This is a genomic window from Variovorax sp. Root434 (assembly GCF_001426595.1).
GTDB lineage: Bacteria > Pseudomonadota > Gammaproteobacteria > Burkholderiales > Burkholderiaceae_C > Variovorax.
In genome coordinates this window covers 109,427-155,909 of the sequence record NZ_LMEK01000029.1, presented here as the reverse complement: position 1 = coordinate 155,909, position 46,483 = coordinate 109,427, and the positions used below count along the sequence as shown (strand labels likewise).

The window sequence follows — 46,483 nt, the reverse complement described above, 5'->3', positions numbered from 1 at the left end:
CCCACAACTTTCACTGCAAGCCGCTGAAGCCGTTTCAGCGAAGCCTTCGATTATGCACCGGTTTTTTAACACCAGTCAAACTTTTTGAAGACTTTCTTTGCTGACTCGCAAGCAGGGCTCCGGGGAGAACTGCTTGCTTTGAACACCCGAAGGCGTTGTCAGCGCAGCCTTCGATTATGCATCGTTTTCGTCCGCATCGTCAACTTCCGAGGACTTTTTTCGCCCAGCCTCCAAAGAAGCCACTGGAAGTCATCGAGGGCCTCCTCCTCTTCACTCTTCAGGTGAACGAGCCCACCTCTTTCCATACAGACAAGAAAAAAGCCGCTCAAGAGCGGCTTTCACATTCGGCGGGCTACTGCTTAGTTGCTTAGTAATAGCGCGAGCTGTTCATGCGGCGCATCGCTTCATACAGCGTGGGCATGCGCACTTGCTGCGAGCGGGCGCTCGTGCGGGCCAGTGCGTCGATCTTGGCAGCTTCGGCGGCAGGCACTGTGCCTTCCGATTGCTGACGCCACATCGCAGCCTGCAGCTCTTGCATGATGCGCGGATCGTTCTGGGCGGTTTCCAAGAAGCGGGCGTCGGCACGGGCAGAAGCGCGGCGCTCGGCGGCAGCGCGCCAGGCACCGGCGATGCTGCTTTGGCGCACCGAGCCTGCGAACAGCGCGAACAAGGCGATGGCGGTGATGCAGAACACGGTCCAGGCAGCAAGCAAGCCGCCTTCGTTCCAATTGGAAACGAGGGAGTCGGTCACCACCAGTACCGCCGCCGCGATGGCGACGATCAGCAGCGCGACGAGCGGGCGGGCGCCGTTGGCGCCGGCGCGGGCGGCCTGGATCTGGCCGAACAGGACTTCGGCGCGACGCACGCCGGGGTGGACAGTAGGTTGGTCAACGTGAACGAAGCTGGTCATGATGCATCCCTCCTGGGACAGTGGTAATCAGTGGTGGCGAACAAGGCCGATGCAGTGATATTAGGGCTTACCCTAGTGCGTATCAACTTTATCTTTCTGATGTTTATCATTCACGAGATTGATGGACGTCAACTTTCGCACGCTCGACCTCAACCTGCTTCGCGTCTTCGACGAAGTGATGGCGGAGCGCAACCTCACGCGCGCCGCCCGCAACCTCTCGATCACGCAACCGGCGGTGAGCAACGCGCTGAGGCGCCTGCGCGAAGTGCTGGGAGACGAGCTGGTGCGCCGCTCCGGCGCCGGCGTCGAACCCACGCCGCGCGCGCTGGCCCTGTGGCCGACGGTGCGCGACGCTCTGCGCCAGCTGCAGCACACCCTGGCTCCCGGCGAGTTCGATGCGGGGGTTGCCGACACCACCTTCCTATTAGCGATGGCCGATGCCACCGCGGCCGAACTGATCCCCGGACTGGTACAGATCGCCGAAAAGGAGGCACCCGCCATCTCGCTGCGCGTGCTCCCGCTGACCACGCGCGACCCGCGCCGCATGCTGGAACAAGAAGAGGTCGATATGGCCGTCGGCTACTTTCCGGCGGTGATCGCGAGCCTGGCGGCGCGCGGGCAATCGGGCGTGGGGGTCGCGTTCGAAACCCAGCGGCTCTACCTGGGCCAGTATGTATGCGTGATGCGGCGCGGGCACCCCCTGGCCAACGCGCCCCTTACGCTCGACGACTATTGCGCGGCGCGGCACCTGCTGGTGAGTTTTTCGGGGCGGCCATACGGCTTCATCGACCAGACGCTGGGCGCCCTGGGCCGCGAGCGGCGCATCGTGGTGACGGTGAACCAGTTCTTCACGGCGGGACGGGTGGTTGCCAACTCAGACCTGCTGACAGTGCTGCCGCGTCACTTCGTGACCGTGACCGGCATCGACGACCAGTTGGTGCTACGCGACCTGCCCTTCGACCAGCCGCCGGTGCATGTGGATGCCATCTGGCACCGGCGCGCCCAGCACGGGCATGCGCACGAATGGCTGCGAACGGCGTTGTTGCGCTCGGCAGCCGCGGCTTTCGCCGGGTCGGTCCTCGGGCAGAAGGTGCCCGGCTGACCGGAGGGATCAGCGAACGACGCTGAGCCAGGCCGAGGCGGCGGCGCGCAGTTCCTGCGCGTGATGGGCTCCACGACCGGCGCGCATGTCGGCGCTTTCCATCAGCGCGGCGGCATGGCTGGCCGGGGCGTTGGCAGCGGAGGAACGAAAGAAACGGGCCACTTGGGCAATGAGGCTGAACATGACGGTGCGCGGCTCGTGGCGGCGCTGGAGTGGTTGATGGTTCAAGAATAAGGGTTATCCCTAGTAATTCAAGCCAAGCCTTATGCGTTTCATGCATGGGGCAATTCACCTAGACTGCCCCGACGATGAAGCTTCAACTGCTCTCCGACCTGCACCTGGAGTCCCATCCCCGCTTCCATGCCGAGCCCGTGCCGGGTGCCGACATGCTGATCCTTGCTGGCGACATCGGCTCCTACCAGCAGGGCTCCCGCCTGACCGATGGCGACTTCGGCCTGGGCCGCTTTTCGCCCCGCAACGGCTGGCCGGTGCCGGTGGTCTATGTGCCAGGCAACCACGAATACGACAACCTCGATTTCGACGAGACCCACGGCCGCCTGCGCGCACTCTGCGAGGAGCTCGACATCCTCTGGCTCGAGCGCGAAACCCGTGTCATCGACGGCATCCGCTTCGTCGGCACCACACTGTGGGCCGACTTCGACGCGCTGGCCGAACCCACCGACAGCCTGGCCGAGGCGCTCAAGAAACGCGGCAAGGCAATGCGCGCGGCCGATTTCTACCTTGAAAAAGCGGCCACCATGCGTAACGGCGAACTCTTCCTCGCCCCGCAGCTGCGCGACCAGGCGCTGGCCTGCCAGGCCTGGCTCACCGAGGCGCTGGCCGAGCCTTTCGACGGCACCACGGTGGCCATCACCCACTTCGCACCCAGTCTCGAGAGCGGCGACCCGCGCTACGGCCTGACGCCCGGCACGGCCGGTTTCTGCAATGCGCTCGACGAACTGCTGCCCCACGCCAAGCTGTGGCTGCACGGTCATCTGCATTGCCCTTCCGACTATGTAAAGAATGGTTGCCGTGTGGTAGCCAATCCGCTGGGCTACGCGCGAAATGGCGAGCAGGAGGGCTTCAAGCCCAACCTGCTGATCGAGGTGCGCTGAAAGAACGGCGTCACGCGCCGTAACACGGTAACGGCCGGCAACGTACGCGCCACTGCCGCTGTGTAGACTGATTCGAGCCCATCTCACCGATGGAGGAGAGCGCCATGACGCAACAGCAAGAACAACGACGCACTTTCCTGAAACAGACCGCGGGCGCCGCCGCTGCCACCGGCTTGCTGGGTGTCTGGCCACGGGCTTTCGCCCAGGGTCCGGGCGAAGGCGCGGGCAAGGCCATGGGCCAGCTGTCGATGGCCGAGATGTCGCGCCGCCTCGCCGCCGGCTCCCTCAGCAGCAGTCAACTGGTGGAGGAAGCGCTGGCCGCCATCCAGAACCCGGCCGGCGAAGGGGCTCGAACCTTCATACGCGTGCACGCCGACTCGGCCCGCGCCGCCGCGGCGCAGCTCGACACCGAACGCAAGAGCGGCCGCGCGGCCGCTTCGCCGATCGCCGGCATCCCGATCTCGCTCAAGGACTTGTTCGACGAAGCCGGCATCACCACGCTCGGCGGCTCGACAGTGCTGGCCGGCCAGCCGCCGGCGGCGCGCGATGCCCTCGTGGTCGAGCGGCTGCGGCGCGCCGGCGCGATCATCATCGGGCGCACCAATACAGTCGAGTTCGCCTACACCGGCCTCGGCATCAACCCGAACTACGGCACACCGAAGAACGTCTACGACCGCGCGACCGGCCGCATTCCGGGCGGCTCGACTTCGGGCGGCGCGATCTCGGTGGCCGACGGCATGGCAGCCGGCGCCATCGGCACCGACACGGGCGGCTCGCTGCGCATTCCAGCCGCCCTCAACGGGCTGGTGGGCTTCAAGCCGACGCAGCGGCGCATTCCGCTGGACGGCGTGATGCCGTTGTCGACCTCCTTCGACTCGGCCGGGCCGATGGCCTGGACGGTGGAAGACTGCGCCCTGCTCGACTCCGTGCTGGCCGCCGAACTGCCGCGCCCGCTGCGCGTGCTGCCGCTGCGCGGCCTGCGTTTCGCGGTGCCCAAGACTTTTTTCCAGGACGACCTGTCGCCGCCCGTGGCCGCGGCCTTCGCATCGGCGCTGGCCAAGCTCTCGGCCGCCGGCGCCACGGTCACCGAACTGCCCATGGCCGAGTTCGCGAAGGCGCCGACCATCAACCCGCGCGGCATGATCACCGCCGCCGAGGCCTTCGCCTGGCACCGCGACTTCATCAAGAGCGCCGCCGCCAAGTACGACCCGCGCGTGCTCGCCCGCATCAAGACCGGCGAAACCATCACCGCGCCCGACTACCTGCAGTTGCAGGCGCTGCGCCGCCAGTTCATCCGCTCGATCAACACGGCCGCCGCGGGCTACGACGCCATGCTGATGCCCACCACGCCCGACATCGCACCGCCGATCGCCGAGGTGCTGAAGGACGACGACACCTACTACCGCATCAATGCCCGCATGCTGCGCAACCCCTCCGTGGTGAACCTGTTCGACGGCTGCGCGCTCTCGGTGCCCTGCCACGACGTCGGCACGGCGCCGGTCGGGCTGATGGTGGCCGGCATCGGCAACACCGACCACCGGCTGCTCGCGGTCGGCGCGGCGGTGGAAGCCGTGGTGACGCCGCGGCGCGCGCTCAGCAGCTGATACGGCACCCGCCTGCACGGCGGATGCCGACGGATCGACGAAACAGCCCTTGCTCGTTCAAGCGCCGCCGCGGCCCTTGGACACCAGGCGAATGCCGGGCATCAGTTCGGCCGCCAGCTCCGGCCGCTCCAGCGCGTAGTCGAGGTTCATGCGCGCGATCTCGACGTGCTCTTCGCCCAGCGCCTGCGCCCGCGAGCCCTGGCCGCGCTCGATGGCCTGCACCATCGCGTGGTGCGTGCGGTGCGCCTGGCGCATCCACTGCTGGCCCTCTTCCATGGACGACTGCATCGGCAGCATCGCGCTCGGCGCGGCAAAAGGCTGGCCGCCCAGCATGTCCATCACGCGCTTGAGCGCGAGGTTGCCGCATCCGTCGACGATCAGCTTGTGGAAGCGGTCGTTCATCTCGACGTAGGCCGCGTAGTCGTCGATCTCCATGCTGGGCTTGTTCACCGCGCGGTCGCCGACTTCCAGGCAATCCTTCAGGTCGCGCAGCAGCTGGCGCGGCGCACCGTCCTCGGCCAGCAGGCGCGCCGCGAAGCCTTCGATCACGCCGCGCACGCGAATGGCGTCGGCCACTTCCTGCGAGGTGAAGCGCCGCATCTGGTAGCCGCCCGAAGGCGACTGCTCGATCAGCCCTTCGTGCTCCAGGCTGGCCAGCGCGAGGCGCACCGGGGTGCGCGAAGCTTCGAGTTTCTCGGCCAGCGGGATCTCGGCCAGCCGCTCTCCGGGCACGAATTCGCCCTTGAGAATCATGTCGCGCAGCTGCACGAGCACGCGGGATTGTTGGGAGTCCATCGGCGGATTCTAGGAGACGCGCCCGCTATTGCACGCAGCGTATTTACCTTGGCTCGGATGTTGCATGCATTCACAAGAAGCAAGTGTCAAAAACCAAAGATACGCTCAGCGTTTACCCTGATTTTTGCCATCTCAAGCCCCGAATAAGGACTGAATCGCGGATGAAAGTTTGACCTGGAGCGAGAATCACCAAGACAATGCATACAGTTGCATGCAATGCCTGCAGACCTCTTTCCACAGAACCCACGATGGAGCCCGCACGATGATCAGCGCCGAGCAGAACGATTTCATCACCCGCGTCGGACCCGGCGCGCCCGCCGGCCAGCTGCTGCGCCGCTACTGGCAGCCGGTGGCCCTGGCCGACGAGCTGGCGGGCCCGCGCCCGGTCAAGCCGGTGAAGCTCATGGGGCAGGACTTCGTCCTGTTCCGTGACGAGAGCGGCCAGCTCGGCATGCTCGACCGCGACTGCCCGCACCGCGGCGCCGACCTTGCCTTCGGCCGCCTCGAGAACGGCGGCCTGCGCTGCGCCTTCCACGGCTGGCTGTTCGACGCCAAGGGCAACTGCCTCGAGACCCCCGCCGAGCCCGCCACCAGCAAGCTGTGCAGCCGCATCAAGCAGTCGGCCTACCCGGTGGTCGAGAAGGCCGGCGTGGTCTTCGCATACATCGGCCAGGGCGAGCCCCCGGCCCTCCCCGACTTCGACTGCTTCGTCGCGCCCGACAGCCACACCTTCGCTTTCAAGGGCCTGTTCGAGTGCAACTGGCTGCAGGCGCTCGAAGTGGGCATCGACCCCGCGCACGCCTCGTACCTGCACCGCTTCTTCGAGGACGAGGACACGTCGGAAAGCTACGGCAAGCAGTTCCGCGGCGCCTCGGCCGACTCCGACATGCCCATCACCAAGGTGCTGCGCGAGTACGACCGGCCCGACATCAGCGTCGAGCCCACCGACTACGGTTTGCGCCTCAAGGCGCTGCGCAAGCTGACCGAAGACACCACCCACGTGCGCGTGACCAACGTGGTGTTCCCGCAGGCCTTCGTGATCCCGATGAGCGCCGAGATGACCATCTCGCAATGGCACGTGCCCGTGGACGACACGCACTGCTACTGGTACGCCATCTTCACGAGCTTCACCGGCCCGGTCGACAAGCAGCAGATGCGCGACCAGCGCCTGAAGCTCTACGAGCTGCCCGACTACACCTCGCGCAAGAACAAGCGCAACAACTACGGCTTCAGCATCGAAGAGCAGCTGACCGAAACCTACACCGGCATGGGCGACGACATCAACGTGCACGACCAGTGGGCGGTGGAGTCGCAGGGCGCCATCCAGGACCGCACGCGCGAGCACCTGGGCAGCACCGACAAGGGCATCATTGCCTACCGCCGTGTGCTGGTGAAGGCCATCGAGGCCACGCTCGCCGGCGAGACCGCGCCGATGCTCATCGACGCCGCACAGGCCAGCGCGATGACCGGGCCGCCTTCCATCGACGGCATCGGCCGCAACGTCGGCGACGAAGCCGCCACCGAGGCCTACTGGCAGGAGGCCGACCGCGCGCGCCGCCTGAAGTCCGACTGGGCCTCTGCACGGCTCGCTGCCTGAGCACGCGCCATGACCAGCCACACATTCGTCGACCGCTTCGGTCTCTGGTCCGACGACCAGCACGCGCAGGCCAGGGAACTGGTGCGCCGCATCGACAGCGGCGAGGTGGACCTCGTCCGCTTCGCCTGGCCCGACCAGCACGGCATCCTGCGCGGCAAGACGCTGGTGGCCACCGAGGCCCGCTCGGCCCTGTGGGAAGGCGTGAACCTCACCTCCACGCTGCTGGCCAAGGACACCTCGCATAAGACCGTGTTCCCGGTGTTCACCCAGGGCGGCGGCTTCGCCATCGAAGGCCTGCAGGGCGGCGCCGACTTCACCATCGTGGCCGACCCCGCCACCTTCAAGATCCTGCCGTGGTCGCCGCGCACCGGCTGGGTGATGTGCGACGCCTACATGGCCGACGGCATGCCCTGCCCCTTCGCGACGCGGCAGATCCTGCAGCGCGCAGTGCGCCAGCTCGACACGCTGGGGCTCGATTTCATCGCCGGCCTCGAAGTCGAGTTCCACGTCTTCAAGCTGGACGACGCGCGCATGGGCCTGGCCGATTCGGGCCAGCCCGGCGAGCCGCCGCGCGTCTCGCTGCTGTCGCACGGCCACCAGTACCTGACCGAGCTGCGCTACGACCGCGTCGACACGCTGATGGAGCTGCTGCGCTCGAACCTCATCGCGCTCGGCCTGCCGCTGCGTTCGCTCGAGATCGAGTTCGGCCCGAGCCAGTTCGAGCTGACCTTCGGCCCCACCGCCGGCGTGATGCCCGCCGACACCATGGTGCTGCTGCGCAGCGCCATCAAGCAGATCTGCCAGCGCGCCGGCCTGCATGCCACCTTCATGTGCCGCCCGAAGATCCCGAACGTGATGTCCAGCGGCTGGCACCTGCACCAGTCGCTGCGCCGCAAGAGCGACGGCGTGAACGCGTTCATGCCGCAGGCCGAGGGCCAGACCCTGAGCGAGATCGGCATGCACTACCTCGGCGGCCTGAAGGCGCACGCCTGCGGCGCGGCCGCGCTGGCGAGCCCCACCATCAACGGCTACCGGCGCTACCGCCCCTTCTCGCTCGCGCCCGACCGCGCGATCTGGGCGCGCGACAACCGCGGTGCGATGCTGCGCGTACTCGGCGGCGTGGGGCAGAACGCCTCGCGCATCGAGAACCGCGTGGGCGAGCCGACGGCCAATCCGTACCTGTACCTCGCGTCGCAGCTGTTCTCGGGCCTGGACGGCATCCACCACAAGACCGACCCCGGCCCTTCGGCCGACGCGCCCTACGAAACACCGGCCGAACAACTGCCGCGCTCGTTGGGCGAGGCGCTGGCCTGCCTGCGCCGCGACGAGATGCTCAACGTGCAGATGGGCAAGACCTTCGTCGACTACCTCTGCCACATCAAGGAAGCGGAGATCGCCCGCTTCAACCTCGAGGTCTCGGAATGGGAGCACCGAGAGTATTTCGACATGTTCTGACCCCGAGACCCATGCCCACGATCCACTACATCCTCAAGGACGGCGCCACGCGCGCGGTCGACGCCAAGGTCGGCGCCAGCGTGATGGAGACCGCCATCCGCGGCAACGTGCGCGGCATCGACGCCGAGTGCGGCGGCTGCTGCTCCTGCGCCACCTGCCACGTCTACGTGGACGACGCCTTCATCGACCTGCTGCCGCCGCCCGACGACATGGAGAGCGCACTGCTCGACGCCGTCGCCTCGGAGCGCAAGCCTGGCTCGCGGCTGAGCTGCCAGCTCAACATCACCGCGACCTTCGATGGCCTCACGGTGCGCGTGCCCGATACCCAGATCTGAAGCGCGGCTCGGGCATCATCGCCCGCTTTGCACATCCGGTTACACGACAGCGACGCCCGAGCGGGCGCATCCATTCCACCTGAAAGGCGTTTTCCAATGACGATGACCAAGAGAACCATCCTCTCGACCCTGCTGCTGGCCGGCCTCGGCCTGCTCGGTGCCACAGCGCAGGCCGCCGACGAGCCGCTGCGCATCGGCCTCATTGCCACCTACTCCGGCCCCTACGCCGACTACGGCCGCCAGTTCGACGCCGGCATCGCGCTCTACCTGAAGGAGCATGGCGGCAAGGTGGGTGGCCGCACGGTCGAGATCGTCAAGAAGGACACCGCCGGCCCCGCGCCCGACGCCGCCAAGCGCATCGCGCAGGAGCTGATCGTGCGCGACAAGGTGAACGTGCTCACCGGCCTGGACTTCAGCCCCAACGCCTACGCCGTGGGCGCCATCGCCACGCAGGCGAAGATCCCGACCATCGTGATGAACGCGGCCTCCTCGGCCATCACCACCAGCTCGCCCTACGTGGCGCGCCTGTCGTTCACCGTGCAGCAGGTCACCGACCCGATGGCGCGCTACATGCTCAAGGAAGGCATCAAGGACGCCTACACCGTGGTCGCCGACTACGCCTCGGGCGTCGATGCGGAAACCGCCTTCAAGAAGACCTTCACCGCCGGCGGCGGCAAGGTCTCGGGCGAAGTGCGCACGCCGATGAACAACCCCGACTTCTCGGCCTACGTGCAGCGCATCAAGGATGCCAAGCCCCAGGCCGTGTTCTTCTTCTTCCCCTCGGGCGTGATGCCGCCGGCCTTCCTGAAGGTGTGGAAGGAGCGCGGCATGGAGCAGGCCGGCATCAAGCTCTACGCCACCGGCGAAGCCACCGACGACAGCTACCTCGACGCCACCGGCGACGTGGCGCTGGGCCTGGTCACCAGCCACCACTACTCGTTCGCGCACCCCTCGCCCAAGAATCAGAAGTTCGTGAAGGACTTCGCCGCCGACAACGGCACCAAGCTGCGCCCGAGCTACTTCGCCGTGACCGCCTACGACGCCATGGCCGCCATCGACCTGGCACTTGCCAAGACCAAGGGCGACACCGGCGGCGACAAGTTCATGGACGCGCTCAAGGGCCTGAGCTTCGAGAGCCCGCGCGGCCCGATCGAGATAGACACAGCCACGCGCGACATCGTGCAGACCGTCTACATCCGCAAGACCGAGCGCGTGAACGGCCAGCTGGTGAACGTCGAGTTCGACAAGTTCGAACGCGTGAAGGACCCGGCGAAGGAAGCCGCCGCCGCCAAGTAAGCAAGCCAGCAGGAAATTCATGGGCATCGTGATCTTCGATGGAGTGGCCTACGGCATGCTCCTTTTCCTCATCGGCGTGGGCCTGTCCATCACGATGGGGCTCATGAATTTCGTCAACCTCGCGCACGGCAGTTTCGCGATGGTGGGCGGCTACGCGGCCAGCGTGCTGATGAACCACTTCGGCCTGGGCTTCGGCCTCTCGCTGGCAGCGGCCTTCGTGTCGGCGGCGGTGGTGGGCGCGGTGCTGGAGTTCGTGTTCTACCGGCGGCTGTACCGCGCGCACCCGCTGGACCAGGTGCTGCTGTCGATCGGCGTGGTGTTCGTGTCGATCGCCGCGTTCACGTACTTCTTCGGCCCGACGATGCAGCCCTTCACGTTGCCGCCGGCACTCGACGGCCAGGTGTCGCTGCTGGGTCTGGAGGTGGGCCGTTACCGCCTGTTCCTGATCGTCTGCGGGGTGGCCGTGCTGCTTGCATTGCTGCTGGGCCTGGGCAAGACGCGTTATGGCGCGATGGTGCGTGCGGCGGTGGACAACCAACGCGTGGCGGGCGGCACCGGCATCCACGTGCAGCGCCTGTTCTTCCTGACCTTCTCCCTGGGCTGCGGCCTTGCCGGTCTTGGCGGTGCGTTGAGCCTGGGCATGCTGGGGCTGGAGCCGTCGTTCCCGCTCAAGTACCTCGTCTACTTCCTGATGGTGGTCTGCGTGGGCGGTGCGGGCACCGTCACGGGGCCGTTCATTGCGGCGCTGCTGGTCGGCATCGTCGACGTGGCGGGCAAGTACTACCTGCCGGAAGCAGGCGCATTTCTCATCTACGTCTTCATGATCGTCATGCTGCTTGTTCGACCCAACGGCATCGTTGCGAAGAAGGGGCTTGCATGACTTGCGCGGGTTCTTCTTCAGGGCGCGCTCCCGCCGACGGGGTACCTTGCTCCGCGAATGTCCCCCGCCCTTCGGGCTCCTCCTTTATTTCGCTGCGCAAGGCACCCCATCGGCGGGAGCGTTTTCCGGAGCGGTCGTTGATCGGCGAACAGGGCGTCGGGTGCTCCCCGCAGCGAAATAAAGGAGGAGCGAAGCGGGGGACATTCGCGGAGGGGAGTACCCGGCGGCCTGTGCACGCGCCCCGAACAACAGCGTTCGAAACAAGAACCAACGACAGAACGCGCATGAAACCGGTCACCCTGTCCCCCACGCAACAGCGCGCTGCTGAAATCGCTTTCTGGCTGGCACTCGCGTCAAGCTTCTTCCTGCTGCCCGACAAGCTCACGCTGATGAGCCAGGTCATGATCTTCGGCCTCTCCGCCGTGTCGCTCGACATGGCCTTGGGCTACGCGGGCATCCTCACCGTGGGCCACGCGGCCTTCTTCGGCGCGGGCGCCTATGCGGCCGGGCTGCTCGCCAAGTACGGCTGGAGCGAGCCCTTCAGCGGTCTCGTGTTCGCGCTGGCGGTGTGCGGCGCGCTGGGCTACGCACTGAGCTACCTGGTGGTGCGCGGCGCCGACCTCACGCGGCTGATGATCACCATCGGCGTGTGCGTGCTGCTCTACGAGCTGGCCAACCGCCTCTCGGGCATCACCGGCGGCACCGATGGGCTGCAAGGCGTGGTCATCGCGCCGGTGCTGGGGCTCTTCGAATTCGACCTCTACGGCAAGACCGCCTTCGGCTATGCCTTCAGCGTGGTGCTCGCGATGTTCCTGCTCGTGCGGCTGGTGCTGCGCTCACCCTTCGGCCTGGCGCTGCGCGGCATCCACGACAGCCGCAAGCGCATGCTCGCCATCGGCTCGCCGGTGGAGGCGCGGCTGCGCATGGCCTATGCCTTCTCGGCCGCTGTGGCTGGCGTGGCGGGAGCGCTGCTGGCGCAGACCACGCAGTTCGTCGGCATCGAGTCGATCGGCTTCAATCGCTCGGCCGAAGTGCTCATCATCCTCGTGCTCGGCGGCACCGGCCGGCTGTACGGCGGCATGATCGGCGCCATCGTCTACATGCTCGTGCACGACTGGTTCGCCGACATGAACCCCCAGTACTGGATGTTCTGGCTCGGCATCTTCCTGATCGCGGCCGTCATGCTGGGCCGCGGCGGCATCATGGGCGCGCTGTCGCGCTTCGTTCGCACGGGGAAGGCGCAATGAGCTCGACCACCACGCACACCTTGCGCACCCAGGGCCTGGGCATCCGCTTCGGCGCCTTCCAGGCCGTGAGCGACGTGAGCCTGTCGCTCGAACCCGGCGCGCGGCAAGCGCTGATCGGCCCCAACGGCGCCGGCAAGACCACGCTCATCAATCTGCTCACCGGCGTGTTCAAGCCCACCAGCGGCTCGATCCACATGGGCGAACGCGACATCACGCGCCTGTCGTGCGACAAGCGCGCGCGCATGGGCCTGGCGCGCACGTTCCAGATCAACACGCTGTTCCCCAGCCTCACGCCGCTGCTGTCGGTGGTGCTGGCGATCAGCGAGCGCGAAGGGCTGGGCGCCACCTGGTGGCGGCCGCTCAAGGGCTGTACCGCGGTGTTCGACGAAGCGCATGCGCTGCTCGGCACGCTCAGGCTCGACAGCCTGGCCGACGTGCCCGTGGCCGAGCTGGCCTACGGCAAGCAGCGCCTGCTCGAGATCGCGCTGGCGCTCGCGGCCAAGCCTCGCATCCTGCTGCTCGACGAGCCGGCCGCCGGCGTGCCGCAGGACGAGAGCGGCGAGCTGTTCGAGGCCATCGCGGCGCTGCCGCAGGACATCAGCGTGCTGTTCATCGAGCACGACATGAAGCTCGTCTTCCGCTTCTCGCGCCGCATCTCGGTGCTGGTCGGCGGACGCATCCTCACTGAAGGCACGCCGTCGGACATCGGCGCCGACCCGCGCGTGCGCGAGGTCTACCTGGGAACATCGCATCACCATGCCTGAAGCACTCGCCTTCGACCGCGTCACCGCCGGCTACGGCAACGCCGTCGTGCTCGACCGGCTCGACTTTTCGCTGCAGCAGGGCGAGAGCCTCGCCATCCTCGGGCGCAACGGCGTGGGCAAGACCACGCTGCTGGAAACGCTGATGGGCAACACCCGCGTGATGCAGGGCGCGATCCGTTGGCAGGGCGCCGACATCTCGCGCTGGCCGTCGCACCAGCGCGTGCGCGCGGGGCTGGGCTGGGTGCCGCAGGAGCGCGAGGTGTTCCCGTCGCTCACGGTGGAAGAAAACCTCACGGTGATCTCGCGGCTCGGCGGCTGGAACCTCCAGCGCGTCTACGACTTCTTCCCGCGCCTGCGCGAGCGGCGCGGCAACTACGGCAACCAGCTCTCGGGCGGAGAACAGCAGATGCTGGCCATCGGCCGCGCGCTGATGACCAACCCCAAGCTGTTGCTGCTCGACGAGCCGATGGAGGGCCTCGCGCCGATCATCGTGGAAGAGCTGGCTGCTGCCATTCGCCGTTTGTGCGAGTCGGAAGGACTGGCGTCGATCGTGGTGGAGCAGCACCCTGTGCTGGCGCTGGAGATGACCCACAAGGCCATCGTGCTGGAGCGCGGGACCGTCGTGCACGCGGGCCCCAGCAGCGAACTGGCTTCGGATCAGGAACTGCTGGAAGGCTTGCTGGGCGTCGGCGTCTGATCGAGTGCTCAGCTGAGCATCTGCCCACGGCTGCCGATGACAGCCACGTCCACGAACTGGCCGCCTTCGCGGTTCGTGCGGCCGTAGTTGATCTTCACCCCACCCAGGTCGAAGTTCTCGATGCTCGCCAGCCCCGACATCACCGACGCACGCGTCAGCGAGCCGCCGGCGCGGCGCATGCCTTCCGCCAGCACGGCCGCGTTCATGTAGCCCTCGAGGCTCGTGAGCGAGAACTCCTTGACGCCGCTGGCCACCATGTCGGCCTGGTAGCGGCGCACGATCTCGTACTTGGTCGAGTACGGCGACGGCACCACGATCACGAAGCCCAGGCCGCGCGCCAGGTCGCCCATGGCAGCGAGCGCGCTGGCCGTGATCGACAGGCCGTAGGCCGAGCTGCTGTTGCCCGCTTCGCGCAATGCCTTCAGGAACACCGGTGCCGTGCCGGCCAGGCCGACCACGATGACTTGCGGCTTGGCCTTGGCGATGGCTTCGGCGGCGGGGCCGACTTCCATGCTGGTGGTGTTGGGGGTGGTCGCGATCACCGCCGGCTCCAGCTTGGCCTTGACCAGCGCATTCTTGAACGCCCCCAGCACCGACTGGCCGAGCGGGTCGTCCGAATGCACGAGGCCGATACGGCTCTGGCCCAGCACGATGGCCGTGCTCACGAGCTTGTCGACTTCCTGGTCGTAGTTGGCGCGCACCCAGAAGGTGTTCGGCGAGACCTTCTTGCGCAGCGAGATGGTGCCGGTGATCGGGCCGACCACGGCGATGCCGGGGACCGCATCCATCACCGCGGCCGTCTGGCGCGTGCCCAGCGGATGCACCAGCGCGAGCACCGAGCTGTCCTTCTCGAAGGCCAGCGCGTTGGCCTTGGCCACCTCGGGCTTGAACGTGTCGTCTGCAATCACGAGCTCGACCTTCGTGCCGTTGATGCCGCCCGCCTTGTTCAGCGCGTTGAAGAACGCGCTCGACCCCTGGTAGAGCCCCTGCCCGTTGGCCTTCTCGACGCTGCTGTTGTCGAAGGTGGCGCCTACGCGCACCGCCCGCGTCTGCGCGAGCGCCGGAAATCCCAAGCCTGCTGCAGCGGTTGCGGCCAGCCCGGTCAGCGCACGGCGACGGCTGGTGGAAAGCGGCGCAATCGATTCGCGCGGCACAGGAACGGTCATGGGGAATCTCCAGGAGCCCTTCAATGGGCAGTGACAAAAATTTACATTTCTACTGGAAATGTAACGCACTCCCTTCTCCTGGAAAGGACGCTCGGACCCAGCCAGTCGGCTGGCTACAACAGTTCCTCGCCCACGATGGGCAGCAGCAGCCAGTTCTTGAAGCGCAGCCAGAGGAATTCGCCGGGCTCGTCCTCGTGGACGATGTCGCCGCCGGCGTCGTCGTACTCGAGCCACTGCACGCGCCGGCCGTCGGGCCCGAGTCGCAGCCTGTAGCCCAGGTTGAGGCGCTCGCCGCCGAGGAGCTTGTCGTAGTCCTTCACCAGTTCCGGGCTGTCGATCACGAGGCCCATTTCGGTGTTGACGGCGGCCGAGCGGTGGTCGAGGTTCATCGAGCCGACGAAAAAGCGGTCGTCGTCGACGATTGCGAGCTTGGCGTGCAGCCGGCTGATCGACTTGCCGAAATCCCCGAACCGGCCCGAGCGCCCCGTGAGCGTGGGCGCGATCTCGTAGATGGTGACGCCGATCTTCAGCATGTCGGCGCGGTAGCGCTCGTAGCCCGCGTAGGCGAGCGGCTCGTCGGTCGCGCCGAGCGAATTGGTGACCACGGTGATGCGTCCGCCCTGCTCGATGGCCTTCTTCATCATCGCCATGCCGCGCGCGCCGGGAATGAAGTACGGCGAGCCGATCTTCACCTCGCGCTTCGCCGAATTGATGACGCCAAGCGCGCCCTCGGTCACGCTGCCCTCGAAGGCCGCCTCGGGCTTGCGCGTGATCTTCTCGGGGTCGTCCACGAACAGCTTGAACGGCGCCCAGTGGCGATTGATGTCGCCGGTGATCAGCTCCTGGCCCACCGGCGGCTTGTCGAGGACGTCGCGCGGGCGTATCGCCACGTCGGGCACCGCCGTGCGCGCGATGGCGTCGAAGCGCTTCTGCGCCTCTTCCACCGGCATGCGCAGCGGCGCGATCTGCTCGATGGGACGCACGTGTTCGCTGTTCCAGTAGCGGTCGAAGCCCTCGGACATCTGGCGCACCACGGGGCCGCTGGACAGCACGTCCATGTCGATGAAGTTCGCCGCCGTGCTGCGCATGAAGTATTCGTTGGCGATATTTCTGCCGCCCGACACCGCGAAGCTGTTGTCGGCCACCAGCAGCTTGTTGTGCATGCGGTGGTTGATGCGGCCGAAGTCGGTCAGCGAGAACAGCAGCCGCGCCGACAGCGAATTGGCGCGCGAGGGCAGCGGGTTGAACAGCCGCACCTCGATGTTCGGGAAGGCCGACAGCGTGCTGAAGACCTCGTCCTCGCCGGCCGTGTAGAGGTCGTCCACCAGCAGGCGCACGCGCACGCCGCGCGCGGCGGCTTCGCGCAGCTCCTTGAGCAGCAGCAGGCCGACGTCGTCCTTCTGGATCAGGTAGTACTGCACGTCGAGCGATTTCTCGGCATGCCGCGCGAGCGAGATGCGGGCATCGAAGGCGAACGCCGCCTCTGGCAGCAGGCGGAAGCCCGAGAGCGCGGCGGAACCGCCCGGCATTCCCTTGGCCGCCAGCTGCCCGAGTTCGGTCTGCGCCACGTCGGTGATCGCCGCGACGTTCGCGCGCGGCGCGGGCGGCGGCAGGCTGACGCAGCCGGCCAGCCATGCGGCCGCAACAAACCCCAGGAAAGCGGCGAAACGACGAACGATGAAAGCGCGCATGGCCCGAACTGTAGCTCGCGGCGGGCCACAGCGGCGACCTATGATCGACCCGCAAAAAAAGGAAAGAAAAGCGTGCTCAACGGCTTGTGGCTGGGTTTCTTCGGGATGGCGGCGCTGGCGGCGCTGGGACGGTGGCTCGTGGGGGGCGACCCGACCGTGTTCGCGGCCCTGGTCGAAAGCCTGTTCGCGATGGCGCGGCTGGCGGTCGAGGTGATGGTGCTGCTGTTCGGCACGCTCACGCTGTGGCTGGGCTTCCTGCGCATCGCCGAGGCGGCGGGGCTGGTCGGCTGGCTGGCGCGGCTGCTGGGCCCGCTGTTCCGGCGCCTCATGCCGGGCGTGCCGGCGGGGCACCCCGCCCTCGGGCTCATCACGATGAACTTCGCGGCTAATGCGCTGGGGCTGGACAACGCTGCCACGCCCATCGGCCTGAAGGCGATGCGCGAGCTGCAGCGGCTGAACCCCGACCCGGTGACGGCCACCAACGCGCAGATTCTGTTTCTGGTGCTCAACGCTTCGTCGCTGACGCTGCTGCCGGTCACCATCTTCATGTACCGCGCGCAACAGGGCGCGGGCGACCCGACGCTGGTGTTCCTGCCGATCCTGCTGGCCACCAGCGCCTCAACGCTGGTCGGGCTGCTGTCGGTGGCGGTGGCGCAGCGCCTGCGGCTGTGGGACCCGGTGGTGCTGGCCTACCTCGTGCCCGGCGCGCTGCTGCTGGGCGGCTTCATGGCGCTGCTGGGCACGCTGTCGGCGGCGGCCATCGCGTCGCTGTCGTCGCTGCTGGGCAACCTCACGCTGTTCGGCGTGGTCATGGTGTTCCTGCTGGCCGGGGCGATCCGCCGCGTGAAGGTGTACGAGTGCTTCATCGAAGGCGCGAAGGAAGGCTTCGACATCGCGAAGAACCTGCTGCCGTACCTCGTCGCGATGCTGTGCGCGGTCGGCGTGCTGCGGGCCTCGGGCGCGCTGGACTTCGTGCTCGGCGGCCTGCGCTGGCTGGTGCACGCAGGCGGCTTCGACGCCCGCTTCGTCGACGCCATGCCCACCGCACTGGTCAAGCCCTTTTCGGGCAGCGCGGCGCGCGCGATGCTGATCGAGACCATGAAGAGCCAGGGCGTCGACAGCTTCCCTGCGCTGGTGGCCGCCACCATCCAGGGCAGCACCGAGACCACCTTCTACGTGCTGGCCGTGTACTTCGGTGCGGTCGGCATCCAGCGCGCGCGGCATGCGGTGGCGTGTGCGTTGCTGGCCGAAGTGGCGGGGGTCGTGGCCGCTGTCGCTGTTTGCTACTGGTTCTTCGGGTAAGAGCCCGGCCAGGCAGCCGAACAGGCGCTGAGCCAAAATGGTCCTCCGCCCCCCAAGCCTTGCCGCCTTTTTCAGTGACCACTTCCCGCCGGGCCCAGCCGCCCTCCTTTTCGCCCGACGAGTTTCGTGAAGCGCTCGGCATGTTCGCCACCGGCGTCACCATCGTCACCGCACGCGCGGCCGACGGCACGCTGGTCGGCCTCACGGCCAACTCCTTCAACTCGGTGTCGCTCGCACCGCCGCTGGTGCTGTGGAGCTTGGCGCGCGCGGCCGGCTCGATGCCCGCGCTGAGCGCCGGCTCGCACTACGCGGTGAACATCCTGGCGGCCAATCAGAAGGCGCTGGCCGAACGCTTCGCGGCCAAGAACATCGACCGCTGGGCCGACGTGGCCTTCACCGAGGGCCTCGGCGGCGCGCCGGTGCTGGTGGGCGCGGCCGCCAGCTTCGAGTGCTTCAACCGCAGCCGCTACGACGAAGGCGACCACGTGATCTTCGTGGGCGAGGTGGAGCGCTGCACGCACGATGCGGGCGCCTCGCCGCTGCTGTTCCACGGCGGGCGCTTCTACACCGAGCATCCCTTGTGATGAAACACCCTGCGCTGCTGTCCGTCCTGTTGCTCGCTGCGCAGACCGGCATGGCGCAGGAAACGGCGGGGCCGCTCAAGCAGAACTGGTTCGACGACCCGTTCTTCCAGGTCTCGGCGGGACTGCCGGCCTGCGCAATGCCCGAAGGCCCGCTCTACACGGCCGAGGAACGCCGCCTGCAGACCCATTCGCGGCTGGAGCGCGGCACCAGCTGCTGGCTGGCCGGCAAATGCACCGACAGCAACGCCTACCGCTACGACAAGCCGCTCGCGCCCAAGGTGCGCGCCGCATTGCTGGCGGTGCCGGGCGTGAACAAGGGCAGCGTGTGGGTGATGATCCAGCGCCGCTGGGTGTACCTGCAGGGCTGCGTGCCCAATGCCGCGCTGGCGAAGAAGCTCGAACGCGCCGCGCGCGCCCTGCCCGACGTCGAGACCGTGGTGCCCGACCTGATGGTCGGCACGCGCGGCAAGCCGCCCTACCCGCCGGCCGCGAACTAAAGGCGCCTTGCGCGCAGGTCACGCGGGCGCGGTACGATCATCGGATGAATCTGGCGTGCAATCCGCCGTGACCGACTGACCGCGAATGATCCAGCGCAAGACCCATCTCGACAGCCTCGCCATCGGCCTGCTCATTGCCTGCTGCGCCTTCTGGGGCCTGCAGCAGATCCTCATCAAGACCACCGTGACCGAGGTGCCGCCGCTGTGGCAGGCCTCGATCCGCATGAGCGGCGCGGTCGTGCTGCTGTGGCTGTGGTGTGTGTGGCGGCGCGTGCCGCTGTTCGAGCGCGACGGCACGCTGTGGCCGGGGCTGCTGGCCGGCCTGCTGTTCTCTGGCGAGTTCGCCGGCATCTACCTGGGGCTGCAGCACACCAGCGCCTCGCGGCTCACGGTGTTTCTCTACACCGCGCCTTTCTGGGTCTCTCTGCTGCTGCCGCGCTGGGTGCCCGCCGAACGGCTGCGCGGCTTCCAGTGGCTGGGCCTGTTCATCGCGTTCTCGGGCGTGGTGCTGGCCTTCAGCGAAGGCTTCGGCCACATGAGTTCGTCGCAGCTCGTCGGCGACGGCATGGCCCTGGCCGCCGGCATGCTCTGGGGCCTGACCACGCTGACGCTGCGCACCACGCGGCTGGCCACGGCCAGTGCGGAGAAGACGCTGTTCTACCAGGTGGCAGTGACGGCGGCGTTGTGCCCGGTGGTGTCGCTGGCGCTCGGCGAGCACTGGAGTTTTTCGTACTCCAGCTGGGCCTGGACCTCCATCGGCCTGCAGACCGTGATCGGCGCCTTCGCCAGCTACCTCACCTGGATGTGGCTGCTGCGGCACTACCCGGCCACGCAGATGTCGTCCTTCACCTTTCTCACGCCGCTGTTCGCGCTGGTGTTCGGCGTGGTGCTGCTGAAGGAGCCGCTCACGGCGCAGCTGATGGTGGCGCTGGTCGGCGTGGCGCTGGGCATCGTGCTGGTGAACCGGCGGCCTGCGGTACAACGCAGCGCATGAGCAAGACAACCACGAATTTCCAGCCGGTACTCGACGAGATCGTCGCCACCCTGCGCCCGCAGCTCGGCCAGGGCGGCACCGTCGCCAGCTACATCCCGGCGCTCGCGCGCATCGACGCACGGCAGTTCGGCATCGCGCTGCGCACCTGCGCCGGCGAAGAGGCCGGCGCGGGCGACTTCGAGACGCCCTTCTCGATCCAGAGCGTGTCCAAGCTCTTCACGCTGACGCTCGCCATGCAGCGCATGGGCGATGCGCTGTGGGAGCGCATCGGCCGCGAGCCTTCGGGCAACCCATTCAATTCGCTGGTGCAGCTGGAGAACGAACAGGGCAAGCCGCGCAACCCCTTCATCAATGCCGGCGCCATTGCGGTGGCCGACCGGCTGGTGAGCCACGCCAAGGCCAACGGCGGCAGCGCCAAGGCCGACATCCTGGCGCTCATGACGAGCCTGTGCGGCGAGCCCATCGGCTTCGACGACGAAGTCGCGCAATCGGAGGCCGACACGGGCTTTCGCAACATCGCGCTGGCCAACTTCATGAAGAGCTTCGGCAAGATCGACAATGACGTCGCGCCCGTGCTCGATACCTATTTCCACCAATGCGCGCTGCGCATGAGCTGCCGCCAGCTCGCGCGCGCCGCCGCCTTCCTGAGCCGCGACGGCGCCCACCCGATCGCCGGCGAGCCCGCGATCACCGGCGAGCGGCAGACCCGCCGCATCAACTCGCTGATGCTCACCTGTGGCACCTACGACGCGGCGGGCGACGTGGCCTTTTCCATCGGCCTGCCGTGCAAGAGCGGCGTGGGCGGCGGCATCGTGGCCGTCGTGCCTGACCGGCTCACGCTGTGCGTTTGGTCGCCGGCGCTCGATGCCACCGGCAATTCGCTGCTGGGCATGAAGGCGCTCGAGATGTTCGTGGCGCGCACGGGGCTGTCGGTGTTCTGAGCGGCGCCGCGAGTCACACGGCCGCGGCCACGGGCGCCGTGGCCAGGCAGCCCATGCCGTCGAGCGATGCTTCCACAGCCTCTTCGAGCGGCGTGTGGGGCTCGCGGCCGAGAAGGGCCACCAGCTTCGCGTTGTCCATGCCCACGGGCGTACGCCACAGGTAGCGCATCTCGCGCATTTCCCGGAACGTGACGACGAAAGGCGAGGCCAGCGTCAGCAGCCACCACGGGAAGGCCGACACGCCGACCCTGGCGCCGGTGCGGCGCGCCACCACCTTGCGGATGGCGTCGCTCATGCGCGTGCCGTCGGCGTCCCAGTGGCCGGCCATGTGGAAGCGGGCGAAGGGTTCGAGCCGGTCGCGCCGCGCCAGCAGTTCGACCATGGTGCGTGCCACGTCGGGCAGGTACGACCACTGGTGGCCCACACCGGCGCGGCCCGGGTAGCTCACGGCCTTGACCGGCTGCCCCGCCTTTACCAGCCCCTGCGAGAACCAGTTGTTGCCGGCCCTCGGGCCGAAGAAATCCCCGGCGCGCACGATCAGCACACGGGCGCCCTGGCGGCTCGCGTCTTCGAGGCGCCGTTCCATCTCCACGCGGATCGCGCCCTTGCGGGTGAGCGGGTGCTGCGGCGAGTCTTCGGCCAGCAGCGGGAAAGCGTCGGGGCCGAAGTTGTAGACCGTGCCGGGCAGCACGACGGTCGCGCCTTCGGCCTTCGCTGCGGCGATGGTGTTGTCGAGCATCGGCAGCACCAGCTCCGACCAGCGGCGGTAGCCCGGCGGGTTGACGGCATGCACGATGACCGCGCAGCCCTTTGCCGCCCTCCGCACGGCCTGCGCGTCCATCGCGTCGCCTGCCAGCCAGGTGATGCCTTCGCTCTTTCCCTCGGTCGCGCCGCGCTTGAGCGCGCGCACCTCCCAGCCCGCATCGCGCAGCTGGCGAGCCGCTTCGCTGCCGATGCCGCCCGTCGCGCCAAGAACCAGAACCGTGTCGTTGCGTGCCATGAAATGCTCCAGAAGAGTTGTCGATGGAGGAATTCTGGGTCTGGCCGGGTTCAATTGGAATTGCCGAACATAAGCTATCGGCCATACATTTATGTATGACATCGAACATCGGCTGGGAGCTCTACCGCACCTTCCTGAGCGTGCTGCGCGAGGGCTCGCTCTCGGGCGCCGCGCGCGCCCTGGGCATCACCCAGCCCACGACCGGGCGCCATGTGGCTGCGCTCGAGGAAGCCTTGGGCACGGCGCTCTTCACGCGCTCGCAGACGGGGCTGCTGCCCACCGAGGTGGCGCTGGCGCTGCGCACGCATGCCGAGGCCATGGAAAGCACCGCCGCCTCGCTGGAGCGCGCCGCCAGCAGCCAGGGCGAAGGCGTGCGCGGCGTGGTGCGCGTGTCAGGCAGCGAAGTGGTCTGCGCGGAAGTGCTGCCGCCCATCGTCGCGGGGCTTCGAGAGGCGCACCCGACGCTTAAGGTCGAACTGGTGGCGACCAACCGCGTGCAGGACCTGCTGCGGCGCGAGGCCGACATCGCCGTGCGCATGGTGCGCCCCAGGCAGGAGCAGCTGGTGGCGCGCCGCATCGGCAACATCGAGCTGGGCTTTCATGCGCATCGCGACTACCTCGCCCGCCACGGCACGCCGCGCAGGATGGAAGAACTGGCCGGGCACTCGCTGATCGGCTACGACCAGCCCACGGCCTTCGTGCGCAATGCTGGCAAGTCGCTCAAGGGCTTCACGCGCGACACTTTCTCGCTGCGCACCGACAGCGACCTGACCCAGCTGGCGCTGATCCGCGCCGGTGCCGGCATCGGCATCTGCCAGGCGGCGCTGGCCGGCCGAAACCCCGCGCTGGTACGGCTGATGCCGCGCACCTTCTCGATGAAGCTCGACACCTGGGTCACCATGCACGAGGACCTGCGCCACAGCCCGCGCTGCCGCGCCGCCTTCGACGCGCTGGTGGAAGGCCTCGCGCTGTACGTCGGCAGCTCGGCGGCAGAGGCGAAAATGGACCACGCCAGACCGACACCGACCGAATGACCGAACCCACCACAGACTCCGACATCCTCCCCCTGCAGGAAGACCGCCTCTGGCGCGACGACCGCTGGACCGCCCGCATCATCAAGAACGAGGAAGACGACGGCTGGGCCGTCGAGATGACCCGCCACGGCGACCCCGAGCCGGCACTGGTCGGCCCCTGGACCATGGGCCGCGACAAGAAGAACCCGAAGCCGCTCGACGGCCCCGCCTTCTCCACGCTGGTGAAGACCGCCGCCGAAGTCATCCGCCGCCACGAGCAGCAGCTTCACGCCACGCTCAACAAGAGCGTGACCGTCACCGCGCGCGACGACCGGCGCGTGCGCGTGGCGCTGGCCATCGTGCCCGACGAGGACAACCCCTCGGCCACGCTCAGCGCCTACGACGATGCCGACGACTCCGAGCTCGCCAGCGTGAACGTGTCGCCCGCGTTCAGGCTCACGGCCAGCAGCGCGAGCGCATGGATCGAATCCGGCTACGCGCGGCCGCGCTGACGCACCGGGTACCAACGCAATCAGCGAAATGACGTATGTGCAGCCCACGCTGAGTTGAGAACAATCGGCTTCGACGACACGAACCCATTGCTCCACCGGAAAGCCCGCATCGGTTGAACGCCGATCCGGGCTTTCTTGTTTACTTTCTCAACCATCCTTCAGGAGCAGCGTCATGAGACACGGTGATATTTCGAGCAGCAGCGATTGCGTGGGCGTCGCGGTCGTCAACTACAAGATGCCCCGCCTGCACACCAGGGCCGAGGTGCTGGACAACGCCCGCAAGATCGGCGAGATGCTGGTCGGCATGAAGAAGGGCCTGCCGGGCATGGACCTGGTGATCTTTCCCGAGTACTCGACGCACGGGATCATGTACGACGAGAAGGAGATGTACGACACGGCCGCCACCGTGCCGGGCGGCGAGACGGCCATCTTCGCCGACGCCTGCCGCCGCGCCAACGTGTGGGGCGTGTTCTCGCTGACCGGCGAGCGCCACGAGGAGCATCCGCACAAGGCGCCCTACAACACGCTGATCCTCATGAACAACAAGGGCGAGATCGTCCAGAAGTACCGCAAGATCATGCCGTGGGTGCCCATCGAGGGCTGGTATCCGGGCGACCGCACCTACGTGAGCGAAGGCCCCAAGGGCATGAAGATCAGCCTGATCGTCTGCGACGACGGCAACTACCCCGAGATCTGGCGCGACTGCACGATGCGCGGCGCCGAGCTCGTCGTGCGGTGCCAGGGCTACATGTACCCGGCCAAGGAGCAGCAGATCCTGGTGTCGAAGGCCATGGCCTTCATGAACAACACCTACGTGGCGGTGGCCAACGCGGCGGGCTTCGACGGCGTGTACTCGTACTTCGGCCACTCTGCGCTGATCGGCTTCGACGGCCGCACGCTGGGCGAGTGCGGCGAGGAGGAGATGGGCATCAACTACGCCGAACTGTCGATGAGCCTGATCCGCGACGCGCGCAGGAACGGCCAGTCGCAGAACCACCTGTTCAAGCTGCTGCATCGCGGCTACACGGGCACCATCAACTCGGGCGACGGCGACAAGGGGCTGGCAGCCTGCCCCTACGACTTCTACGCGAAGTGGATCAACGACCCCGAAGGCACGCGCGAGATGGTGGAAGCGCTCACGCGCAGCACGGCGGGCACGCCGGAGTGCCCCATCGAGGGCATTCCGAACGGGCCGGCGCAAGACCGATGAACATGGCTCAGGCCTGACTGAAGGTCTTCAGCACCTCGAGCACGCTCAGCGTCGCGCCGTCGAGCAGTGCATGCTGGCGATGCGCGATGCCCACGCGGCGCGTGAGCTTCGGGCTCACCGGCAGGATCTGCATGCGGTCGTTGCCCGGAACGATGTCGGTGGACTGCTGCAGCGGCAGGAGCGCGGCACCGTAGCCGGCCGCCACGAGGCTGCGCATGGCGGCGTCGTAGTTGAGCTCGATGCGCGCGCGCGGCGCGAAGCCGGCGGCGGCGAACCATTCCATCGTGAGGCGGTACATGTGCGTGGTGGCCTCGTTGAAGATCAGCGGCTGCGCCGCCAGCCAGGCCGGCGTGACGCGCTTCGGCGCCTTCCAGCGCCGCGGCACGAAGGCCATCATGGGCTGCTCGCACCATGGCGTGACGACGATGCCCCGCAGCGGCGGCTGCGGAATGGCGACCAGGCCGATGTCGAGCGTGCCCGCCGCCAGCCGCTCCATGGCCTCGTAGGAGCCGCGGATGCTCACCTCCACGTCGATGCCCGAGTGCTCCGCGCCCAGCGCCTCCAGCACCTGCGGCAGCAGGTCGACCAGCACACCGGTGGAAGTGCCCAGCCGCACCCGCCCCACCCGCCCCTCGGCCTGCCGCTTGACCGCCTCGACTGCGTCGTCGGTGTCGCGCAGCAGCTTGCGCCCGCGCTCCACCAGCGCGGCGCCTGCCGCCGTCGGCGTGATGCGCCGGTTGCCGCGCACCACCAGCGGCGCGTCGAGGCGCGATTCGAGTTCGCTGATGTGCAGGCTCACCGTGGGCTGCGCGAGGTGCAGCGCCCTGGCCGCCGCCGAGAACGTGCCCAGGTCGACGATGGCGATGAGGGTGCGCAGCTGGTCGAGGTTGAGTTGTCGCATCGGTTCACATCAGGAAAGGTGATGGCAAGTGTCAGGAATCTCAACTTCCACAATAGCATGCGGCACCTGAAGATGAGCGCTCCCAACCAAGGAGCCCATCGTGACCGCGCCAAAGCCATCGTCCTTCCATCAACGCCTGATCCATGCCCTGCGCGGCTGGCACCGCCGCGTGATGGATCGCCGCCGCATGCGCGCCGATGCATCGCAGCTTTCGCACATGAGCGATCACGAGCTGCGCGACCTGGGCATCGGGCGCAGTGAAGTGCCGCAGCTGCTGGACCGCGACCGTTACTGACACCGCCGGATTTGAGGTTCAAATCGGGGCCGTGCCCAAGCCAGTCCTTCCCGCCCTCCTTTCCATCGAACTCACTTCGCCGCAGTCGGTCAATGGCCGGCGCGCGGCTTTCCAGTCGCTCTGGCTGCTGGTGCGCATGCGGCATGCCCACGATGCCGCCGGCGTCGTGCGGCTGGCGGACCTGCGCGGCGAGGTGTCGGACGCAAGCACGCTGCGCATGGTCGTGAGCCGCGCGTTCCGCGACTTCAAGGCCTGGCGCATCGAGGTCGGCTGGGGCGAGGACACGCAGCGCGAGCCCCGCTTCCTCAATGCAGAGCGGCGCAGCCAGGGCCCGTTCTGGCTGCCGGCCGCCGAGGCGAAGCGCGTGCGCGTGCTGGTCGAAGGCCGCGCGGCCACGACGGCCGAGGTGGCGTCGTTCCTCGGGCTGCGTTCGCGTGGATCACAGGCCGCCCGGACCGCCGGCTCGCCGCCGCCCGATGCCGTGCACCTGCAGGACGCGGCTTTCTGGAAGCAGCTGGTCGCGTCGCAGCAGGCGGCGCGGCAGGGCCGGCTGATGGCGCCCGTGGCGGGCGAGAACACGGGTGGGAGCGCCCTCGAATCCATCCGCCTCGCCGGCACGCTGGCCGCCACCGACTTCCAGCGCGCACTGGTCACGCTCAACGAGGCCATGCTGTGGCGCCGCCTCGGCGACAACGAGCAGGCGCGGCGCCGGCTGCAGGCGCTCAAGAAGCAGCGGCTCGCGCACCACGTGGCGGGCAACGACTACCTCGGCGCGATGGAGTGCATCGTCTCGGCGTGGTGCGCCTACACCGCGCGCGACCTGCCACTGGCGCAGTCACTGCTGGGCGGCATGGCCGAGGACGCGGCGCGCGCGCTGGTGCTGCGGCACCACCCCGACGTGCGCTTCGAGTGGTGCAACCTGTGGGCGCTGGTGTGCCGCTCGCGCGCGCTGGCGCTGTCGGCCGACGACATGCCCGCGGCAGCCGCGCTCGCCGAGGAATCGCTGCGCCGCTTCGGCGAGGCGCTGGCGGCCGCCTTCGAGTCGCACTCCTTCGACGCGGCGCAGCACGTGGCCGCCAACATGGGCATGGCCGCATGGCTGTTCGACCGCGTGGGGCTGTCCGACCTGCCCGCGCTCGCGCACGACGGCAACGCCGACACCACCCGCCGCGCCGTGCAGTGGATCGCCTTCAGCGAATGGCTCTGCAGCCACACCGACGGGCAGGGCCGCTCGGCGTGGAACGCGATCTACCTGATGCGCATCGCGCGCGGCCACTGCAGGCCGGAGACCCGGCCCACGCTCGCGCAGTTCCGCGCGCAGAAGCCGCTGGACCCGGCCGCGGTTTCGGCGCTGGCCGGTCCGCTGGCCGACGCTTTCGACGCCGCGAATTGGCCGGCGCACTGGGTGCAGGTCGCGCAGGCGCGGCTGGCCGACCACCGGGCCGGGCAGCGCCGCTACCCGGGCCTGCAGCATTGCAGCCTGCTGTTCGAGCACGCCTGGTACGCGGCGCACGCGGGCGACCTGAAAGCGGCGGAGCAGTCGCTGGCCTCGCTGCGCGAAGCGCTGCCGCAGCTGGTGCCGAGCGATCGCGCCTACTTCACCGAATCGTGGAACGACGCGCTGCCGGCTGAACTGGTGCTGGAGGCGAAGCCGCCGCGTCGGCCGGCGGCGCGGAAGAAGGCTGCGTCGCGCGCGAGCTAGACTGGTTTCAGCAGCATGCCCGAGAACTCCAACGACCCCATCGACCTGGCCGCCCACCGCGAACGCCGCGCGCGGCAGCAGAAGCTGCGCGCAGCAGCGCAGGCATCGCACGGCGCCGATGCACCGGCGGAGCCGGGGCCGGACGAAGTGCCCTGCATCCGTTGCAAGGAGCCCGTCTTCGGCTACGCGCTGCGCTGTCCCCATTGCGGCGTGCATTTCAGCGGCCGCGCCGAAGACTTCGCGCCGAAGGAAGGTCTGTCGCGGCGCGCGAAGGCGCTCGTCACGCTGGTCGCCGTGGCGCTTCTGCTCGCGGGCCTGAGCGATGACATCGCGGCCCTGTGGTGGCGGATGAAGTGAGTCCTGCCGCGCTCAGCGCGCGGCGGACGGCTTGGCAGTCGACTTGCGCACCACCAGCTCCGGCCGCAGCACCACGGTCGAGGCCGACATCGAACGACCGTCGATCTCGTCGAACAGCATCTCGGCCGCGCGCCAGCCCAGCTCGCGGTGCGGCAGGCGGATGGTGGTGAGCGGCGGGTCGACCATGTCGACCAGCGGCATGTCGTTGTGGCCGGTGATGGAAATGTCCTTCGGCACGCGCAGGCCGGCTTCGCGCAGCGCGTCGTAGGCGCCCAGTGCCACGAGGTCGTTGCAGCACACCACGGCCTGCGGGGCGGCGCCGGCTTCGAGCATCTGCTTCATCGCCACCGCGCCGGCCTCGCGGCTGTAGCTCGCGCACTCGACCACGCGGAAAGGCTTCATGCGGTGGTCCCTCAAGGCCTGCTCCACGCCCAGCCGACGGCCCACGCCAGTGGGAATGTTCTGCGGGCCCGCGAGGTGGGCGATGCGCTTGTGGCCCAGACCCACGAGGTGGTCGACCGCGAGTTTCATCGCCAGCCGGTCGTCGCTGACGACGGCCGGTAGACGGCCGGTTTCGTCGGCCCGGTTGACCAGCACCGCGGTCATGCCGGCCTGGGTGACGAACTCGATCAGCGGGTCGTCGCGCGTGGCGGTAGCCATGACCACCCCGTCGACCCGCTGCGCCAGCATGCGCTCCAGCACGGGCCGTGCGAGCGCGGGATCCACAACGTTGGTGACGAACACGAAGTACCCGCGCGCCGCCGCGCTGGCCTCGATGCCCTGCAGGATGGGCGGGAACACCGCGTTGGTGATGTCCGGCACCAGCACGCCGATGGTGTGGGTGCGGCCCGTTCGCAGCGCCGAGGCCGCGCGGTTGGGCCGGTAGCCCAGGCGCTGCGCCGCCTCCTCGACCACGCGCAGCACCTCGTCACTGATCAGCGAGCGCTTCTCGGGGCTGAGCGCGCGGGAGACGGTCGACACGTGCACACCGGCGGCGCGGGCGACGTCGCGGATGGTCACGGGCGTGGAAGTTGGGCTGGTACTCATGGATTGATGCAAACGGTTGTCGTGCCGATCAGGGCTGCCAAGGCTTTCTGCTATTCCTGACCTGCCGAATGGGGTCATTTTACTTTTCAGCGATTTGGACTAATATCGTGCAAACGATTGCACAAATCCGCCATGAACATCGCCACCTCCCCCGAATCGGTACTGAGCTTCACGCTCGATGCCATGAAACGCACGCCCGACCCGCGGTTGCGCACCGTGATGGAAGCCGTCACGCGCCACCTGCATGCCCTGGTGCAGGAAGTGAAGCTGACGGAAGAAGAGTTCGAGCAGGCGCTCGAATTCATCGTCGCCATCGGCCATGCCACGGGCGAGACCAAGAACGAGGTGGTGCTGGCGGCGGACATCCTGGGTGTGTCGACCGTGGTCGCGCTGCAGAACAACCAGGACCCGCATGGCGAATCGCCGGCCGCGCTGCTCGGGCCGTTCTGGCGCGCGAACTCGCCGGACTGCGCAATGGGCGAGAGCATCGCGCGCTCGGGCACGCCGGGCATTCCACTCGAAGTGACGGGCACGGTGCGTGACGGCAAGGGCCGGCCGGTGGCCGGCGCCACGGTCGACGTGTGGCAGGCCTCGCCCATCGGTCTCTACGAAAACCAGGACCCGTCGCAGGAAGACATGAACCTGCGCGGCCGTTTCAGCACCGACGCCGAGGGCCGCTTCCACTTCCGCAGCGTGCGCCCTGCCGGCTACCCCGTACCGACCGACGGGCCCTGCGGCGTGCTGTTGCGCGCGCAGCAACGCCACCCGAACCGACCCGCGCACCTGCACTTCATGGTCAGCAAACCGGGGCACAAGGTGCTGATCACGCAGGTGTTCGCGGACGACGACGAGAACCTCGAGAGCGACCCGACCTTCGGCGTGACGCGGCGACTGATCGGCCGCTTTGCATTGGCACCCGACGGCAAGAGCGCATCGATGCACCACGACTTCGAGCTCGAACCCGGCGAAATGAAGTTCCCACGGCCGCCCATTCCCTGAATCAACAACTTCTTCCAACACTTATGAGCTTCGATCCCGTTTCCAGACTCGACGGCAAGGTCGCAGTCATCACCGGCGGCCTCGGTGCCATCGGCTACGCCACGGCCACGCGGCTTGCCGCGCTGGGCGCGACCTGCGTGCTGCTACACCGCAAGAGCGACGATGCGGCCGCCCGCGCCGCCGCGCTGCCTTCAGCCAACGGCCAGCGCCACACGGCGATCCGCGCCGACATCGTCGACACGGCGAGCCTGAATGCCGCCGCCGCGGAGGTGAAGGCTACGCATGGCCGCTGCGACATCCTCGTCAACAGCGCGGGTCACACGCAACCGGTGCCGGCCGCCGACCTCGACGCGCTGACCGACGAGCTCATCGACGACATCGTGCGCGCCAACTTCCGCGGCGTGTTCGCCACCATCCGCGCCTTCGCGCCGATGCTGAAGGCCAGCGGCGACGGGCTGGTGGCCAACATCTCTTCCATTGCCGGCTTCACGGGTGTGGGCAGCAACCTCGCCTACGTGGCCGCCAAGGCGGGGCTCGACGTGGTGGGCGACGCGCTGGCCAAGGCGCTCGCGCCATCGGTGCGCGTGGTGTCGGTGTCGCCGGGCGCGGTCGAATCGGGTTTCGTGCCCGGGCGCGGCGCGGAGTTCGCGAACAAGATGGCCAGCACCACGCCGCTGGGCCGCATCGGCTTGCCCGACGACGTGGCGGCCACGGTCGAAGCGCTGGCCACCACGCTGCGCTTCGTGACCGGCACGCGCATCGTGGTCGACGGAGGGCGCCACCTGTGAACACCGGCAAGACACTCATCACCTGCGCGGTCACGGGCAACCTCGTGAAGCCGGAGCAGACGCCGCACCTGCCGATCACGCCGGTGCAGATCGCCGACGAGTGCCTCGCCGCGGCCGAGGCCGGCGCGGCGCAGGTGCACATCCACGTGCGCCATCCCGAAACCGGCAAGCCTTCGATGGAGATCGAGCTGTACCGCGAGGTGGTCGAACGCATCCGCCGCGGGAACCGCGAGCTGATCGTCAACCTCACGACCGGGCCGGGCGGGCGCTTCATTCCGAGCGAGGACGACCCCAAGATCGCCGCACCGGGCACCACGCTGCTGCCACCCGAGAAGCGCGTGGAACACATCGCACTCATCAGGCCCGACGTGTGCTCGCTCGACCTCAACACCATGAACTCGGGGCCCGACGTGGTCATCAACACGCCGAAGAACGTGCGGCGCATGGCGAAGGTGATGCGCGAGGCCGGTGTGAAGCCCGAGTTGGAGATCTTCGACTCCGGCGACATCAACCTCGCGCTCGACCTGATCGCCGACGGCACGCTCGACGGCCCGGCCATGTGGACCTTCGTGCTCGGCGTGAAGTACGGCTTCGCGCCCACGCCCGAGACGCTGCTCTATGCACGCAACATGCTGCCGCGCGGCGCCTTCTGGAGCGCTTTCGGCATCGGGCGCATGGAGTTCCCGATCGTCGCGCAGTCGTGGCTGCTGGGCGGGCATGTGCGCGTGGGCATGGAAGACAACATCTACCTCGAGAAGGGCGTGCTCGCCGAGAGCAACGCGCAGTTGGTGGCGAAGGCACGCGACATCCTCGTGAGCCTGGGCGGTGAAGTTGCGAATCCGCGTGAGGCACGCGCGATGCTGGGGTTGCCGGATGCCCGGAGCTAGCGTGGACTCCTGCATCTCTCCATCTTGTGCGCGGCGTCGTTCGGGGCGCGATCCCGCCGACGGGGTACCTTGCTCCGCGAATGTCCCCCGGCCTTCGGCCTCCTCCTTTATTTCGCTGCGCAAGGCACCCCGCCAGCGTGATCGATGGACGCGGTCGTCGATCGGCGGTTCACCAGCAGCGTGCACTGTGCACAGGGCGTCGGGTGCTCCCCGCAGCGAAATAAAGGAGGAGCCGAAGGCGGGGGACATTCGCGGAGGGGAGTACCCGGCGGCCTGTGCACGCACCCCGAACAACAGCGCCAAGAACACAAGCACCCAGCAACACAGCACGCAGGAAATACCAAAATGAACGTCGCTGCCATGCACACGACCCACACCTCCCGCGCATTGCGCGTGAACGAGAAGGCCGCCAACCTCGACGCACTGCAGCTGCACGCCTCGCCGCAGGCCGAACCCACGCCGCCTCCAAGCCATGCCGTCGTCCGCATCGCCGCCGCTGCAGTGAACCCAAGCGACGTCAAGGCGACGCTGGGCCTCATGCCGCAGGCCGTGTGGCCGCGCACCCCCGGCCGCGACTTCGCGGGCACCGTGGTGAGCGGTCCTTCCGAATGGATCGGCCGCGAGGTCTACGGCTCCGGCGGTGACATCGGCATCACACGCGACGGCTCGCATGCGCGCTACCTCGTGCTGCCCGAGCAGGCACTGCGCGCCAAACCCCGCGGCATCTCGATGGACGAGGCCGGCGCGGTGGGCGTGCCCTTCGTCACAGCCTACGAAGGCTTTCGCCGCAGCGGCATGCCGCAGGCGGGCCAAACAGTGTTGGTGCTCGGCGCCAACGGCAAGGTCGGGCAGGCCGCGGTGCAGCTGGCGTCGCAGGCCGGTGCGCGCGTGATCGCGGTGCAGCGGCGTGCCGGTCCCTTCGAGGGCTTTGCCAGCGGACCGGTGGACGTGATCGATGCGCGCCACCACGCCGACGTGGGCGCGCAGGTGCGCGAACTCACCGACGGGCGCGGTGCGCACATCGTCTACAACACCGTCGGCAGCGCCTACTTCGAGGCCGCCAACAAGGCGATGGCCAAGGGCGCGACGCAGATCTTCATCGCCACGCACGAGCGCGCGGTGCCCTTCGACATCTTCGCGTTCTACCGGGGCATGCACACCTACGTGGGCATCGACTCGCTGGCCATGGACTGCATCGCCAGCACCGCGCAGCTCGACGCCATGCGCGAAGGCTTCGAACGCGGCACGCTGAAGCCCTTTCCCGTCGCACGCAGCTTCACGCTCGACGATGCGATCGACGCCTACCGGCTGGTGCTCTCGGGCAGCACCGACCGCGTCGTGCTGCGACCCTGAACCCTGGAGCACCCGACCATGCACGTCACCCGTTTCAACGAAGCGCCGCACTACGAGGCGCCCAACCACTTCGACATGCGCTGCCTGCGCCTTCAAGGCAAGGAGGCCGGGCCGTCCACGCAGATGTGGATGGGCGTGAGCCAGATCCTTCCCGGGGGCCACACCGGGCTCGACGGCTCGCCGATGGAAAAGCTGTATCTCGTGCTCGAAGGCCAGCTGCACGTGGTCGGCGAGATCGACGGCGCGCACCAGGAAGACGTGCTCGAGCCCTACGACAGCTGCCGCTTCGCGCCCGGCGAAAAGCGCCAGCTGGAGAACCGGAGCAACCGGCCGGTGCTGGTCGCGCTGGTGATGCCGAACGCGCCGCCGGCGTAGCGGCCTCTCCTCTTTCAGTCATTCATCGCTCATCGAACAAATCAACGGAGACAAGACGCATGAAGAAGACATCCCAATGGAGCCGCAGGCAGACACTGGCGGCGGCAGCAGCCTTGGCGGCCTGCGCGCTGACCGGCGCCCACGCACAGGGTCCGTGGCCGGGCACGCAGCCGATCAAGCTGGTCGTGCCCTTCACCGCAGGCAGCGGCACCGACATCGTCGCACGCCTCGTGGCCGAGAAGCTCGGGCCCGCGCTGGGCACCAGCGTGATCGTCGACAACAAGCCCGGTGCCGGAGGCACGCTGGGCGCGGCCATCGCGGCCAAGTCGCCGGCCGATGGCTACACGCTGCTGGTGCATTCGGCCGGCCACCTTGTGAACCCGTGGATCTACAAGGGCCTGTCGTACGACACGATCAAGGACTTCACCGGCATCACGCCGATGGCGAGCCTGCCCAACGTGCTGGTCACCGCGCCCTCGCATTTCGCGAACGTGCAGGACCTCGTCGCGAAGGCCAAGGCCAAGCCCGGCGGCTTCAACTACGGCTCGGCGGGCAACGGCTCGGCCACGCACATGAACGCCGAGGTGTTCCGCCTCGCGGCCGGCATCGACGCGCAGCACGTTCCGTTCCGTGGCACGCCCGAGGCCATGACCGAGGTGATGGCCGGGCGCGTCGACTGGTTCTTCGCGCCGATGGTGTCGGCCCTGCCGCTGATCAAGACCGGCAGGCTGCAGGCACTGGCCGTGGGCACGGGCAAGCGCTCGTCGGCGCTGCCCGATGCGCCGACCACCGTGGAAGCGGGCGTGCCGGGCTCGGAGTACCTGTTCTGGGTCGGCCTGTTCGCACCCGCGAAGACGCCGCAGCCGGTGGTCGATCGCCTGCAGGCCGAGGTCGCGAAAATCATGGTGTCGCCCGAGCTGAAGGAACGGCTGGAGAAGCTCGGTGCCGAGCCGTTCACCATGCCTTCGGCGCAGTTCAACAAGTTCCTCGTGGACGAGACCGGCAAGGCGCAGCAGGTGGTGAAGGCAGCGAGCATCAAGGTCGACTGACATGGCACGCACGCTCTTCACGGCGGCGGCCCTCGCCGCCGGCTTTCTCATGCCCGGTGCCGCGCAGGCGCAACCGGCCGACCTCGTCGTGACCAACGCGAAGATCGCCACGCTCGATGCCGCCGGCACCACCGCGCAGGCGCTCGCCGTGCGCGGCGGCCGCATCGTGGCCGTCGGCAATGCCGCACAGATGCGCGCGCTCTCGGGCTCCGCGACACGCACCGTGGATGCGGGCGGACGCACCGTCATTCCCGGTCTCATCGACTCGCACATGCACGCGGTACGCGCGGCGCTGAGCTATTCGACCGAAGTCAACTGGATCGGCGCGGGCACCATCACCGAAGCCATGGCGCGCATCCGCACCGCCGCTACAAATGCCCGCCCCGGCGGCTGGCTGATCGTTGCAGGCGGCTGGACCGAACAGCAGTTCGCGGAGCGCCGACGACCAACGCTGGCCGAGCTGCAGGAGGCCGCGCCGGACCACCCGGTGTACGTGCAGCTTTTCTACGAAGCGGTGGTGATGACGCCCAAGGCCCTCGAAGCACTGGCTGTTCCGCCCGGCACCCTGCCTGCCGGCATGAAGCCCTCGCCCGACGGTGCGCCGGGCTGGATGACCGGCGACATCGTCGGCATCTCGGCCCTTTTCGACAAGCTGCCCAAGCCGACCTACGACGACAACGTAGCGGGCACGCGCGCGTTCTTCAGCGAGCTGAACCGGCTCGGCATCACCGGCCTGGTGGACCCGGGCGGCTTCAGCATTGCGCCCTCGCAGTACGCGGCGCTGTTCGAGCTGTGGCGCGAGAAGGCGCTGACGCTGCGCGTGGCCTACAGCGTGTTCGCGCAGAAGCCCGGCGCCGAGCTGCAGGAGTTTCGTGACCTCACGCAGATGCTGCCCATGGGCTTCGGCGACGACATGCTGAAGTTCAACGGCCTGGGCGAACGCGTGACGCTCGCGATGTACAACAACAACTTCCCCGACGAAGCGGTGAAGGCGAAGTTCTATGAGCTCATCAAATGGGCGGCCACGAAGAAGCTCGCGGTCACCATCCATTGGCAGGAGAACGGCTCGGTCGATCATCTGCTCGGGCTGTACGAAAAGCTGAACGCCGAGGTGCCGATCAACGGCCTGCGCTGGTCCATCGCGCACCTGGACGATGCTTCGCCCGAGACGCTCGCGCGCATGAAGGCGCTGGGCATCGGCTGGACCATGCAGGACGCGATGTACTTCCAGGGCGACCGCGCGCTCGCCGTGCGCGGCGACGCGGCGCGCCGCATGCCGCCCGTCGGCACGGCCCTGCGCGCCGGCGTGAACGTGGGCGCTGGCACCGATGCGCATCGCGTGGCCTCGTACAACCCCTTCGTCGCGCTGCAGTGGATGCTCGACGGCAAGACCGTGAGCGGCAAGATGATGCGCGGGCCCGACGAGACACCCACGCGCGAGCAGGCGCTGCGGCTCTACACGGCGGGCAGCGCGTGGTTCAGCTTCGACGAGGGCAAGCGCGGCACGCTGGAGGTCGGCAAGCTCGCGGACTTCGCGGTGCTCGACCAGGACTTCTTCACCGTGCCGCTGGAGCGCATTGGCAAGACCACCTCGGTGATGACCGTGGTGGGCGGGCGCGTGGTGTATGCAGCGCGGCCCTTCGATGCGGCGACGACTCCGATGGCCAGGGCACCCCAGGGGTTGCAGGCGGCGATTCAGTCGGCCTCGGACGGCGCGCGCTGAAGCGCCCGCCGCACACGCTCGCGCAGCACCGGCAGCACCTCGCTCTCGAACCACGGGTGGTGCTTGAACCAGCCCGTGTTGCGCGGCGAAGGATGCGGCAGCGGAATAAAGCGCGGTGCGTAGTCGGCAAAGGCCTCGACCGTCTCGGTCACGTTGGCGCGCGCGGTCTTGCCCAGGAAGTGGCGCTGCGCGTACTGGCCGATGAGCAGCGTCAACTCGATGCGCGGCATCTGCGCGAGCAGCCTGTCTTGCCACAGCGGCGCGCATTCCTTGCGCGGCGGCAGGTCGCCGCTGGTGCCGCGGCCGGGGTAGCAGTAGCCCATCGGCATGAGCGCGATGCGTGCCGCGTCGTAGAAGGTGGCGCGGTCGACGCCGAGCCAGCGGCGCAGCTGCTCGCCGCTCTTGTCATCCCACGGCACGCCGGTCTTGTGAACGGTGAGGCTGGGCGCCTGCCCGACGATCAGCAGCCGGGCGCTTGCGCTCGCTTGCACCACTGGGCGCGGCCCCAGCGGCAGGTGCGCCTCGCACGCGCGGCAGGCGCGGATCTCGGCGAGCAGCACATCCACGGCGCCTCAGCCGGCGAACGGGCGGAAGAAGGCGTCGAGTTCGGCGCCCTGCGCCGCGTCCGCGAAACCGTCGAAGCGGCCCTGCTCGGCCAGCGTGCGCGCGGCGCGCATGAAGCCGCCCCAGGCCGCGCGCGCCATCGCGCCGCCCACGCTCACGCGGCGCACGCCGAGTTCGGCGATGTCCTGCATCGTGAGTTCGCTGGCCGCGCCGACCAGCAGGTTGACCGGCTTGGGCGCCACGGCCGCGACCACCGCCGCGATCTGCTCGCGGGTCTTGATGCCGGGCGCATAGAGACAGTCGGCGCCTGCATCCGCGTACGCCTTGAGCCGCGCGATGGCGTCGCCGAGGTCCGGGCGGCCGGCGAAGAAGTTCTCGGCGCGACCGACGAGCAGCACGTCGGCGCCCGACGCATCGATGGCCTTGCGCGCGGCGCGCATGCGTTCGACCGCGATGTCGATGGCGAAGAGCGGATCGGCGGCGTTGCCCGTTGAGTCCTCGATCGAGAGGCCTGCCACGCCGGTCTCGATGGCCAGACGCACGCTCTCGGCCACGCCTTGCGCGTCGGCGGCAAAGCCGTTCTCGAAGTCGGCATTCACGGGCAAGTCGGTGGCATCCACCAGCTCACGCAGATGGGCAAGGATCGATTCGCGCGACATCGCGCCGTCGGCCCGGCCGTGCGACCACGCGAAGCCCGAGCTGGTGGTGGCGAGCGCCTTGAAGCCCATGCCCGCGAGGAAGCGCGCGCTGCCCGTGTCCCACGGGTTCGGAATGACGAAACAGCCTTGTGCATGGAGCGCCCGGAAGTCGGCGCGTTTCTGGGCGATGGTGCGGGTCATGGGAACCTGGGCTTTCTTTCGGTATGCGCGACGGCGAGCTCCGCATTCTGACGCGGCCCTGTCCGCACGTCACGACGTTGCGCAGTCCGGCAATTCGGTGTCTGATCGCGCCCCATGTCCTACGTCATTGCGCTTTTCATCCACCTGCTGTGCGCCGCCTTCTGGGTCGGCGGCATGGCCACCATGCACTTCGCAGTGCGCCCTTCTGCTGTCGCCACGCTGGAGCCGCCATTGCGCCTGCGCATGATGGCCGCGACGCTGCGGCGCTTCTTCGTGGGGGTGGACGCATCGGTCACGCTGCTGTTCGTGACCGGCGTGACGATGATCCTCGCGGCCGGCGGCTTCCGCGCCGTGCACTGGCGCATCGAGGCGATGATGAGCATCGCGATCGTGATGGCCGCGATCTATATCTACATCCGCGCGTCGGTGTTCAGGGCGCTGCGGCGCGCGGTGGACGAAAGCGCATGGCCAGCGGCGGCCGCGCGGCTGAACACCGTGCGCCAGCTGGTGATCGTGAACCTGGCGCTGGGGGTTGTGGTGTTCGGGGTTGCGACCATAGGACGGGCGGGGTAGGCAGCGCCCGCCACGCCCCCTACCTCACGAAGCCTGGACGAAACGGTAGTCCAGGTGCGTCACCAGCGCCGAGCCGTCGGCGCGCACGGGCACCAGCTTCATCTCGCCGGGTGCGAGGCCGTCGAGCAACCGCTTTCCCGCGCCCAGCAGGTTCGGCGCGACGTGGATCGTGCATTCGTCGAGCAAGCCCGCCCGGATGGCCTGGCGGACGGTGTCGATGCCGCCGGAGATGCGCACGTCCTTGCCGCCGGCCGCGGCCTTGGCTTGCGCCAGCGCGCTCGCGAGGCCGTCGGTCACGAAATGGAAGGTGGTGCCGCCCTGGCGCACCCAGGGTTCGCGCGGCGAATGCGTGAGCACGTACACGGGCCCGCGGAACGGCGGGTTCTCGGGCCAGCCGACCTCGCCTTCGTCGAACATGCGCCGGCCCATGACGTAGGCACCGGTGCGTGCGAACACATGCTGGACCCGCGCGTCGTCGGGCGTGCCCTGCTCGCCACCGCCGCCGGGAATGCCGAGGATTTCGCGGAAGGTGGCGGTCTGGAAGATCCAGCCGTGCATGGCGCGGCCGCCGTCGCCCATCGGATTGCCGGGGCTGGCGTTCGGGCCCGCCATGTACCCGTCGAGCGAGATGCCCACGTCGAAGAAGACCTTGCTGCTCATACGTCGCTTTCCGGCGGCGAAGCCGGCCTGGGTTGCAGAGAAGGCGGAGTCTATGCGCGAGCCCGCCCGCTGCAAACAGGGGGCGGGCCGCGCGTGTCGACGCAGAGGCTCAGACGAGGTTCAGCTCGACATGGATGTTGCCGCGCGTGAGCTTGGAGTACGGGCAGGTCTGGTGCGCGGTGTCGACCACGGCGCGCGCGGTCTCGCGGTCCAGGCCCGGCAGGCTCACGTTCAGGCGCGCCTGCAGCACGTACTGGCCTTCCTGCAGCACCAGGTCGACCTCGGCATCCACCGCCAGGTCGGCCGGCAGCTTGACCTTCAAGCCGCCCGCGGCCTTGCCCATGGCACCGATGAAGCAGGCCGACCAGCCGGCCGCGAACAGCTGCTCGGGGTTGGTGCCCGTGCCGTTGCCGCCGGGGGGCGACAGCTGGATGTCGAGGTTGCCGTCACTGCTGCGCGATGCGCCCTGGCGGCCGCCGGTGGTGTGGGTCTTGCCGGTGTAGAGAACTTGCTTGTCGGTCATGGTGCTTCTTCGGATGAGAGGGGATCGCGGTGAAGGTGGCGTTGTGCGGGCCGGGCTCAGAGGGCCAGGCGGTCGATGCCGTGGGCCGTGGCAACAGCCTGGGCGCGCACCGCGGCGCGGTCCAGCGTGCTGGTGAAGCGCTCGTCGGGGCCGGCGCCTGCACCGTCTGCGTAGATGTTGCCGGCGCGGGCCGCGGCGATGGCGCCGGCGCGGGCCTGGGCACGGTCGCTCAGGCCGGCCACGACGGCGGGCACGCCTGCGGTGGCGCCGTCGGCGTACGGGTCTGCACCGTGGGCGGCGACCACACCCGCGGCCTGCACGGCGGTACGGCTGGCGGACGACTGGAATTGCAGGACGCCCTGGTAGTCCTCTGCGCTGGCGCCGATGGCGAAAGCGGAAAGAGCGGCGGCGGCGATCAGGAGCTTGGTGGTTTTCATGGCAATGTCTTTCAAAGATGAAGGGTGAAGGAGTCGGTTGAACACCATCGCCTCCTCGGTGCATGTGTCGTCGGTGGCGATGTATGAATTACATCGGCGGGCTGTATCCACGATGTGTCGAGCCACCGGCAGATTTGCATGCGCGTGTGTACGCCGCGCCGGCCAGACACAGTGGCGTACAAATCGGAAAGGAAAGCCGGGGAAAGGCGGCCGCGCAGAGGGCAACCGACCGGCCGGGCTGCAGCTAGGCGGCCGGGCCCTTGAGCTCGACGGTGTTGCCGTCGGGGTCGCTCAGGTAGATCGACGGGCCGTAGCCCTCGGCGCCGAAGTTGTTCTGCACGTCGCCGTGAAGGGCCACGCCGTGGCGCGCCATCAGCGCGCGGATGCCCGCTTCGTCGAAGGGCTCGACGCGCAGGCAGAGGTGGTCGACGTTGCGGCCCTCGGCGCCGGGCAACGCACCGCCCTGGCGGCCCAGCGGGCCGTCGGGCGTGACGAGATCGATGAGGCTGGCGCCGGCGCGCAGGTGCACCAGGCCCAGGTCGTCGCGGCGCTTCTCGACGGTGCAGCCGAGCACGTCGACATAGAACGCGACGGCGCGTTCCATGTCCTTCACGCGCAGCACGATGTGGTCGATGCGCAGCACCGAGAACGGCGGGCGCACCGGGTTCGTCATGCCGGCCTCTTCTTCAGACGACGCCGGCTGAGCGCAGGGCATCGAAGCGTGCCGCATCGATGCCCATTTCCGCCAGCACTTCCTGCGTGTGCTGCCCCAGCGCCGGCGGCGCATGGCGCAGCACCGGCGGCGTGGCCGTGAGCCGCAGCGGGCTCGCCACGCCGGTGATGCTGGCGATGCCGTCGCCCGCGTCGCGCGGCAGCGTGACCTTCAGGCCGCGCGCCTGGACTTGCGCATCGTCGAAGGCCTGCGCGATGTCGTTGATCGGGCCGCAGGGCACGGCCTTGTCTTCAAGCAGCGTGACCCATGCGGCCGTGGTGCGGGTGCGCGTGAGTTCTTCCATCATGGGGATCAGCACCAGGCGGTGCTTCACGCGCAGCGTGTTGGTCGCGAAGCGCGCGTCGCTCGCCCATTCCGCGTGGCCTGCCGCTTCGCAGAAGCGTGCGAACTGCCCGTTGTTGCCGATGGCCAGCAGCATCGAACCATCCTGCGTCGGAAAGTCTTGATAGGGCGCGAGGCTCGGGTGCGTGTTGCCCTGGCGGCCGGGCGCCTTGCCGGTGTTGAGGAAGGCGCTGGCCTGGTTGGCGAGGATGGCCATGCCCACGTCGAGCAGCGCCATGTCGATGTGCTGGCCTTCGCCGGTGCGTTCGCGCACCTGCAGCGCCGCGAGGATGGCCGTGCTGGCGTAGACGCCGGTGAACAGGTCGGTGAGCGCCACGCCCACGCGCAGCGGACCGCCGCCGGGCACGTCGTCGGGGCGGCCGGTGATGCTCATCATGCCGGTCATGGCCTGGATCATCAGGTCGTAGCCCGCGCGCTCGGCGTACGGGCCGTCGTGGCCGAAGCCGGTCACGCTGCAGTAGATGAGGCGCGGGTTGGCCGCGCGCAGGCTCTCGTGGTCGAGGCCGTATTGCTTCAGGCCGCCGGTCTTGAAGTTCTCCACCACGATGTCGGCCTGCGCCGCCATCTGCTTGAGCAGCGCCTGCCCGTCGGGCGTGGCCATGTCGATGGTGACGGAGCGCTTGTTGCGGTTGCAGGACGTGAAGTAGCTGGCCTGGTCGGTGTCGTTGCCGTCCGCGTCCTTGATGAAGGGCGGGCCCCAGGTGCGCGTGTCGTCGCCGACGCCGGGCCGTTCGATCTTGACGACGTCGGCGCCCAGGTCCGCGAGGATCTGCGTGCACCACGGGCCCGCGAGCACGCGGGACAGATCGAGGACCTTGATGCCGTCGAGAGCTGCGGGCTTCGTTGTCATGCGTGTCAGTTGGCGAAAGCTGCGATGCCGGTGATGGCGCGGCCAAGGATGAGCGCGTGGATGTCGTGCGTGCCTTCATAGGTGTTGACCACTTCGAGGTTCACCAGGTGGCGTGCCACGCCGAACTCGTCGCTGATGCCGTTGCCGCCCATCATGTCGCGCGCCAGGCGGGCGATGTCCAGGGCCTTGCCGCAGTTGTTGCGCTTCATGATCGAGGTGATCTCGACCGAGGCCGTGCCTTCGTCCTTCATGCGGCCCAGGCGCAGGCTGCCTTGCAGGCCCAACGTGATCTCTGTCTGCATGTCGGCCAGCTTCTTCTGGATCAGCTGGTTGGCGGCCAGCGGGCGGCCGAACTGCTTGCGGTCCAGCGTGTACTGGCGGGCGCGGTGCCAGCAGTCTTCGGCGGCGCCGAGCGCCCCCCACGAGATGCCGTAGCGGGCGCTGTTCAGGCAGGTGAACGGGCCCTTCAGGCCTTGCACTTCAGGGAAGGCGTTTTCTTCAGGGCAGAACACGCCATCCATGACGATTTCGCCGGTGATGCTGGCGCGCAGGCCGACCTTGCCGTGGATCGCGGGGGCGCTCAGGCCCTTCATGCCCTTCTCGAGCACGAAGCCGCGGATCGGGCCGACGGTGCCGCTTTCGCTGACTTCCTTGGCCCACACCACGAACACGTCGGCGATGGGCGAGTTGCTGATCCACATCTTCGAGCCGCTGAGCGAATAGCCGCCCGGCACCTTCTTGGCGCGCGTGGCCATGCTGCCGGGGTCGGAGCCGTGGTCGGGTTCGGTCAGGCCGAAACAGCCGATCCATTCGCCGGTGGCGAGCTTGGGCAGGTACTTCTGCTTCTGGCCTTCGGTGCCGAATTCGAAGATGGGCACCATCACCAGCGAGCTCTGCACGCTGGCCATCGAGCGGTAGCCGGAGTCGACGCGCTCGACTTCGCGGGCGATCAGGCCGTAGGCCACGTAGTTGAGGCCGGGGCCGCCGTACTGCTCGGGAATCGTGGGGCCGAGCAGGCCGAGCGCGCCCATTTCGCGAAAGATGGCGGGGTCGGTCTCGCCGGTGCGGAAGCCCTCGATGACGCGGGGCGCGAGGCGCTCCTGGCAGTAGGCATTGGCCGCGTCGCGGATCATGCGTTCTTCGTCGGTCAGTTGCTGGTCGAGAAGAAGGGGGTCGTCCCAGTGGAATTGCGCTTTGGCGGCCATGTGCTGTCTCCGGAAGAGGAAAAGAGAAAAGGGGGAATGAGGCCGATGCTAGCCACGCAGGGGCCATGACGCAAACGAGGAATCCGCACCCAGATATGCGGTGAAAGAATGTCTTGCAAGATGTTGGCGAGGCACCTTCATTGAAGAAGGCCTGATTCCAGTCATACACTCCCGGCATACATGCGCCGCAAGATCCCACCCCTGCAAACCCTCGTGTGCTTCGACGCCGCCGCGCGCCACGAGAGCTACACGCGCGCCGCGCAGGAACTCGCCCTCACCCAGAGCGCGGTGTCGCGCCAGATCGGCACGCTCGAGGCCTTCCTGGGCGTGGCGCTGTTTCGCCGCACGCGGCACGGCGTGGCGCTCACGGCCAGCGGTGCGGCCTATGCGCGGCAGATCACCAAGCGGCTCGAGGCGATGGAGCGCGACACGCTCGACGCGATGGCGCACCAGGGCGAAGGCGGCTCGCTCTCGCTGGCGGCCGTGCCCACTTTCGCCACCCGCTGGCTGATGCCGCGGCTGAAGGGCTTCGCGGCGCTGCAGCCCGACGTGGTGGTGCACATCGAGACGCGCACCCGCCCCTTCCTGTTCGCCGATGCGGAGTTCGATGCGGCGCTGTATGCCGGCACGCCCGCGCAGGTCGAGAACTGGGCCGGCACGCACGCGCTGCTGCTGATGCATGAAGACGTGGTGCCGGTGTGCAGCCCTTCCCTGCTGCCGCGAGGCAAGGCCGTGGCGCCGGCAGCCATCGCGAAGATGCCGCTGCTGCAGCAGAGCACCCGGCCCGACGGCTGGCGCCAGTGGTTCGATGCGCAGCAGATCGACGCGCCCAATGCGCGCGGCGGCCCGCGCTACGAGCTGTTCTCGATATTGGCCGCGGCCGCATCGCACGGGCTCGGCGTGGCGCTGATGCCGACGATGCTGGTGGCCGACGAACTGGCGCGCGGCGAACTGGTGGTGGCCTGCGCGCGGCCGCTGTCGGGCGAACGCAACTACTACCTCGTGACGCCGGAGCGCGCCGACCAGCGGCCGCTGCTGAAGTTCTTCAGCGACTGGCTGCTGGCGCAGGCACGGCAGGAGCCCGGGCGCGAGACGGCTTGAAGGGGCCGGCGACCTTCTCGAGCCACGGATCGCAGACGGCCCGCAGTTCCGGGTCCATGTCGAACTTGGGATCGCGCGCATCGAACAGGACCGATTTCTTCGCCTGCGCCCGCACCAGCGCGAAAGCGCTCTTCCCGGAACGGCTGTTGTCGAACATCAGCGTCATGTTCGCGATCTGCGCCGCATGGCCGACCGCCGCCTGCGTGCGGGGAAAGCGCTCGACCAGCTTCCTGCGGTCCACGTCGTGGCCGCCCTGCTGCTTGCGGGTGCTCACGCGAAAGATGGACATGTCCACCGAGACCAGGCCGACGAAAAGCAGCACGACGAAATACCCCGCCTCCTGCATCGCGCGGATGTCGTCCGCCTTCGACGCATGGCCACCGCCGGGCAGCGGCTTCCAGTGGGAAAACACCGTCTCGAACGCAAACGGCATGCGCTGGTCCATCACCAGGCTCTTGAAGGCGCGCACGCCTTCCTGGGACAGGACTTGCCATTTCTCGTCGTCGTCGCGCAGGCGCTGGGCCCAGGCGGGGATGTGCCCAGTGGCGGGGTCGGCGTCCGGCAGGATGGACATCATCATCCGGTCGGCGTTGATCAGCGGCATCTGCAGCGATGCCGCCAGGCGCGAATACCAGAGCGTGGATTTTCCGGAGCCGTTGTGGCCCGCCAGGACGAAGGCCACCGGACGCGGGCCGCGCGTCTGCTCGAGGAGCTTCCCGAGCTTCGGTGGGCGGCGGCTCACGCCTTGCTCGCGCGGAACCTGCCGTCGACCAGGCGGCCAATGACCTTGGTGCCGTCGGCTGCTTCGCGAATGACCTGGGTCGGGTCCTGCGGGTAGGCGGAGTAGGCGAATATCCGGTCCGCGTTGGGTCCGCGGAAGACGACCGACCTGTCGATGCCGGGCTTGTCGAGTGCGCGGGCCGCCTTCTTCAACAGTTCCGTCGTGTTGTCCTCGGGGCGGACCACGGCGCGTGGAGCCTTGCCGATCTTGACCAGCGCCATGCCGCGCCCCAGGGTCGCCACCGATCGGCCCTGGACCATTTGCCCTGCCGAGCCTTCGCGTGCGATGGTTTTTGCTCTTGCCATGGCCGGATGATCGCTCAAAACGGAAGCCGCCCGCCACCTGCTGCGCCAAAGCCCGCACCGCCGCATACCCGCGTCCGGAAACGGCGAGCCTTGCAGCCCCGCAGGCGAGACACTGCGCGCATGACAGCCCCAGCCTCCCAGGTCGACGCCCTCGACTGGCCCCGCATCGAAGACGACCTCGCCACCCGCGGCTGCGCCACCACCGGCGCCGCGATCTTCACCCCGAAGGAATGCGCCGCCCTCGCGGCCATGTACGACCAGCCCCGCCACTTCCGCAGCCGCGTCGTCATGCAGCGCCACGGCTTCGGCCAAGGCGAGTACCAGTACTTCGCCAACCCGCTGCCGCCAAAGCTCGTGGCATGGCGCAGCGCGCTGTACGAACGCCTCGCGCCGCTGGCCACTGCATGGGCCGCGGCGATGGGCCTGCCGGCCGACTACCCGCCTGACCACGCCGCCTATCTCGCGCGCTGCCACGCGGCGGGCCAGCTGCGCCCCACCCCGCTGCTGCTGCGCTACGACGAGGGCGACTACAACTGCCTGCACCAGGACCTGTACGGCGACCTGCAGTTCCCGCTGCAGCTCACCGTGCTGCTGAACCGGCCCGGCGAAGACTTCACCGGCGGCGAGTTCGTGCTGACCGAACAGCGCCCGCGCATGCAGTCGCGCGCCGAGGTGGTGTCGCTCGCGCAGGGCGAGGCGGTGATCTTCGCGGTCAACCAGCGGCCGGTGGCGGGCACGCGCGGCAGCTACCGCGTGACGATGCGCCACGGCGTGAGCCGCGTGCGCTCGGGGCGGCGGCATACGCTGGGCATCATCTTTCACGACGCCCGCTAAGGCGGCTCCCCGGCCACTGCGGCGCCGTGCAACGCCGCACGGAAAGCCGAAGTCGACGAAAATCACGCCCGCCTCCGGCGCCCACCAGGATCCCCGACACCAACGATCGGGGCCGTGAGCCCGCCGGAAGCCGGCCCGCGGCCTCGATGCAGCGGGCGCGCTCGAGTGGTCGTCAGGGAGCTGTATGAACAAGAAGTCGTCCGGGAATCCGGAAGCGGCGGGAAAGCCGTCGATCGAATCCGCGGCCGCGCCGGCCGCACCGCCCGGGCGTTCGCGCCGCTTCAGGGTGGACGTGGGCACCATCGTCAGTGCCGTGGCGCTGACACAGTCGCTGTTGCTGGTCTCGCTGGGTTACTGGGGGTCGCAGCGGCTGGTGTCGCGCATCGGCGTGTCCGCGCACAGGGCCAACCACCACCGCACCGAGGACAAGGTGCTGGCCTTCCTGCAGAAGGCCGAGTCGGTCGTCAACGCCGTGGGCACCGCCCCCAGCCTGCGGCCAGCGGGCGAACACGCCGAAAGAACGGCCGAGCTGCTGTGGACGCTGCTGCAGCAG

At 68.4% G+C, this 46,483-nt stretch carries 51 protein-coding genes (1 of these 51 only partly in view); 33 read left to right on the top strand and 18 right to left on the bottom strand.

Annotation, left to right across the window (positions count from 1 at the left end):
• Positions 1–367: 367 nt before the first annotated feature.
• Positions 368–910 carry a hypothetical protein gene (locus ASD05_RS29230; protein WP_056600345.1) on the bottom strand — a complete coding sequence of 181 codons (543 nt, stop codon included), beginning with the start codon at positions 908–910 and terminating at the stop codon, positions 368–370.
• A gap of 121 nt (positions 911–1,031) precedes the next feature.
• Between ASD05_RS29230 and ASD05_RS29225 the strand changes: the two genes are divergently transcribed.
• Positions 1,032–2,012, top strand: coding sequence for a LysR family transcriptional regulator (locus ASD05_RS29225; RefSeq protein WP_056600342.1), 981 nt, complete (start codon positions 1,032–1,034; stop codon positions 2,010–2,012).
• A 9-nt stretch (positions 2,013–2,021) separates the two neighbouring features.
• Here the strand turns inward: ASD05_RS29225 and ASD05_RS29220 are convergent, their stop codons facing one another.
• Positions 2,022–2,240: a hypothetical protein gene (locus ASD05_RS29220; protein ID WP_056600339.1), complete on the bottom strand. Its 219-nt coding sequence runs from the start codon at positions 2,238–2,240 to the stop codon at positions 2,022–2,024.
• Between the two features lie 80 nt (positions 2,241–2,320).
• Between ASD05_RS29220 and ASD05_RS29215 the strand changes: the two genes are divergently transcribed.
• On the top strand, positions 2,321–3,127 hold the full coding sequence (locus ASD05_RS29215; RefSeq protein WP_056600336.1) for a metallophosphoesterase: 807 nt from the start codon (positions 2,321–2,323) through the stop codon (positions 3,125–3,127).
• Between the two features lie 104 nt (positions 3,128–3,231).
• Positions 3,232–4,731 (top strand): amidase, encoded by a 1,500-nt coding sequence (locus ASD05_RS29210; protein WP_082572488.1) that lies wholly within the window; start codon positions 3,232–3,234, stop codon positions 4,729–4,731.
• A gap of 57 nt (positions 4,732–4,788) precedes the next feature.
• Here ASD05_RS29210 and ASD05_RS29205 read toward each other — a convergent pair whose 3' ends face one another.
• The gene (locus tag ASD05_RS29205; protein ID WP_056600333.1) at positions 4,789–5,526 is read right to left on the bottom strand and encodes a GntR family transcriptional regulator; all 738 of its coding nucleotides are present in this window, start codon (positions 5,524–5,526) and stop codon (positions 4,789–4,791) included.
• A gap of 262 nt (positions 5,527–5,788) precedes the next feature.
• Between ASD05_RS29205 and ASD05_RS29200 the strand changes: the two genes are divergently transcribed.
• From ASD05_RS29200 to ASD05_RS29165, 8 genes are all read left to right on the top strand, one after another.
• Positions 5,789–7,123 (top strand): aromatic ring-hydroxylating dioxygenase subunit alpha, encoded by a 1,335-nt coding sequence (locus ASD05_RS29200; RefSeq protein ID WP_056600330.1) that lies wholly within the window; start codon positions 5,789–5,791, stop codon positions 7,121–7,123.
• 9 nt (positions 7,124–7,132) lie between these two features.
• On the top strand, positions 7,133–8,578 hold the full coding sequence (locus ASD05_RS29195) for a glutamine synthetase family protein (protein WP_056600327.1): 1,446 nt from the start codon (positions 7,133–7,135) through the stop codon (positions 8,576–8,578).
• 11 nt (positions 8,579–8,589) lie between these two features.
• Positions 8,590–8,913: a 2Fe-2S iron-sulfur cluster-binding protein gene (locus ASD05_RS29190; RefSeq protein WP_056600325.1), complete on the top strand. Its 324-nt coding sequence runs from the start codon at positions 8,590–8,592 to the stop codon at positions 8,911–8,913.
• A gap of 96 nt (positions 8,914–9,009) precedes the next feature.
• Entirely contained in the window at positions 9,010–10,209 is a 1,200-nt protein-coding gene (locus ASD05_RS29185; RefSeq protein WP_082572486.1) for an ABC transporter substrate-binding protein, read from the top strand.
• Between the two features lie 19 nt (positions 10,210–10,228).
• Positions 10,229–11,089 (top strand): branched-chain amino acid ABC transporter permease, encoded by an 861-nt coding sequence (locus ASD05_RS29180; protein ID WP_056600322.1) that lies wholly within the window; start codon positions 10,229–10,231, stop codon positions 11,087–11,089.
• A 284-nt stretch (positions 11,090–11,373) separates the two neighbouring features.
• The gene (locus ASD05_RS29175) at positions 11,374–12,336 is read left to right on the top strand and encodes a branched-chain amino acid ABC transporter permease (protein ID WP_056600319.1); all 963 of its coding nucleotides are present in this window, start codon (positions 11,374–11,376) and stop codon (positions 12,334–12,336) included.
• Complete coding sequence (locus ASD05_RS29170; protein WP_056600316.1) at positions 12,333–13,100, top strand: ABC transporter ATP-binding protein; 768 nt, start codon at positions 12,333–12,335, stop codon at positions 13,098–13,100. The genes ASD05_RS29175 and ASD05_RS29170 overlap by 4 nt, the downstream gene beginning before the upstream one ends.
• Entirely contained in the window at positions 13,093–13,797 is a 705-nt protein-coding gene (locus ASD05_RS29165) for an ABC transporter ATP-binding protein (RefSeq protein ID WP_056600313.1), read from the top strand. The genes ASD05_RS29170 and ASD05_RS29165 overlap by 8 nt, the downstream gene beginning before the upstream one ends.
• Positions 13,798–13,805: 8 nt before the next feature.
• On the opposite strand, the gene ASD05_RS29160 is transcribed toward ASD05_RS29165, so the two are convergent.
• On the bottom strand, positions 13,806–14,963 hold the full coding sequence (locus ASD05_RS29160; RefSeq protein WP_056600310.1) for an ABC transporter substrate-binding protein: 1,158 nt from the start codon (positions 14,961–14,963) through the stop codon (positions 13,806–13,808).
• 113 nt (positions 14,964–15,076) lie between these two features.
• Positions 15,077–16,654 carry a phospholipase D family protein gene (locus tag ASD05_RS29155; protein ID WP_056600307.1) on the bottom strand — a complete coding sequence of 526 codons (1,578 nt, stop codon included), beginning with the start codon at positions 16,652–16,654 and terminating at the stop codon, positions 15,077–15,079.
• Positions 16,655–16,726: 72 nt separating this feature from the next.
• Between ASD05_RS29155 and ASD05_RS29150 the strand changes: the two genes are divergently transcribed.
• The 5 genes from ASD05_RS29150 to ASD05_RS29130 all read left to right on the top strand — a co-directional run bounded on the left by ASD05_RS29150 (position 16,727) and on the right by ASD05_RS29130 (position 20,972).
• A complete protein-coding gene (locus tag ASD05_RS29150; RefSeq protein WP_056600303.1) occupies positions 16,727–17,956 on the top strand; it encodes a nucleoside recognition domain-containing protein in 1,230 nt (409 codons plus the stop codon).
• Between the two features lie 74 nt (positions 17,957–18,030).
• Positions 18,031–18,540 carry a flavin reductase family protein gene (locus tag ASD05_RS29145; protein WP_056517895.1) on the top strand — a complete coding sequence of 170 codons (510 nt, stop codon included), beginning with the start codon at positions 18,031–18,033 and terminating at the stop codon, positions 18,538–18,540.
• A complete protein-coding gene (locus ASD05_RS29140) occupies positions 18,540–19,037 on the top strand; it encodes a BON domain-containing protein (protein WP_056600300.1) in 498 nt (165 codons plus the stop codon). Before ASD05_RS29145 ends, ASD05_RS29140 begins: the two co-directional genes overlap by 1 nt.
• 85 nt (positions 19,038–19,122) lie before the next feature.
• Complete coding sequence (locus ASD05_RS29135) at positions 19,123–20,031, top strand: DMT family transporter (RefSeq protein ID WP_056600297.1); 909 nt, start codon at positions 19,123–19,125, stop codon at positions 20,029–20,031.
• Positions 20,028–20,972: a glutaminase gene (locus ASD05_RS29130; protein ID WP_056600293.1), complete on the top strand. Its 945-nt coding sequence runs from the start codon at positions 20,028–20,030 to the stop codon at positions 20,970–20,972. Before ASD05_RS29135 ends, ASD05_RS29130 begins: the two co-directional genes overlap by 4 nt.
• Positions 20,973–20,985: 13 nt before the next feature.
• On the opposite strand, the gene ASD05_RS29125 is transcribed toward ASD05_RS29130, so the two are convergent.
• Entirely contained in the window at positions 20,986–21,972 is a 987-nt protein-coding gene (locus ASD05_RS29125) for an NAD-dependent epimerase/dehydratase family protein (RefSeq protein WP_056600289.1), read from the bottom strand.
• A 95-nt stretch (positions 21,973–22,067) separates the two neighbouring features.
• Between ASD05_RS29125 and ASD05_RS29120 the strand changes: the two genes are divergently transcribed.
• The 3 genes from ASD05_RS29120 (at position 22,068) to ASD05_RS29110 (ending at position 24,707) form a co-directional block, all read left to right on the top strand.
• Positions 22,068–23,006, top strand: coding sequence for a LysR family transcriptional regulator (locus ASD05_RS29120; protein WP_056600286.1), 939 nt, complete (start codon positions 22,068–22,070; stop codon positions 23,004–23,006).
• Complete coding sequence (locus ASD05_RS29115) at positions 23,003–23,497, top strand: hypothetical protein (protein ID WP_056600283.1); 495 nt, start codon at positions 23,003–23,005, stop codon at positions 23,495–23,497. The genes ASD05_RS29120 and ASD05_RS29115 overlap by 4 nt, the downstream gene beginning before the upstream one ends.
• A 172-nt stretch (positions 23,498–23,669) precedes the next feature.
• Positions 23,670–24,707 (top strand): aliphatic amidase, encoded by a 1,038-nt coding sequence (locus ASD05_RS29110; RefSeq protein WP_056600279.1) that lies wholly within the window; start codon positions 23,670–23,672, stop codon positions 24,705–24,707.
• A 7-nt stretch (positions 24,708–24,714) separates the two neighbouring features.
• Here ASD05_RS29110 and ASD05_RS29105 read toward each other — a convergent pair whose 3' ends face one another.
• Positions 24,715–25,608 (bottom strand): LysR family transcriptional regulator, encoded by an 894-nt coding sequence (locus ASD05_RS29105; protein WP_056600277.1) that lies wholly within the window; start codon positions 25,606–25,608, stop codon positions 24,715–24,717.
• A gap of 100 nt (positions 25,609–25,708) precedes the next feature.
• Between ASD05_RS29105 and ASD05_RS29100 the strand changes: the two genes are divergently transcribed.
• The 3 genes from ASD05_RS29100 to ASD05_RS29090 are packed head-to-tail and all read left to right on the top strand — an operon-like array spanning position 25,709 to position 27,962.
• On the top strand, positions 25,709–25,903 hold the full coding sequence (locus ASD05_RS29100) for a DUF1127 domain-containing protein (RefSeq protein ID WP_007837912.1): 195 nt from the start codon (positions 25,709–25,711) through the stop codon (positions 25,901–25,903).
• 31 nt (positions 25,904–25,934) lie between these two features.
• Positions 25,935–27,605 carry a hypothetical protein gene (locus ASD05_RS29095; protein ID WP_056600274.1) on the top strand — a complete coding sequence of 557 codons (1,671 nt, stop codon included), beginning with the start codon at positions 25,935–25,937 and terminating at the stop codon, positions 27,603–27,605.
• Between the two features lie 15 nt (positions 27,606–27,620).
• Positions 27,621–27,962, top strand: a complete 342-nt coding sequence (locus ASD05_RS29090; RefSeq protein WP_056600271.1) for a hypothetical protein — start codon at positions 27,621–27,623, stop codon at positions 27,960–27,962.
• A gap of 12 nt (positions 27,963–27,974) precedes the next feature.
• On the opposite strand, the gene ASD05_RS29085 is transcribed toward ASD05_RS29090, so the two are convergent.
• Positions 27,975–29,009 (bottom strand): LacI family DNA-binding transcriptional regulator, encoded by a 1,035-nt coding sequence (locus ASD05_RS29085; RefSeq protein WP_007837931.1) that lies wholly within the window; start codon positions 29,007–29,009, stop codon positions 27,975–27,977.
• A 132-nt stretch (positions 29,010–29,141) separates the two neighbouring features.
• Between ASD05_RS29085 and ASD05_RS29080 the strand changes: the two genes are divergently transcribed.
• From ASD05_RS29080 to ASD05_RS29050, 7 genes are all read left to right on the top strand, one after another.
• On the top strand, positions 29,142–30,008 hold the full coding sequence (locus tag ASD05_RS29080) for a dioxygenase (protein ID WP_056600267.1): 867 nt from the start codon (positions 29,142–29,144) through the stop codon (positions 30,006–30,008).
• A 23-nt stretch (positions 30,009–30,031) separates the two neighbouring features.
• Positions 30,032–30,796, top strand: coding sequence for an SDR family NAD(P)-dependent oxidoreductase (locus tag ASD05_RS29075; RefSeq protein WP_056600264.1), 765 nt, complete (start codon positions 30,032–30,034; stop codon positions 30,794–30,796).
• Positions 30,793–31,683, top strand: a complete 891-nt coding sequence (locus ASD05_RS29070; protein WP_056600261.1) for a 3-keto-5-aminohexanoate cleavage protein — start codon at positions 30,793–30,795, stop codon at positions 31,681–31,683. Before ASD05_RS29075 ends, ASD05_RS29070 begins: the two co-directional genes overlap by 4 nt.
• A 345-nt stretch (positions 31,684–32,028) precedes the next feature.
• Positions 32,029–33,036, top strand: a complete 1,008-nt coding sequence (locus ASD05_RS29065; RefSeq protein WP_235508146.1) for a quinone oxidoreductase family protein — start codon at positions 32,029–32,031, stop codon at positions 33,034–33,036.
• An 18-nt stretch (positions 33,037–33,054) separates the two neighbouring features.
• A complete protein-coding gene (locus ASD05_RS29060; RefSeq protein WP_007832571.1) occupies positions 33,055–33,411 on the top strand; it encodes a cupin domain-containing protein in 357 nt (118 codons plus the stop codon).
• Between the two features lie 59 nt (positions 33,412–33,470).
• A complete protein-coding gene (locus tag ASD05_RS29055) occupies positions 33,471–34,460 on the top strand; it encodes a tripartite tricarboxylate transporter substrate binding protein (protein ID WP_056600258.1) in 990 nt (329 codons plus the stop codon).
• Between the two features lies 1 nt (position 34,461).
• Entirely contained in the window at positions 34,462–36,183 is a 1,722-nt protein-coding gene (locus ASD05_RS29050) for an amidohydrolase (protein ID WP_056600255.1), read from the top strand.
• On the opposite strand, the gene ASD05_RS29045 is transcribed toward ASD05_RS29050, so the two are convergent.
• Together ASD05_RS29045 and ASD05_RS29040 are read right to left on the bottom strand one after the other, a co-directional pair.
• Complete coding sequence (locus ASD05_RS29045) at positions 36,156–36,749, bottom strand: uracil-DNA glycosylase family protein (protein WP_056600252.1); 594 nt, start codon at positions 36,747–36,749, stop codon at positions 36,156–36,158. The genes ASD05_RS29050 and ASD05_RS29045 overlap by 28 nt on opposite strands.
• A 6-nt stretch (positions 36,750–36,755) precedes the next feature.
• Entirely contained in the window at positions 36,756–37,586 is an 831-nt protein-coding gene (locus tag ASD05_RS29040; protein ID WP_056600249.1) for an isocitrate lyase/PEP mutase family protein, read from the bottom strand.
• A 114-nt stretch (positions 37,587–37,700) separates the two neighbouring features.
• On the opposite strand from ASD05_RS29040, the gene ASD05_RS29035 reads away from it, so the two are divergent.
• Positions 37,701–38,159, top strand: a complete 459-nt coding sequence (locus ASD05_RS29035) for a CopD family protein (RefSeq protein WP_056600246.1) — start codon at positions 37,701–37,703, stop codon at positions 38,157–38,159.
• A 24-nt stretch (positions 38,160–38,183) separates the two neighbouring features.
• On the opposite strand, the gene ASD05_RS29030 is transcribed toward ASD05_RS29035, so the two are convergent.
• The 6 genes from ASD05_RS29030 to ASD05_RS29005 form a co-directional block, all read right to left on the bottom strand.
• Positions 38,184–38,819, bottom strand: coding sequence for a dihydrofolate reductase family protein (locus tag ASD05_RS29030; protein WP_056600243.1), 636 nt, complete (start codon positions 38,817–38,819; stop codon positions 38,184–38,186).
• A gap of 109 nt (positions 38,820–38,928) precedes the next feature.
• Complete coding sequence (locus tag ASD05_RS29025; RefSeq protein WP_056600239.1) at positions 38,929–39,342, bottom strand: organic hydroperoxide resistance protein; 414 nt, start codon at positions 39,340–39,342, stop codon at positions 38,929–38,931.
• A 56-nt stretch (positions 39,343–39,398) separates the two neighbouring features.
• On the bottom strand, positions 39,399–39,779 hold the full coding sequence (locus ASD05_RS29020) for a helicase SNF2 (protein WP_235508145.1): 381 nt from the start codon (positions 39,777–39,779) through the stop codon (positions 39,399–39,401).
• A gap of 244 nt (positions 39,780–40,023) precedes the next feature.
• Entirely contained in the window at positions 40,024–40,452 is a 429-nt protein-coding gene (locus ASD05_RS29015) for a VOC family protein (RefSeq protein WP_056600368.1), read from the bottom strand.
• 13 nt (positions 40,453–40,465) lie between these two features.
• The gene (locus tag ASD05_RS29010) at positions 40,466–41,704 is read right to left on the bottom strand and encodes a CaiB/BaiF CoA transferase family protein (RefSeq protein WP_056600233.1); all 1,239 of its coding nucleotides are present in this window, start codon (positions 41,702–41,704) and stop codon (positions 40,466–40,468) included.
• A 5-nt stretch (positions 41,705–41,709) separates the two neighbouring features.
• Entirely contained in the window at positions 41,710–42,909 is a 1,200-nt protein-coding gene (locus ASD05_RS29005) for an acyl-CoA dehydrogenase (RefSeq protein ID WP_056600230.1), read from the bottom strand.
• Between the two features lie 180 nt (positions 42,910–43,089).
• Here ASD05_RS29005 and ASD05_RS29000 point away from each other — a divergent pair, with 180 nt between their 5' ends.
• Positions 43,090–44,010: a LysR substrate-binding domain-containing protein gene (locus ASD05_RS29000; protein WP_007832597.1), complete on the top strand. Its 921-nt coding sequence runs from the start codon at positions 43,090–43,092 to the stop codon at positions 44,008–44,010.
• On the opposite strand, the gene ASD05_RS28995 is transcribed toward ASD05_RS29000, so the two are convergent.
• Entirely contained in the window at positions 43,955–44,752 is a 798-nt protein-coding gene (locus ASD05_RS28995) for a zeta toxin family protein (RefSeq protein ID WP_056600226.1), read from the bottom strand. The two genes, ASD05_RS29000 and ASD05_RS28995, sit on opposite strands and share 56 nt — an antisense overlap.
• Positions 44,749–45,096 (bottom strand): hypothetical protein, encoded by a 348-nt coding sequence (locus ASD05_RS28990; RefSeq protein WP_235508144.1) that lies wholly within the window; start codon positions 45,094–45,096, stop codon positions 44,749–44,751. The genes ASD05_RS28995 and ASD05_RS28990 overlap by 4 nt, the downstream gene beginning before the upstream one ends.
• A 120-nt stretch (positions 45,097–45,216) precedes the next feature.
• Between ASD05_RS28990 and ASD05_RS28985 the strand changes: the two genes are divergently transcribed.
• Both ASD05_RS28985 and ASD05_RS28980 read left to right on the top strand, forming a co-directional pair.
• Positions 45,217–45,930 carry a 2OG-Fe(II) oxygenase gene (locus ASD05_RS28985; RefSeq protein ID WP_056600220.1) on the top strand — a complete coding sequence of 238 codons (714 nt, stop codon included), beginning with the start codon at positions 45,217–45,219 and terminating at the stop codon, positions 45,928–45,930.
• Between the two features lie 184 nt (positions 45,931–46,114).
• Positions 46,115–46,483, top strand: the 5' portion of a protein-coding gene (locus ASD05_RS28980; protein ID WP_056600217.1) for an adenylate/guanylate cyclase domain-containing protein. 1,563 nt of this gene lie beyond the right edge of the window; 369 of the gene's 1,932 nt are visible here — the first part of the coding sequence; it begins with the start codon at positions 46,115–46,117; its stop codon lies off the right edge, out of view.

Coding starts and splice junctions, on each gene's coding strand:
- ASD05_RS29230 (WP_056600345.1), bottom strand. CDS start 910: ATGACCAGCTTCGTTCACGTTGACCAACCTACTGTCCACCCCGGCGTG.
- ASD05_RS29225 (WP_056600342.1), top strand. CDS start 1,032: ATGGACGTCAACTTTCGCACGCTCGACCTCAACCTGCTTCGCGTCTTC.
- ASD05_RS29215 (WP_056600336.1), top strand. CDS start 2,321: ATGAAGCTTCAACTGCTCTCCGACCTGCACCTGGAGTCCCATCCCCGC.
- ASD05_RS29210 (WP_082572488.1), top strand. CDS start 3,232: ATGACGCAACAGCAAGAACAACGACGCACTTTCCTGAAACAGACCGCG.
- ASD05_RS29205 (WP_056600333.1), bottom strand. CDS start 5,526: ATGGACTCCCAACAATCCCGCGTGCTCGTGCAGCTGCGCGACATGATT.
- ASD05_RS29200 (WP_056600330.1), top strand. CDS start 5,789: ATGATCAGCGCCGAGCAGAACGATTTCATCACCCGCGTCGGACCCGGC.
- ASD05_RS29195 (WP_056600327.1), top strand. CDS start 7,133: ATGACCAGCCACACATTCGTCGACCGCTTCGGTCTCTGGTCCGACGAC.
- ASD05_RS29190 (WP_056600325.1), top strand. CDS start 8,590: ATGCCCACGATCCACTACATCCTCAAGGACGGCGCCACGCGCGCGGTC.
- ASD05_RS29185 (WP_082572486.1), top strand. CDS start 9,010: ATGACGATGACCAAGAGAACCATCCTCTCGACCCTGCTGCTGGCCGGC.
- ASD05_RS29180 (WP_056600322.1), top strand. CDS start 10,229: ATGGGCATCGTGATCTTCGATGGAGTGGCCTACGGCATGCTCCTTTTC.
- ASD05_RS29175 (WP_056600319.1), top strand. CDS start 11,374: ATGAAACCGGTCACCCTGTCCCCCACGCAACAGCGCGCTGCTGAAATC.
- ASD05_RS29170 (WP_056600316.1), top strand. CDS start 12,333: ATGAGCTCGACCACCACGCACACCTTGCGCACCCAGGGCCTGGGCATC.
- ASD05_RS29165 (WP_056600313.1), top strand. CDS start 13,093: ATGCCTGAAGCACTCGCCTTCGACCGCGTCACCGCCGGCTACGGCAAC.
- ASD05_RS29160 (WP_056600310.1), bottom strand. CDS start 14,963: ATGACCGTTCCTGTGCCGCGCGAATCGATTGCGCCGCTTTCCACCAGC.
- ASD05_RS29155 (WP_056600307.1), bottom strand. CDS start 16,654: ATGCGCGCTTTCATCGTTCGTCGTTTCGCCGCTTTCCTGGGGTTTGTT.
- ASD05_RS29140 (WP_056600300.1), top strand. CDS start 18,540: ATGAAACACCCTGCGCTGCTGTCCGTCCTGTTGCTCGCTGCGCAGACC.
- ASD05_RS29135 (WP_056600297.1), top strand. CDS start 19,123: ATGATCCAGCGCAAGACCCATCTCGACAGCCTCGCCATCGGCCTGCTC.
- ASD05_RS29130 (WP_056600293.1), top strand. CDS start 20,028: ATGAGCAAGACAACCACGAATTTCCAGCCGGTACTCGACGAGATCGTC.
- ASD05_RS29125 (WP_056600289.1), bottom strand. CDS start 21,972: ATGGCACGCAACGACACGGTTCTGGTTCTTGGCGCGACGGGCGGCATC.
- ASD05_RS29120 (WP_056600286.1), top strand. CDS start 22,068: ATGACATCGAACATCGGCTGGGAGCTCTACCGCACCTTCCTGAGCGTG.
- ASD05_RS29115 (WP_056600283.1), top strand. CDS start 23,003: ATGACCGAACCCACCACAGACTCCGACATCCTCCCCCTGCAGGAAGAC.
- ASD05_RS29110 (WP_056600279.1), top strand. CDS start 23,670: ATGAGACACGGTGATATTTCGAGCAGCAGCGATTGCGTGGGCGTCGCG.
- ASD05_RS29105 (WP_056600277.1), bottom strand. CDS start 25,608: ATGCGACAACTCAACCTCGACCAGCTGCGCACCCTCATCGCCATCGTC.
- ASD05_RS29090 (WP_056600271.1), top strand. CDS start 27,621: ATGCCCGAGAACTCCAACGACCCCATCGACCTGGCCGCCCACCGCGAA.
- ASD05_RS29085 (WP_007837931.1), bottom strand. CDS start 29,009: ATGAGTACCAGCCCAACTTCCACGCCCGTGACCATCCGCGACGTCGCC.
- ASD05_RS29080 (WP_056600267.1), top strand. CDS start 29,142: ATGAACATCGCCACCTCCCCCGAATCGGTACTGAGCTTCACGCTCGAT.
- ASD05_RS29075 (WP_056600264.1), top strand. CDS start 30,032: ATGAGCTTCGATCCCGTTTCCAGACTCGACGGCAAGGTCGCAGTCATC.
- ASD05_RS29065 (WP_235508146.1), top strand. CDS start 32,029: ATGAACGTCGCTGCCATGCACACGACCCACACCTCCCGCGCATTGCGC.
- ASD05_RS29060 (WP_007832571.1), top strand. CDS start 33,055: ATGCACGTCACCCGTTTCAACGAAGCGCCGCACTACGAGGCGCCCAAC.
- ASD05_RS29055 (WP_056600258.1), top strand. CDS start 33,471: ATGAAGAAGACATCCCAATGGAGCCGCAGGCAGACACTGGCGGCGGCA.
- ASD05_RS29050 (WP_056600255.1), top strand. CDS start 34,462: ATGGCACGCACGCTCTTCACGGCGGCGGCCCTCGCCGCCGGCTTTCTC.
- ASD05_RS29040 (WP_056600249.1), bottom strand. CDS start 37,586: ATGACCCGCACCATCGCCCAGAAACGCGCCGACTTCCGGGCGCTCCAT.
- ASD05_RS29035 (WP_056600246.1), top strand. CDS start 37,701: ATGTCCTACGTCATTGCGCTTTTCATCCACCTGCTGTGCGCCGCCTTC.
- ASD05_RS29030 (WP_056600243.1), bottom strand. CDS start 38,819: ATGAGCAGCAAGGTCTTCTTCGACGTGGGCATCTCGCTCGACGGGTAC.
- ASD05_RS29025 (WP_056600239.1), bottom strand. CDS start 39,342: ATGACCGACAAGCAAGTTCTCTACACCGGCAAGACCCACACCACCGGC.
- ASD05_RS29020 (WP_235508145.1), bottom strand. CDS start 39,779: ATGAAAACCACCAAGCTCCTGATCGCCGCCGCCGCTCTTTCCGCTTTC.
- ASD05_RS29015 (WP_056600368.1), bottom strand. CDS start 40,452: ATGACGAACCCGGTGCGCCCGCCGTTCTCGGTGCTGCGCATCGACCAC.
- ASD05_RS29010 (WP_056600233.1), bottom strand. CDS start 41,704: ATGACAACGAAGCCCGCAGCTCTCGACGGCATCAAGGTCCTCGATCTG.
- ASD05_RS29005 (WP_056600230.1), bottom strand. CDS start 42,909: ATGGCCGCCAAAGCGCAATTCCACTGGGACGACCCCCTTCTTCTCGAC.
- ASD05_RS29000 (WP_007832597.1), top strand. CDS start 43,090: ATGCGCCGCAAGATCCCACCCCTGCAAACCCTCGTGTGCTTCGACGCC.
- ASD05_RS28990 (WP_235508144.1), bottom strand. CDS start 45,096: ATGGCAAGAGCAAAAACCATCGCACGCGAAGGCTCGGCAGGGCAAATG.
- ASD05_RS28985 (WP_056600220.1), top strand. CDS start 45,217: ATGACAGCCCCAGCCTCCCAGGTCGACGCCCTCGACTGGCCCCGCATC.